At 72.4% G+C, this 57671-nt stretch carries 42 protein-coding genes (1 of these 42 running past the window's edge); 21 read left to right on the forward strand and 21 right to left on the reverse strand.

Translation table 11 applies throughout. The annotated features are described in order from the left end of the window. Positions 1-6681, reverse strand: a 6681-nt coding sequence (locus ACLQ2R_RS32245) for a DUF7507 domain-containing protein (protein ID WP_425965026.1), incomplete at its 3' end; no start/stop codon positions are given. Between the two features lie 535 nt (positions 6682-7216). Here ACLQ2R_RS32245 and ACLQ2R_RS32250 point away from each other — a divergent pair. Both ACLQ2R_RS32250 and ACLQ2R_RS32255 read left to right on the forward strand, forming a co-directional pair. Further along, positions 7217-8764 (forward strand): MFS transporter, encoded by a 1548-nt coding sequence (locus ACLQ2R_RS32250; RefSeq protein ID WP_425965027.1) that lies wholly within the window; start codon positions 7217-7219, stop codon positions 8762-8764. 92 nt (positions 8765-8856) lie between these two features. After that, on the forward strand, positions 8857-9423 hold the full coding sequence (locus ACLQ2R_RS32255; RefSeq protein ID WP_425965029.1) for a hypothetical protein: 567 nt from the start codon (positions 8857-8859) through the stop codon (positions 9421-9423). 13 nt (positions 9424-9436) lie between these two features. Here the strand turns inward: ACLQ2R_RS32255 and ACLQ2R_RS32260 are convergent, their stop codons facing one another. The 13 genes from ACLQ2R_RS32260 to ACLQ2R_RS32320 all read right to left on the reverse strand — a co-directional run bounded on the left by ACLQ2R_RS32260 (position 9437) and on the right by ACLQ2R_RS32320 (position 26878). Continuing rightward, complete coding sequence (locus tag ACLQ2R_RS32260) at positions 9437-10198, reverse strand: ABC transporter permease (protein ID WP_425965030.1); 762 nt, start codon at positions 10196-10198, stop codon at positions 9437-9439. A 156-nt stretch (positions 10199-10354) separates the two neighbouring features. Further along, the gene (locus tag ACLQ2R_RS32265) at positions 10355-11359 is read right to left on the reverse strand and encodes an ATP-binding cassette domain-containing protein (RefSeq protein ID WP_425965032.1); all 1005 of its coding nucleotides are present in this window, start codon (positions 11357-11359) and stop codon (positions 10355-10357) included. A gap of 488 nt (positions 11360-11847) precedes the next feature. After that, positions 11848-12318: a DoxX family protein gene (locus tag ACLQ2R_RS32270; RefSeq protein ID WP_425965034.1), complete on the reverse strand. Its 471-nt coding sequence runs from the start codon at positions 12316-12318 to the stop codon at positions 11848-11850. Positions 12319-12693: 375 nt separating this feature from the next. Beyond that, entirely contained in the window at positions 12694-13866 is a 1173-nt protein-coding gene (fxlM, locus tag ACLQ2R_RS32275) for a methyltransferase, FxLD system (protein ID WP_425965035.1), read from the reverse strand. Positions 13867-14284: 418 nt separating this feature from the next. Further along, entirely contained in the window at positions 14285-14713 is a 429-nt protein-coding gene (locus ACLQ2R_RS32280; RefSeq protein ID WP_425965036.1) for a VOC family protein, read from the reverse strand. 8 nt (positions 14714-14721) lie between these two features. Next, positions 14722-15714, reverse strand: a complete 993-nt coding sequence (locus ACLQ2R_RS32285) for an NAD-dependent epimerase/dehydratase family protein (RefSeq protein ID WP_425965037.1) — start codon at positions 15712-15714, stop codon at positions 14722-14724. 131 nt (positions 15715-15845) lie between these two features. Continuing rightward, entirely contained in the window at positions 15846-18095 is a 2250-nt protein-coding gene (locus tag ACLQ2R_RS32290; RefSeq protein WP_425965038.1) for a SulP family inorganic anion transporter, read from the reverse strand. Between the two features lie 86 nt (positions 18096-18181). After that, a complete protein-coding gene (locus ACLQ2R_RS32295) occupies positions 18182-19747 on the reverse strand; it encodes a hypothetical protein (RefSeq protein ID WP_425965040.1) in 1566 nt (521 codons plus the stop codon). A 183-nt stretch (positions 19748-19930) separates the two neighbouring features. Then, entirely contained in the window at positions 19931-20497 is a 567-nt protein-coding gene (locus tag ACLQ2R_RS32300; protein WP_386248253.1) for a YbhB/YbcL family Raf kinase inhibitor-like protein, read from the reverse strand. A 354-nt stretch (positions 20498-20851) separates the two neighbouring features. Then, on the reverse strand, positions 20852-21214 hold the full coding sequence (locus ACLQ2R_RS32305; protein WP_425965041.1) for a hypothetical protein: 363 nt from the start codon (positions 21212-21214) through the stop codon (positions 20852-20854). Then, entirely contained in the window at positions 21214-25038 is a 3825-nt protein-coding gene (locus ACLQ2R_RS32310; RefSeq protein ID WP_425965043.1) for an SNF2-related protein, read from the reverse strand. The genes ACLQ2R_RS32305 and ACLQ2R_RS32310 overlap by 1 nt, the downstream gene beginning before the upstream one ends. A gap of 65 nt (positions 25039-25103) precedes the next feature. Continuing rightward, positions 25104-25913, reverse strand: a complete 810-nt coding sequence (locus ACLQ2R_RS32315; protein ID WP_386248250.1) for an ABC transporter permease — start codon at positions 25911-25913, stop codon at positions 25104-25106. After that, positions 25910-26878, reverse strand: coding sequence for an ATP-binding cassette domain-containing protein (locus ACLQ2R_RS32320; protein WP_425965044.1), 969 nt, complete (start codon positions 26876-26878; stop codon positions 25910-25912). The genes ACLQ2R_RS32315 and ACLQ2R_RS32320 overlap by 4 nt, the downstream gene beginning before the upstream one ends. A 266-nt stretch (positions 26879-27144) precedes the next feature. On the opposite strand from ACLQ2R_RS32320, the gene ACLQ2R_RS32325 reads away from it, so the two are divergent. After that, a complete protein-coding gene (locus ACLQ2R_RS32325; RefSeq protein WP_425965046.1) occupies positions 27145-27753 on the forward strand; it encodes a PH domain-containing protein in 609 nt (202 codons plus the stop codon). Positions 27754-28049: 296 nt separating this feature from the next. Beyond that, the gene (locus ACLQ2R_RS32330; RefSeq protein WP_425965048.1) at positions 28050-29759 is read left to right on the forward strand and encodes a PH domain-containing protein; all 1710 of its coding nucleotides are present in this window, start codon (positions 28050-28052) and stop codon (positions 29757-29759) included. A gap of 53 nt (positions 29760-29812) precedes the next feature. On the opposite strand, the gene sepH is transcribed toward ACLQ2R_RS32330, so the two are convergent. Beyond that, positions 29813-31894, reverse strand: coding sequence for a septation protein SepH (gene sepH / locus ACLQ2R_RS32335; protein WP_425965050.1), 2082 nt, complete (start codon positions 31892-31894; stop codon positions 29813-29815). A 594-nt stretch (positions 31895-32488) separates the two neighbouring features. Beyond that, on the reverse strand, positions 32489-33817 hold the full coding sequence (locus tag ACLQ2R_RS32340; RefSeq protein WP_425965052.1) for a D-arabinono-1,4-lactone oxidase: 1329 nt from the start codon (positions 33815-33817) through the stop codon (positions 32489-32491). A gap of 313 nt (positions 33818-34130) precedes the next feature. Between ACLQ2R_RS32340 and ACLQ2R_RS32345 the strand changes: the two genes are divergently transcribed. After that, the gene (locus ACLQ2R_RS32345) at positions 34131-35408 is read left to right on the forward strand and encodes a lytic murein transglycosylase (RefSeq protein ID WP_425965054.1); all 1278 of its coding nucleotides are present in this window, start codon (positions 34131-34133) and stop codon (positions 35406-35408) included. Between the two features lie 55 nt (positions 35409-35463). Here the strand turns inward: ACLQ2R_RS32345 and ACLQ2R_RS32350 are convergent, their stop codons facing one another. Then, positions 35464-36426 (reverse strand): ferrochelatase, encoded by a 963-nt coding sequence (locus ACLQ2R_RS32350; RefSeq protein ID WP_425965056.1) that lies wholly within the window; start codon positions 36424-36426, stop codon positions 35464-35466. A gap of 77 nt (positions 36427-36503) precedes the next feature. On the opposite strand from ACLQ2R_RS32350, the gene ACLQ2R_RS32355 reads away from it, so the two are divergent. Beyond that, positions 36504-38555, forward strand: a complete 2052-nt coding sequence (locus ACLQ2R_RS32355; protein WP_425965058.1) for a S9 family peptidase — start codon at positions 36504-36506, stop codon at positions 38553-38555. Positions 38556-38727: 172 nt separating this feature from the next. Next, positions 38728-39522 (forward strand): inositol monophosphatase family protein, encoded by a 795-nt coding sequence (locus ACLQ2R_RS32360; RefSeq protein WP_425965060.1) that lies wholly within the window; start codon positions 38728-38730, stop codon positions 39520-39522. Positions 39523-39706: 184 nt separating this feature from the next. Here ACLQ2R_RS32360 and ACLQ2R_RS32365 read toward each other — a convergent pair whose 3' ends face one another. Beyond that, positions 39707-39871, reverse strand: coding sequence for a hypothetical protein (locus tag ACLQ2R_RS32365; protein WP_425965062.1), 165 nt, complete (start codon positions 39869-39871; stop codon positions 39707-39709). A 216-nt stretch (positions 39872-40087) separates the two neighbouring features. Here ACLQ2R_RS32365 and ACLQ2R_RS32370 point away from each other — a divergent pair, with 216 nt between their 5' ends. From ACLQ2R_RS32370 to ACLQ2R_RS32390, 5 genes are all read left to right on the forward strand, one after another. Beyond that, a complete protein-coding gene (locus ACLQ2R_RS32370; protein ID WP_386248239.1) occupies positions 40088-40741 on the forward strand; it encodes a response regulator transcription factor in 654 nt (217 codons plus the stop codon). Further along, a complete protein-coding gene (locus ACLQ2R_RS32375; protein WP_425965064.1) occupies positions 40738-42180 on the forward strand; it encodes a sensor histidine kinase in 1443 nt (480 codons plus the stop codon). The genes ACLQ2R_RS32370 and ACLQ2R_RS32375 overlap by 4 nt, the downstream gene beginning before the upstream one ends. A gap of 272 nt (positions 42181-42452) precedes the next feature. After that, the gene (locus ACLQ2R_RS32380; protein ID WP_344901336.1) at positions 42453-42752 is read left to right on the forward strand and encodes a DUF4193 domain-containing protein; all 300 of its coding nucleotides are present in this window, start codon (positions 42453-42455) and stop codon (positions 42750-42752) included. A gap of 81 nt (positions 42753-42833) precedes the next feature. After that, the gene (locus ACLQ2R_RS32385) at positions 42834-43733 is read left to right on the forward strand and encodes a hypothetical protein (protein ID WP_425965067.1); all 900 of its coding nucleotides are present in this window, start codon (positions 42834-42836) and stop codon (positions 43731-43733) included. Positions 43734-43789: 56 nt separating this feature from the next. After that, positions 43790-45166 (forward strand): alpha,alpha-trehalose-phosphate synthase (UDP-forming), encoded by a 1377-nt coding sequence (locus ACLQ2R_RS32390; RefSeq protein WP_425965069.1) that lies wholly within the window; start codon positions 43790-43792, stop codon positions 45164-45166. Between the two features lie 220 nt (positions 45167-45386). Here the strand turns inward: ACLQ2R_RS32390 and ACLQ2R_RS32395 are convergent, their stop codons facing one another. Further along, positions 45387-45683 (reverse strand): DUF4235 domain-containing protein, encoded by a 297-nt coding sequence (locus ACLQ2R_RS32395; RefSeq protein WP_425965071.1) that lies wholly within the window; start codon positions 45681-45683, stop codon positions 45387-45389. 80 nt (positions 45684-45763) lie between these two features. Between ACLQ2R_RS32395 and valS the strand changes: the two genes are divergently transcribed. The 7 genes from valS (at position 45764) to ACLQ2R_RS32430 (ending at position 52990) form a co-directional block, all read left to right on the forward strand. Next, positions 45764-48433: a valine--tRNA ligase gene (gene valS, locus ACLQ2R_RS32400; protein WP_425965073.1), complete on the forward strand. Its 2670-nt coding sequence runs from the start codon at positions 45764-45766 to the stop codon at positions 48431-48433. A gap of 430 nt (positions 48434-48863) precedes the next feature. Further along, positions 48864-50105, forward strand: a complete 1242-nt coding sequence (locus ACLQ2R_RS32405) for an AI-2E family transporter (protein ID WP_425965075.1) — start codon at positions 48864-48866, stop codon at positions 50103-50105. An 11-nt stretch (positions 50106-50116) separates the two neighbouring features. Beyond that, complete coding sequence (locus ACLQ2R_RS32410; RefSeq protein WP_425965077.1) at positions 50117-50668, forward strand: PaaI family thioesterase; 552 nt, start codon at positions 50117-50119, stop codon at positions 50666-50668. Further along, positions 50665-51108 carry a dUTP diphosphatase gene (gene dut / locus ACLQ2R_RS32415; protein WP_386248232.1) on the forward strand — a complete coding sequence of 148 codons (444 nt, stop codon included), beginning with the start codon at positions 50665-50667 and terminating at the stop codon, positions 51106-51108. Before ACLQ2R_RS32410 ends, dut begins: the two co-directional genes overlap by 4 nt. Before the next feature lie 57 nt (positions 51109-51165). Further along, the gene (locus ACLQ2R_RS32420; RefSeq protein ID WP_425965079.1) at positions 51166-51852 is read left to right on the forward strand and encodes a DUF3710 domain-containing protein; all 687 of its coding nucleotides are present in this window, start codon (positions 51166-51168) and stop codon (positions 51850-51852) included. 49 nt (positions 51853-51901) lie between these two features. Continuing rightward, entirely contained in the window at positions 51902-52294 is a 393-nt protein-coding gene (locus tag ACLQ2R_RS32425; protein WP_386248230.1) for an OB-fold nucleic acid binding domain-containing protein, read from the forward strand. A gap of 33 nt (positions 52295-52327) precedes the next feature. Beyond that, a complete protein-coding gene (locus tag ACLQ2R_RS32430; RefSeq protein ID WP_425965192.1) occupies positions 52328-52990 on the forward strand; it encodes a DUF3159 domain-containing protein in 663 nt (220 codons plus the stop codon). 156 nt (positions 52991-53146) lie between these two features. Here the strand turns inward: ACLQ2R_RS32430 and ACLQ2R_RS32435 are convergent, their stop codons facing one another. Together ACLQ2R_RS32435 and ACLQ2R_RS32440 are read right to left on the reverse strand one after the other, a co-directional pair. Next, the gene (locus ACLQ2R_RS32435; RefSeq protein ID WP_386248229.1) at positions 53147-53821 is read right to left on the reverse strand and encodes a potassium channel family protein; all 675 of its coding nucleotides are present in this window, start codon (positions 53819-53821) and stop codon (positions 53147-53149) included. After that, positions 53821-54486, reverse strand: coding sequence for a potassium channel family protein (locus ACLQ2R_RS32440; RefSeq protein WP_425965082.1), 666 nt, complete (start codon positions 54484-54486; stop codon positions 53821-53823). Before ACLQ2R_RS32440 ends, ACLQ2R_RS32435 begins: the two co-directional genes overlap by 1 nt. 115 nt (positions 54487-54601) lie before the next feature. Between ACLQ2R_RS32440 and ACLQ2R_RS32445 the strand changes: the two genes are divergently transcribed. Together ACLQ2R_RS32445 and ACLQ2R_RS32450 are read left to right on the forward strand one after the other, a co-directional pair. After that, a complete protein-coding gene (locus ACLQ2R_RS32445; RefSeq protein WP_425965084.1) occupies positions 54602-56704 on the forward strand; it encodes an APC family permease in 2103 nt (700 codons plus the stop codon). A gap of 65 nt (positions 56705-56769) precedes the next feature. Next, positions 56770-57671 carry the 5' portion of a class I SAM-dependent RNA methyltransferase gene (locus tag ACLQ2R_RS32450; protein WP_425965086.1) on the forward strand. Its footprint extends 346 nt past the window's final position, so the window shows 902 of its 1248 coding nt (coding positions 1-902); the start codon lies at positions 56770-56772; the stop codon falls past the right edge of the window.

Consider the following 57671-nt stretch of genomic DNA (forward strand, 5'->3'; position numbering starts at 1 on the left):
GGCGGGTCCGGTGGGTGGTGTGCCGGTGGCGGTGGCGGTGTTGACGATGCTTCCGGTGTTGATGTCGGCCTGGGTGGTGACGTAGGTGTTGGTGCAGGTGGTCGAGGCTTGGGGTGCGAGGGTCGTCGCCGGGCAGGTGATCGCGGTGGGGGTGCCGGTGCCCGTGAAGGCGGTCGTGGTCGCTCGCACCGCCGTCAGGGTGGTGTTGCCGGTGTTGGCGACGAGGTAGGAGTAGGTGATGGTCTGCCCGGCCGCGACCACCGCGTTCGGCGACGCCGTCTTCTGCAGCGCTAGCGCGGGGGCCGCCGTCAGGGTGACCGTGGCGGTCGACGGGGCGGAGGTCACGGCCGGTCCCGACGGCGGGGTGCCGGTGGCGGTGGCGGTGTTGACGATGCTTCCGGCGTCGATGTCGGCCTGGGTGATGACGTGCGTTCCGGTGCAGGTGACCGACTCCTGCGGGGCCAGTGTGGTCAGGGGGCAGGTGATGGTGGTCGGTGGGCCGGAGGCGGTGGTGACGTCGGTGATCCTCACCCCGGTCAGGGTGGTGTTGCCGGTGTTGACGACCGCGTAGGAGTAGGCGATCGTCTGGCCGGCCTGGGTGGCGGCGACCGGGAAGGCCGTCTTCAGCACGGCCAGCGCGGAGGCGGCGACGGCGGTGACCGTCGCGGTGGAGACGGCCGAGGTGACGGCCGGTCCGGTGGGTGGGGTGCCGGTGGCGGTGGCGGTGTTGACGATGCTTCCGGTGTTGATGTCGGCCTGGGTGGTGACGTAGGTGTTCGTGCAGGTGGTCGACGCCTGCGGGGCCAGGGTCGTCACCGGGCAGGTGATCGCGGTGGGCGTTCCGGTGCCCGTGAAGGCGGTCGTGGTCGCCCGCACCGCGGTCAGGGTGGTGTTGCCGGTGTTGAGGACCAGGTAGGAGTAGGTCACGGTCCGTCCGGCGGCGGCGACCGTGGTCGGCGAGGCCGTCTTGAGCAGGGCCAGCGCCGGGGCGGCGGTGGCGATGACCGTGGCGGTCGAGGCCGCGGAGGTGACGGCGGGTCCCGACGGCGGGGTGCCCGACGCCGTCGCGGTGTTGACGATGCTTCCGGCGTTGATGTCGGCCTGGGTGGTGACGTAGGTGTTCGTGCAGGTCGTCGAGGTCTGCGGCGCCAGGGTGGTGACGGGGCAGGTGATCGTGGTGGGCGTTCCGGTGCCGGAGAAGGCGGTGGTGGTCGCCCGCACCGCCGTCAGGGTGGTGTTGCCGGTGTTGGCGACCATGTAGGAGTAGGTCACCGTCTGCCCGGCGGTGACCACCGCGTTCGGCGACGCCGTCTTCTGCAACGCCACAGCAGGAACGGCCGTGAGGGTGACCGTCGCGGTGGAGGAGGCGGAGGTCACCGCGGGCCCGGTGGGCGGGGTGCCGGTGGCGGTCGCGGTGTTGACGACGGTCCCGGCGTCGACGTCCGCCTGGGTGATGACGCGCGTCCCGGTGCAGGTCGTCGAGGCCTGCGGTGCCAGCGTGGTGACCGGGCAGGTGATCGCGGTGGGCGTGTTGGAGCCGCTGGAGACGTCGGTGATCCTCACCCCGGTCAGGGTGGTGTTGCCGGTGTTGACGACCGCGTACGAGTAGGCGATCGTCTGACCGGCCTGGGTGGCGGCGACCGGGAAGGCTGTCTTCAGCACGGCCAGCGCGGGGGCGGCGAGGGCGGTGACCGTCGCGGTGGACGGGCCGGAGGTGATGGCGAGTCCGGTCGGGGGTGTGGCGGTGGCGGTGGCGGTGTTGGTGACGCCCCCGGCGTCGACGTCCGCCTGGGTGATGGCGTACACGCTCGTGCAGGTCGTGGTGCCCTGGGGTGCGAGGGTGGTGACCGGGCAGGTGATCGGGGTGGGGGTGCCCGAGCCGGTGAAGGCGGTGGTGGTCACCCTGATGCCGGTCAGGGTGGTGTTACCGGTGTTGAAGACCAGGTAGGAGTAGCTGATGCCCCGTCCGGCCGCCACCACCGTGGTCGGTGCCGCCGTCTTCAGCAGCGCCAGGCCGGGCGCGGAGGTGGCGGTGACCGTCGCGGTGGAGGCGGCTGAGGTGACGGCCGGTCCCGACGGCGGTGTGCCGGTGGCGGTGGCGGTGTCGACGATGGACCCGGAGTCGATGTCGGCCTGGGTCACGACATAGGTGCTGGTGCAGGTCGTGGTGCCCTGGGGTGCGAGGGTGGTGACCGGGCAGGTGATCGCGGTGGGGGTGCCCGAGCCGGTGAAGGCGGTGACGGTCGCCCTCACCCCGGTCAGGGTGGTGTTGCCGGTGTTGACGATCGCGTACGAGTAGGTGATCGTCTGGCCCACCTGCGTCACGGTCACCGGGAAGACCGTGGTCAGCAGCGCCACGGCGGGAGCCGGCGTGGCGGTGACCGTGGCGGTGGAGGGGGTGGAGGTGACGGCAGGTCCGGTGGGCGGGGTTCCGGTGGCGGTGGAGGTGTCCGTGACGGTCCCGGCGTCGACGTCGGCCTGGGTGGTGACGTAGGTGGTCGTGCACGTGGTCGACGCCTGCGGTGCGAGGACGGTGACCGGGCAGGTGGCCGCGGAGTGGGTGCCCGTACCGGTGAAGGAGATGTCGGTCACCCTGACGCCGGTCAGGCTGAGGTTGCCGGTGTTGACGACCAGGTAGGAGTAGGTCACCGTCCGTCCGGCGGCGGTCACCGTGGTGGGCGAGGCCGTCTTCAGCAGCGCCAGGGCGGGAGCCGGCGTGGCGGTCACCGTGGCGGTGGAGGGGGCGGAGGTCACGGCGGGACCGGTCGGAGGTGTGCCCGTGGCGGTGGCGGTGTTGACGATGGTCCCGGTGTCGATGTCGGCCTGGGTGGTGACGTAGGTGTTCGTGCAGGTCGTCGAGGCCTGCGGCGCCAGCGTGGTCACCGGGCAGGTGATCGTGGACCGCGCTCCCACGCCCGAGAAGGACGTGGTGTTCACCCTCACCCCGGTCAGCGTGGTGTTGCCGGTGTTGACGATCAGGTAGGAGTAGGTCACGACGCGTCCGGCGGCGGCCACCGTGGTGGGCGAGGCCGTCTTCAGCACCGCCAGGGCGGGAGCCGGCGTGGCGGTCACCGTCGCGGTGGAGGAGGCGGAGGTCACGGCCGGTCCGGTGGGGGGCGTGCCGGTGGCGGTGGCGGTGTTCGTGACGGTCCCGGCGTCGATGTCGGCCTGGGTGGTGACGTAGGTGCCCGTGCAGGTCGTCGTGGCCTGCGGCGCCAGCGTCGTCGCCGGGCAGATGATCGCCGAGCGTGCGCCGGTGCGGGTGCCGGAGGTGGTGTCGGTCACCCTGACGTCGGTCAGGGTGGTGTTGCCGGTGTTGACGATCGCGTAGGAGTAGGTCACGGTCAGTCCCGCGGAGGCCACCGTGGTCGGTGAGGCCGTCTTCAGCAGCGCCAGGCCGGGGGCGAAGGTGACGCCCACCGTGGCGACGGACGGGTCGGAGGTCACGACGGGACCCGACGGCGGTATGCCCGAGGCGGTGGCGGTGTTGGTGATGCCTCCGGCGTCGATGTCGGCCTGGGTGGTGACGTAGGTGCCCGTGCAGGTCGTCGAGGCCGCCGGGGCCAGCGTGGTCACCGGGCAGGTGACCGCCGACCGCGGCCCCGTTCCCGAGAAGGACGTGGTGTTCACCCTCACCCCGGTCAGCGTGGTGTTGCCGGTGTTGACGATCGCGTACGAGTACGTGACCGTGCGCCCCGACGCCACCACCGTGCTCGGCGTCGCCGTCTTCAACACCGCGAGGGAGGAGGCGGCGGTGATGCCGACCGTGGCGCTGGAGGGGGCGGAGGTCACGGCGGGTCCGGTGGGTGGTGTGCCGGAGGCGGTGGCGGTGTTGACGATGGACCCGGAGTCGATGTCGGCCTGGGTGATGACGTACGTGCCGGTGCAGGTCGTCGAGGCCTGCGGCGCCAATGTGGTCACCGGGCAGCCGGCCGCCGGCGGTGTTCCCGACCCCGAGAAGGACGTGGTGTTCACCCTCACCCCGGTCAGCGTGGTGTTACCGGTGTTGACGATCAGGTAGGAGTACGTGACCGTGCGTCCCGCCGCCACCACCGTGGTGGGCGAGGCGGTCTTCAGCAGCGACAGGCCGGGCGCCGGCGCGGCCGTGATCGTCACCGTCGACGGGTCGGAGGTCACGGCGGGCCCGGTGGGGGGTGTGCCGGTGACGACGGCGGTGTCGGTGACGCCTCCGGCGTCGATGTCGGCCTGGGTGGTCACGTAGGTGCTCGTGCAGGTCATCGTGGCCTGAGGCGCCAGCGTCGTCGTCGGGCAGCTGATCGCCGAATGCGGTCCAGAACCGGAGAAGACGGTCTCGGTGACCCCTACACCGGTGAGGGTGGTCCTGCCGGTGTTGGTGACGAGGTAGGAGTAGACGATGGTGCGTCCCGAGGCCGTCACCGTGCTCGGCGACGCCGTCTTCAGGATCGCCAGCGACGAGACCTGGACGGGGACCACCGTCAGCACGGTCCCGTTGGACACGCCCGTCTGGGAGGGCGTGTCGGAGCTGGCGTACGTGACGCTCGCGACGTTGGACACCGCCGTGCCGGGGGAGTTGGCCCCGAGCGTCACCCGGAACCTCACGGACGTGGACTGGCCGGCCGCCAGCGTGCCGCCGTTCACGGCGTTCGCCCCGGTTCCCAGCCGCGCCCTCACCTGGCCGCCGGTGAACTCCGCCTGGTCGTCCCCGACGGCGTCCGTCTTGGCCCCGGCGTTGGGCCCGGTCACCACGGAGATGCTCCCCGGGACGTAGACGGTGTTGGCGGGGATCGGGTCGGTGAGCACCACGTTGATGGCGCCGTCGTCCCCGGTGTTGGTCACGGTGGTGGTGTACTCGAGGACGGAGCCCGGCTCGGGGGTCCCGCCGCCGACCAGCACGGCGGACTTGGTCAGCTGGATGTTCGCCTGACGCAGGGCGACCTGCGCGAAGATCGCCTGAGGCCAGTAGGCGTCTCCGGCGGTGCTGAAGATGAACCGGGCCGAGGTGTCGTTGTTGCGGAACGCCGTGGAGGCGTCGACGATGTTGGAGTCGTACCCGAGCGTGTTGGTGTAGGTGGGGTTGCGGTCGGTCACCTGGTTGCCGAGCGTGGCGATGGTGGAGTTGAAGAAGTTGGTCGCCGGGTGCAGGGCGTCGCTGAGCACGGTCAGGGGGCCGTTGGTGGTGTCGATGCTCAGCGAGTCACCGGTGATCGCGTTGTCGCCGTCGTAGGCGATCTCCCCGACCTGGACGCTCACGGCGCCGGTGGTGGGGGTGCGGATGCCCGACAGGGTGATCGCGGTGTCGGCGGTGGCGTTCTGCTGCTCCAGGAAGCCGTCGAACACCGTGATGTTGCGCAGCGGCAGGGACGCGTCCCGGTAGGCCACCACCAGCGACCAGCCGCCGAACGCGCCCAGGCTGTCGGTGCCCCGGGCGGCCTGGACGTTGGCGACCGTGTAGGTTCCGGCACCGGCCGCCGTCACTATGGAGGTGACGTCGGCGGAGGCACCGTAGACGATCCCGTTCGCGGTGATGTTGTCGGGGGTGTCGCCGATGTCGGAGGCCGTGGCCACGACCGTGCGGTAGACGGCGCTGCCCGGGGTCCTGAACGACACCTGCCCGCGCAGGGCGATGTCGGGCGCCAGGCGGTTGCCGGCCGGCAGGCCCGTCGTGTTGGTCGAGGTCTGGCTGCGCGCGCCCCAGTACAGCCGCGCGTACGCCACCTGCGCGCCGGCCGACAGGGTGAGGTCGGCCGTGCTGGAGTTGAACGTCGAGGCGTCGGCGTCCACGTCGATGAAGGTGGCGTCGACGTTGTTGTTGCCCGAGCCGGTCCGGCGCGCGGCGCAGTCCGACACCGACGGGGGATAGCAGGTGACCACGGCGTTGGCCGCCCGGGTGATCGCCCCCCGGAAGTTGTTCACGTACCGCTGGGTGAAGGCGATCGGTGCCCGCCGGGCGGCCGTTCCCGCGTCCGCGACCGCGTCCGCCCCCTCGTCGGCCTGCTCGGAGTCCTTCTGGGACGCCCTCTCGCCGGCCCTCTCGTTGGAACGGGCGGGCATGCGCCGCTCCGCGGTCCGCTCACCGGTCGTGATCTCGGTCCCGTCCGGCGGCGCGCCGGTGGATGCGCCGGTGGGGGTGTCGGTCGTGGTCTCGGTCCCGTCGGACGGCGCGCCGGTGGGCGCGTCGGCCGTGGCGCCGGGCCCCTCGGACGGTTCGCCGGTGGGGGCGTCGGCCGTGACCTTCGTCCCGTCCGGCGGCGCGCCGGTGGTCCCGGAGGGATCGGCCGCGTCACGGCAGGTGTGCCCGGCATCGGCGTCGACCGTCGGGATGTACAGCTTCCCGGCCGCCGCACGGACCGCGTACCGGACCGTGATGTCGTCACCGGCGGCCAGATCGCCCGTCCACCTGAGCAGGGGCCTGCTGTAGGTCAGCGTGCCCGCGCTCGCCAGCGTCTCCCCCACGGTCGTGGTGCCGGGGACCGCGGAGAGGTCCTCGGCGAAACTCGCCCCTCTCGCGTCGACGCCGCCGGTGTTGGCCACGTGCACCGTGACGACCGTCCGGGCGCCCTCACGTCGCGCGTCCCGGGTCAGCCGCAGTGACGGGCCGGTCCGGCCAGGACCGCAGGTGATGTCGAACGCCGGGACGTCCTTCGCGTCACCGGCCACGGGGAGGGCGTGCGCCGCCGTCCCCAGGCCGACCGCGCACACCGTGAATACAGAAAGGGTGCTTGTGAGGAATCCCCTGCGCGCACACGTCCAGAGCAGCACGGCCGACCTCCCGCAGGAATTCCGACAAATGGCGTCGAATCAACAAACGGGGGGCCGAACATTGCGTCGCGACATTGCCCTGACCGCGACGTTAGGAGGCTAGCTCATCGGCAACGACCGAAACATCAGCCACGCTGTCCAATCACGATCTGGTCGTTTATATTGCCGCCTAGTCTCCGATCCCTTTACATGAAGCTTTTGGCCTGAAAGGGGCGCCGATTATGATTCGTCCGCCCTTTTTCGGTGTGAGAATGCTCGCAATCAAGGACATATCCCGCCACCGCGTCCGGGCTCGTCCCGGTGGTTCCTCGCGCCGTTCCCTCCCGGTCCCGTCACGGCCGCTTCGCGCGTCCCGTGATGCGGAGGAACGGGGCGCGGCGGGCTCGCCCGCCACATCCGCCGAGGCGCCAGCGTCGTGCGGTGATCCCGATTCGTCATTGACCTCGACCATGATCGAGGTTTTACGGTCGAGTGCATGTCTTCCTCGTCTTCCTCGTCTCCCTCGCCCCCGCCGGTCGTGGCGGGAAGGCGGGAATGGATCGGTCTCGCCGTACTGTGCCTGCCCGCCCTGCTCGCCTCCCTCGAACTGACCGTCACGAACCTCGCGCTGCCCGCCATCGGCGAGGACCTGGCGGCGAGCGGCACCCAGCTGTTGTGGATCGTGGACGTCTACGCCTTCCTGCTGGCCGGATCGCTCATCACCATGGGGGTGCTGGGCGACCGGATCGGCCGCCGCCGGTTGCTGCTGATCGGCGCGGCGGCGTACGGCGTCTTCTCGGCCCTGGCCGCCTTCGCGCCCGACGCCGGGAGCCTGATCGTCGCCAGGGCGCTGATGGGTGTCGCCGGTGCCACCCTGATGCCGTCCACGCTCTCCCTGGCCACGTCCATGTTCCCCGATCCCCGGCAGCGGACGAGGGCCATCGGGGTCATCGTCGCCGGCGTCTCGGCGGGCACCGCGATCGGCCCGCTGGTCGGAGGGTGGCTGCTGGAGCGCCTCTGGTGGGGGTCGGTGTTCCTGACGGCCGTCCCCTTCATGGCGCTGCTGCTGATCGCCGGGCCACCGCTGCTGCCCGAGCACCGCGACACCACCGCGAGGCGGTTCGACCCCGTCAGCGCGGTACTGTCGCTCGCCACGGTGCTGCCGGTGGTCCACGGGCTCAAGCAGATCGCGGCCGACGGCCCGGCGGCGACGTCCGTGGCCACGATCGCGGCCGGGCTCGCCCTGGGCGTGGTGTTCGCCCGCAGGCAGCGCGCCTCGGCCGACCCCTTCGTCGACCTGCGCCTGTTCGCCGACCGTACGCTGAGCACCGCGACCGGCACGCTGGCGCTCGGCATCTTCGTCCTGTGGGGCTCCAACTACGCCATCGCCCAGTACCTGCAGCTCGTGCACGGCATGTCACCGCTGGAGGCGGGGCTGTGGACGGCCCCCTCGGCCGTCGGCGTCATCGCCGGATCCACCCTGGCCCCCGGGCTCGCGCGGAGGTTCCGGCCCTTCACGGTGATCGCCGCGGGTCTGGCCGTGTCCGCGGCCGGCTACCTCGTGCTCACCCGCACCCAGGGAACGGACGGGATCGCCGTCCTCGTGTCCGGCGCGGTGGTCGTCTCCGCGGGGCTGGGGCCGATGATGGCGCTCGCCACCGACCTGGTCGTCGGCTCCGCCCCGCCGCACCGGGCCGGAGCCGCGGCGGCGATCTCCTCGACCGCGCCCCAGCTCGGCGGCGCGCTCGGGATCGCGCTCCTCGGCAGCGTCATCACCGCCGTGTACCGGGCGGGGCTCCCGCCGGAGGCCGTTCCCGAGGCGGCCCGCGACACCCTCGGCTCCGCGGTGGCCGTGGCGGCCGGACTCCCGCCCGGACCGGGGGCCGTACTGCTCGGCACGGCGCGCGCCGCGTTCGTCGACGGCTTCCACGTGACCGCCGCGATCGGCGCCGCGCTGATGGCGGGTCTCGTCCTGCTCATCGTGACCCTGCCCGCCGGGGACGTGGGCCGCCCGGAGGGGCGCCCCACCCGGGTGCGACGATGATCCATGTGCCCGGTGACCGCGCCTTGGCGGCGCCTTGACCGCGCTCCGACCGTGCCGTACGGGCGACGACGACGATCCCACGGGGGGACGAGATGGGCCGACCTGAGCCCACGACGCTGGACGAGGCGCTGCCGCGCTGGCACCGCAGGGAGGTGCACCGGCTGCCGGTCGACCTGCCGGCACCCACACTGATGCGCGCCGCCACAGAGGTGACCTGGGCGGACGTGCCGCTGTTCCGGGCGGTCATGATCGGGGCGGGACTGGGAAGGACCCCGTTCCCCGCGGACGCCCCGGTGCTGGACCTGTTCCTCGGCAACGGGTTCACGCTGCTGCACCGCGGCGAGGACGAACTGCTGGTCGGCGGGATCGAACGGATCTCCCGCGGCCAGCCCGTGGTGCCGCTGGCACCCGGCACGACCCCGGACGCCTTCCGCGCCTTCGACGCGCCGGGTCACCTGAAGCTGGCGTTCGACTTCCGCTGCGCCGGCGGCGTGCTGAGCACCGAGACCAGGGTGTACGCCACCGACCACCGCTCCCGGCGGTTGTTCGGGGCGTACTGGCTCGTCATCCGGGCGGGCAGCGGGCTCATCCGCCGGGTCTGGCTCCGCGGCATCCGCCGCCGCGCCGCCCGGGACGCGGGTTCCGTGAGCCGGGCCTGACCGGGAAGGGACGTCAGAGGCCGCGGCGCATCGCCCTGGTGCCCGCGACCAGGCCCACGACGGCGATCACGCAGGCCGCGAGCGTCCCGTGCAGCACCGAGGCGTCCCCGAAACGGCCGGAGAAGAGCGACCGTTCCGCCTCGACGACGAAGGAGACCGGGTTCAGCGCCGCGACGGTCCGCAACCACGGGGGTCCGGAGTCCATCGGCAGCAGCACGCCCGACAGCAGCATCAGCGGGAACATCACGAGCTGGGTGACCCCGTAGAAGAGATCGCCCCCCGGGGCGGACGCGATCGCCAGGACGAAGGAGAGCGCGCCCAGGCCGACACCGAACACGACCAGGATCACCATGCCGGCCAGCACGCCCGCGAGATGCGGGCGGAAACCGAGCGGCACCGCGAGGACGATGATCAGGACGGCCTGGGCCAGCAGTGCCACGAACTCCTTCAGCGTCCGGCCGACCAGCATCGCCGTGCGGTTCAGCGGGGTGACCAGCATGCGCTCCATCGAGCCGCCGATCAGGTCCAGCAGCAGGGAGTAGCCGGCCATCATCGGCCCGGACAGGCACATCATGATCAGGATGCCGGGCACGAACCACTGCCAGTGCGATCCCTGCCCCGCGAAGCTCGCCGTCTCAGCGAGCAGCGGGCCGAACAGGAACAGGAACAGCAGCGGCTGGCCCATGGTGAAAAGGAGGCCGAGGGGCTCGCGGAACATGGGGGTCACCTCGCGGGAGAACACGGTCGCGGTGTCACGGAGGAACGGAACGCTCATGGTGGACCTTCTCTGCGGGGGATCGGGGGATCGGGGGATCGGGGGCGCGGGGAAGCGCGAAGCCGAGGCGTGGGGAGGCCAGGGTGTGGGGGAGAGGGAGCAAGGAGGCGGGGAGCCGGGGCGTGGGGAAGCGGAGGCCGAGGGCGTGAGGGGCGGTCAGACGACGGTCTCCGGAACGTTCCGACCGGCCGGGACGTCGGCCGCGGCCTCGTCGTCCTCCCGCAGGCTGCGGCCGGTCAGCGCGAGGAAGACGTCGTCCAGCGTGGGCCGGGAGGTCTCGGCGGTGGCCGCCCTCACCCCGGACGCCTCCAGGAGGCGCAGGTACTCCGGCAGCGTCGCGTCCGCGCGTGGCACCCGCAGCCGTACGGTCGTCCCGCCGGTGGTCACCGCGCCCGCTCCGGCGATCCGCTCGGCGATCTCGGCGGCCCTGGTGGTCTGGGACTCGTCGTTCAGGGTGACCGTGATCCGGTCGCCGGCCAGGTCGCCCTTCAGGCACTCGGCGGTCCCGTCGGCGATGATCCGGCCGTGGTCGATGATCACCACCCGTTCGGCCATGCTGTCGGCCTCCTCCAGGTAGTGGGTGGTCAGGAACAGGGTGGTGCCGTGATCCTCGCGCAACCGCAGGATGTGCTCCCAGATGTTGGCGCGGCTCTGCGGGTCCAGGCCGGTCGACGGCTCGTCCAGGAACAGCAGGGCGGGACGGTGGACGAGCCCGAGGGCGATGTCGAGGCGGCGGCGCTGACCTCCCGACAGGGTGCCGGGTTTCCGGTCGGCCAGCGATCCCAGCTCGAACCGGTCGAGCACCTCGTCGGCGCGCCGGCCCGCGTCCCGCCGCGTCAGGCCGTAGCAGCGCCCCTGGGTCACCAGCTCGTCGCGGACACGGAAGTTCTCTCCCGCCCCGTTCTTCTGGCCGACGTAGCCGATCCGGGCACGGACCCCGGCCGGGTCCGACACGACGTCGCGGCCCGCCACGATCGCGGTCCCCGACGTCGGCGCGAGCAGCGAGGTCAGCATGCGCAGCGTGGTGGACTTGCCCGCTCCGTTGGGACCGAGGAAGGCCACCAGCCGGCCCGCCTCCACATCGAGGTCGATGCCGCGTACGGCGTCGACACGCTCTTTTTTGATCATGAATCGGCGGGTCAGGCCGCGGGCATGGATCATCGTCCCCTCCTGGGGGTTCGGGTGCGGGGGCATGCCGGGGAGACCCCTGCGGGGGCTCGTCGGGAGATGCCTCATCCTCACCCACGTGATCCGGATGTGGCAAACGTGAAAGGTGTGTTCACATTTGGCCTGACCTGCGAAAACGTGAAACCGATCGGGCCTCGGAACGGAGGGCCGACAGATCGCGGAACGTTCACCGGCCGCGCTGACGTGGGTCTTTCCGTGAACGGCCGGGGCGGCGGAAAAAATGTGGGCTTTTCTCGATCAGGCTCCGCGGAGCCGGTGTCTTCCCGCGGAGCCGGTGCCTCTCCACGAGGGTGGCGCCGCTTTCGCGGGGCCGCTGTCCTCCCGCGGGACCGGCGCCCCTCGCGCGGCCGATCGTCTTTCCGAGGGGCCGGCGCCTCCCCGCGCGGCCGGGTGTCCCCGCGCGGAGAAACGCCCCCTCGCGGCCGGTGTCTCCGGAGGGGGCGGGTGAGGAAGGGCGGCGGTCAGGTCTTTCCGAGACGAGCCCGGACGGGAGCCGGATCGGCGTCGGGACGGAGGCCGGAATCGACGGCGTCGTCACCTCGGCGGACGAGGGAGTCGAGCGCCCACGGGCCGGGGCCGAGCACGGCGATGATCAGGAACGACCAGCAGAACAGCGCCGCGAGCTCGCCGCCGTTGCGCAGCGGCAGGACGTCCTGCGGAAGATGCACCACGAAGTACGCGTAGGCCATCGAACCGGAGGCGAGCGTCGCGGCGTAGCGGCTGAGGAGTCCCACCAGCACGAGCGCGCCGCAGACCACCTGGATGAGCGCGGCCCACCAGCCCGGCCAGACGGCGAACGCGACGGCCTCGCCGGTGCCGCGGCTGCCGCCGAAGATCCCGAACATCGACGACAGGCCGTGGAACAGGAAAAGGAGACCCGTCACGATACGGAACAGCGAGAGCACGGGTCCTTTCAGCCGGTCGATTCTCATCGGATCACCCCTGCCTTCTTCCGGGGGGATGTGCCCGGCGTCGCCGTGCGGCGCCACGGGGGTCGTCCCTCCACTGTCGCACCGTCACGTTTCGTGTACGCGCCCGCTCCCACCTCCGGGCAACGGGATGCCACGATCCACCGTCATGGTAGGTGTTGGCGTCCACCCTGTCCGGTGCCGCGGGAGGCCGTCGGCCGGAACGGGGAGGATCCGGCGTGAAAGCGCAGATGAACGGCGGTGCCGAGGGTTCCGGCGATCCTTGTCCACTTGTGCGTTGATGTATGTTTCAATCATCTGGGTTCATGGACCGTTCCACCCGCGCCCGCCGATCTCTCCCGCACGCCGGCCGGTGAGCCGCCCCGCGCGGGACGGGGATCAGAGATCCATCCAGGACAGGGCCAGGGTGGTGTGGCGCTTGGGGATGAGCAGCCCGTCGCGCGGGGGGTCGTCCCGGTAGGCGTCGATGCGGAGCCCGTTCGTCATGGGACGATCGGCCATGTCCCACGCCTGGACGTGGGCGGCCAGTTCGGACGCGAGCCGGAACCGGTCCGGCCCGTGACCGCGTGCGATCAGCGTGCCGTCCGGCGAGGGCTCCAGCAGGCAGAGGTTGTCGTGTTCCACGATCCCGACGGCCATCCTGAATCCCGTCAGGTCGAGCGGGGGCGAGGCCAGCCATCCGGGCCGCGCCTCCGAGATCGTGCACCAGCGGGGTTCGTGCACGGCGAGCCAGAGGCTCAGCCCGTCGAGGAGCTGGGAGGGGCCGACGCTGATCTCGGTGGACAGCTCGACCACGGGGCCGTCGAGCGCCCCCAGCACGTCACCGATCTCGCCGGCCTCGGGCAGCGCGACGATCAGGTCGGACTCCCGGTCCAGCACCACGGTCGTCTCGGGCCCCGCGAAGGGGCCGCGCATCCGCATGAACCCGCAGGGCAGGACCGAGCGGCTGGTCCAGTGCCCGCCGTCGCGCTCCATCGCCACCGACCGCTGCACCCCGCGCAGGTCCAGCGGGGCGACGAGCCGCCCGTCCGGCCCGAGCTGCTCCAGCCAGGCCGGGGCCAGATCCCACACGCCGACGGTGGCGATCACCCTGTCGTAGGGGGCCTCGGGGGAGAACCCGTCCGCCCCGTCGGCGCACACCAGCCGGACCTCGGGATGCCCCGCCGCCGACAGGTGCTCCCCGGCCAGCGCCACCAGGTCGGGATCGATGTCGACGCTCACCACCAGCCCCTCCGGCCCCACCAGGTGGGCGAGCAGGGCGGCGTTGTACCCCGTCCCCGTCCCGATCTCCAGGATCCGCTGCCCCGGAGCCACGCCGAGCTGGTCGAGCATCAGCGCCATGATGGCGGGCTGGGAGGAGGAGCTGATCGGCCGTCCCTCCGCGTCGCGCTTGGTCACGATCGCGTCGTCCTGGTAGACGGTCTCCGCCGGAAGCTCCGGCAGGAAGGCGTGCCGCGGCACCGTCCGCAGCGCGCCGACCACGGCGTCGCTGATCCCTCGGACGCGGACCTGGGAGACCAGATCTTCCCGTAACGCGTGCCACTCAGCCATCTCGACCTCCGTGCCGTGTGCGTACCTGGTGCCCTGAGTTATATGCCCCGTAGGTGTGGAACCTCCCTGTGGCACGCCGCCGCTCGGTGTCCCTTATAGGACAAAATCCGTGCGCGGGCCGGGGCGGGCGGAGGAGCGGGCGGGCGCGGCGGGCGGGACCGGGGCGAAAGGCCGGGCGGATGCAGGGCCGGGCCGGGTGGGAGGCGGGAGGGGAGACCGGAGCGGGTGAACGGCCGGGCCGGGTCGAAGGCGAGGCGGGAGGCTGGGCGGGTGGGGGAAGGCGAGTGGAGGGCGGGATGTCCCCGCCCTCCGCCTCCGGCCCTGGGAGCGTGGACCGCTGTCCGGCATTCGGGGGACGGAGCCGGACAGCCACGAATCTATGCATCCATCCGTCTGATGTATGCGTAGAAATACACCCTTACTGCAGGCAGAACTCGTTCCCCTCGGGGTCGGCCATGAGTGACCAGTACTCCCCGTTCTCCTCATCGGTGCGGACCTCGGTGGCGCCCAGGTCGACGAGCCGTTTCACCGCCGCCTGCACCAGCGGGCGCCGCTTCTCGGTCGGCGTGCCCGACGGGCCGCCCACGTTGACGTCGAGGTGGACGCGGTTCTTGACGACCTTGGCCTCGGGCACCCGCTGGAAGTAGATCCTGGGACGCCCCTCGTCCGGATCCACCAGCGCGGCCCAGTTGGACCGCTCGTCCTCGGGGATGCCCTGGGCCTCCCCCCAGGCGTCCCAGCTGTCGAACCCCTCGGGGGGCGGCTGCGGACGGTACCCGAGGGCCTCGGCCCAGAAGGCGGCGAGCTTCGGCGGGTCGTGGGCGTCGAAGGTGATCTGAATGTCCATGGGGACTCCTATTCCCACTCCGCCAGGATTACGGCCTCCTTCTCCGGGTCGATGCCGTGACTCCTGAAGGAGCGCTCCGCCGCCGGCACGTCACGCAGCCACGCCCAGGTGTCGCGCACCGTCTCGGCGACGGGGCGGCAGGTCAGCCCGGCCGCGAGGGCCTTGGCCGAGGACGTCAGCCACACCCCGGCGAAGTCGGGATCGGCGGGGGCCCAGACGGGGAACTCGGTCCACGGCTCCACCTGGCGGTCGAGCAGGAAGCGGTCCTCCACCCAGACGAACTCGGCGTCCGAACCGGTCACCGCCCGGCACTCGGCCAGCAGGCCGCCGTAGGTGGTGTTGGCGGGCACCCCGCCGGCGAGGAAGCGGTCAGCGCCTCCAGCCTCGGTCCGGTCCAGGGTGAACGCGGCGAGGTCCCGGACGTCGATGACCTGCATGGCCCGGTCCGGGTCGCCGGGAGCGAGCACCCGCCCGCCCCGGGAGATCCGGTCCAGCCACCAGGGCAGACGGCCCACGTCCTCGTGCGGGCCGAGGATGAGACCCGGCTGGATGATCAGCGCGCCGCCCTCGAACCCCTCCTCCACCGCCCGCTCGCAGCCCGCCTTGAGCGTGCCGTAGTCGCCGTCCTCGGGACCGGCGTCCGGCGCGCACGCGTAACGCGGCGAGCTCTCGTCGCACGGCCGGGCGGGGAAGTCGCTGAGCGCGGAGATGCTGGAGATGAACGTGTAGGTGCTCGCGCGGCCGTTGAGCCTGCGTACCGACGCGCCGACCAGCCTGGGAACCCTGCCGATGACGTCGACGACGGCGTCCCAGGTGCGGCCCTCGACCAGCCGGTCCAGGTCCTCCGGCACCTCGCGGTCGCCCCTGACCGCCTCGGCCCCCGGCAGGTCGACGCCGCTGCGCCCCCGGTTGAACGTGGTGACCTCGTGTCCGCGCCGCAGCGCCTCCTCGGTGATCGCCCGGCCGACGAAGACCGAGCCTCCGATGATCAGAATTCTCATAGCGCCTGATTCTCGGCGCCCGCCCCCGGCGGGGCCATGGGCTTTCACCCTTGGCGCAAGCCATCTGCTCAGGGCAGATCCGGTACGACGAGCGGAGGCCGCATCCCGTACGGCACATAGGATGGCGTGGATCAGGCCGGGCCGCTCGTCACCGCGGGGTGCTGCTCCAGCAGGTGCACCCGGGCGGTGCCGATGTCGAAGTACAGGCCGACCAGCTCCAGGTCCCCGCTCCGGAAGAGCCGGTCCACCTGGGGGTAGGTCCGCAGGTTCTCCAGCTGCTGGATCACGTTGACCCGGCAGAGGCGGTCCAGCGGCCCGTGGTCCTCCTCCGCGCTCTCACCGGCGATGAACCGCGCCAGGGTGTGGTTGCCGTGGACCAGCCAGCGGCCCAGCGCGGGCTGCTCCGTCACCTTCTCCCCGGCACTGAGCAGCGCGCCCATCGCCCCGCACCCCGAATGACCGCAGACCGTGATGGTACGGACGCTGAGCACCTCGGTCGCGTACTCGATCGCCGCGGCCACCGAGTCGTCCGCGGGCGCCGACCCCAGCCGGGGCACCAGGTTGCCGAGGTTGCGGACCGTGAACAGGTCCCCCGGGCCGCTGGAGGTGATCAGGTTCGGCACGATGCGCGAGTCCGCGCAGGTGATGAACAGGTGCGAGGGCTCCTGGGTGCGGGCCATCCCGTGGAACAGGGGACGGACCAGCGGCGCGGTGAGCCGGTGGAACTCCCGCGCCCCGGCCAGCAGGTCCGGTACGGCGGGGCTGCCGCCGAGGTGCGGGTGCCGGGTGGTCGCCGCCGGGTGCGCGACCCGGCGGCCGCGCCGGCGGTGCGACCAGGGCAGCCACCAGCGGTCCGGCGCCCGGGGCGGGGTCTTGGACGGGAACATCCGCGCGCCGCTGGCCGCCATGGCGTACCACTCGTCGTGGATCTCGTCGATGTTCACGGTCCCGCCGGCGCGCTCGTGATCCTGGCGCCAGGCGTGGATCGCCTCGAACGCCGCGTTGTCCATGAAGTCGATGTTCAGGTCCAGGTCGACCGTCACCCCCTCCGGGATGGCCCGTAGCTCCGAGGTGAGCGTGGGGACCCCCAGGAAGGTCAGGGATCCGCCGATCACCACGTGCCGGCGGCCGTCGGGCTCGGCCGTCGCCCGTACGGTCACCCGGGTGAGACGGCGCAGCGCGAGCAGCGCGGCCAGGCCCAGGCCCACCAGCACGCCCTCGGCCAGCCCGAGCAGCACCACCCCGGCCATGGTGACCACGTACACCGGGACCTCGCTGTGGCCGCGCAGGTTGCGAAGGTGGCTCATGTTGACCATCTGCACGCCGATGAAGACCAGCAGCGCGGCCAGCGCCTCCATCGGGATCAGGGCGATCATCCAGCCGAACCCGAGCGCGAACAGCAGCAGCCACACCCCGTGCATGACCGTCGACCACCGGCTGCGGGCCCCGGCGCGGACGTTGGTGGTGCTGCGCACGATGACCCCCGCCACCGGCAGGCCGCCCAGCGCGCCGGTCACCATGTTGGCCACCCCCTGACCGGTGAGCTCCCGGTCCAGGTCAGAGCGCCTGCCCTGGTGCAGCTTGTCCACGGCCACCGAGCAGAGCAGCGACTCGACCCCGGCCAGCAACGCCACCAGCAACACCGCCGCGACGATCCCGTGCCAGTCGCCTTGCGGCCACACCGGCCCGACCCACGCGTCCAGGCTGGCGGACAGGTCGATCCGGGTGACCTGCCAGCCGGCCGCCCACGCGGTCACCGAGGCGACGAGCAGCGCCGCCAGCGGGGCGGGAAGGCTCCGCAGCCGCGGGGGCAGGCGGGTCCAGGCGATCAGGACCACGATGGTCAGCAGGCCGGCGAAGACCGCGTGCGTGTGGTTGTGGACGATCTGGTGGGGCAGCTCGACCAGGTTCTCGATCGCCGAACGCTGCGAACTCCCGCCGAGCACCACGTGCAACTGGGCCAGGGCGATCACCACGCCCACCCCGGCGAGCATGCCGTGGACCACGGCAGGGGACACGGCCAGCGCGGAACGGGCGACCTTGCAGACGCCCAGCAGCAACTGCAGGGCACCGGCGAGCAGGGTGATCATGCAGGTGGCCCGCCAGCCGTACCTCATGACGAGGTCGGCCACCACCAGCGAGAGGCCGGCGGCGGGCCCGCTCACCTGGACGACGGAGCCGCCGAGAAGACCGGCCACCACGCCGCCCACCACGCCGGCGACGAGTCCCGCGGCCAGCGGTGCCCCCGAGGCGACCGCGATGCCCAGCGAGAGGGGCATCGCCACCAGGAAGACCACGACGGAAGCGGGCAGGTCGTGCCGCAGTACGGAGGCAAGGCCACCCGCCGTGACCTTGCCGTCACTTTTCGTGTCCGTCTCCATGCGGCAGACCCTACGGGTCCGCGCCCCGCGGCCTCGGGTTTTTACCCGAGGCTTTTACGCGGGGTGGAGAGAATCAACGCAGAGGGTCAGCGGTAGTAGTCGGGAAAGTCCGGCTCCTCGACGCGGTGGTGGCCGCCTCGCGAATCCGGCCTGGCCCGCTCACCGGTGCGGTCGCCGGCCCCCGGGGGGGTCTTCTCGGGTGCCGCGGTGCCGTACAGCTCGCCGTAGCTCGGCCAGCTCGGGCCGTCGCTTCCCGGCGGGGTACCAGGCTCCGGCCACGCGGCCGGGCTGGCCGGGGTGGCGGGCCTGGGCTCGTACCCGTAGCCTCCCGCGCGTCCCTGGCCTCCGGGCGTGCCGCCCCGGGGGGAGGGGCCCCGGGAGCCGGTCGAGGCGGGCACCGCCGGGTTCGGCCCGGTGACCGCGTCGTCGTCGATGGTGGCCCAGCCGGAACTGACCTCGTACGACCCCGAGGGGGGACCGCCGTGCACCGGCGTCTGGTACGAGGAGTAGGACGGGCCCGCGTCGTCGAGGATGTCGGCGGTGTTCGCGGCCGGCCAGCCACCCGAGGCGGGGCTGGTGGCCTGGGCCCACGGGTTGTCCGCCACGTCACGCCGGGACGGCTGCTGCGGCTGTGCCTGCGGGCGCTGCTGCGCCGCCGGCGGGGTGCGGTAGGAGGCGCCGAGCGGGTCCGCCGCGGAGGTGACGGGGAAACCGCCGCTGGTCGTGGGGCCCATGGGAGGCATCGGGGCGAGCGGCCCGCCACCGTGACCCGGGCGGGCGCCCGCCGGGCCGTTCGCGGGAGAGGCCGTGCCGCCGGCCCGGGAACCCGCCCCGCCCGCGGGGGAGGTCGCGCCGCGGCGGGAGTAGGAGACGCCGAGCGGGTCGTTCAGCGGATCGGGCCGGGAGGGGGCGGCGGGCTGAGCCGCCTGATGTGACGGGGCCCTGTTGCCGGCGTTGCCGCCGCGGCGCGAACTCGCCCGCGACGGGCGGCCCTCGCCGAAGGTGTTCGGGACCGGGGCCGCGAAGGTCACGGTCTTCTGCTCGGCGAGCGAGGCCGCGGTGGGAGCCGGGTTCGGCTGCACCGGGGCCACCAGGTCCGACAGCCCGGAGGGCAGGGAGGCCGAGGCGATGGCCGGCTCCGCGGAGGGGCGCGGCTCGGGCGCCGCGGGGCGCTGCGTGGCGCCACGGGACGGCGGCCTGGTCGGCAGCGGCGCCTGCACGGTCGCCGCGTCGGCGTCGACCGCGCGGTCCTGCGACTCGACGGGACGGCTCGCGCCCATCCGGGCGGCCAGGGACCCTCCGAAGCCGCCTTCGTCGGCCTGGAGCCGCGTCCAGTAGTCGTCGTCGTAGTCGTCCATCTGGCCGAACTCGTTCAGGCCACGCTTGCCCCGCTGGCTCGGAGGCCGCGGCTGGCGCGGGGGCTTCGGCTCGTCGAACGGGGTGAGGTCGGGGGTGAAATGGTTCATCTTCGGTTCTCTGGTGGCGAAGTCGTCGCTGGACGTGGTCGGAGCCAGCGCCTCCTTCTCCGCCATCTCCCGCAGACGTTCCGCGGGGAGCGCGCTCTCTCTGCGGTTCATCGACCGCATTCCCAGTGCCACGACGACGAGCACGAGGAGCACGACGGCGACCAGGCTTACTACGACCGCGATCATTGCACCACCCTCAAGGCCATGGCCTTACAGCGGCGCCGGTGAGATCGCGCGGCCATCGACGCGACCTGCCCCCCTGCATCACCTGCGCTCGGACATTGGATCTGATTGTGTCGGACCACTATGAGCGTTGTCACACCCTAAGTGAAGAATTGGTAACCATTACTACCTCCGGTATTTGCCCGGTCACTCGAGGTGAGCCGTGGTGAGCCGTCCCCAGGCGATCGTCTTGTCCGCGATGCTCTTCAGGGTCTCGTTCAGCGGTGCCCCCTTGCGGAGGCCGACCCAGTCCTTCAGCGCGTAGACGGTGAAACGATAGTTCTCCTGGGGGCCGCACGGCGGGTCGTACCCCACCGTGCCCTTCGACGTGCTCCCCTCGACGGCCCGCACGGGCACGCTACCCTCCGGCAGCTCGTTGGTGCGTGAATCGATGTCGAACACCACCCAGTTCACCTCGCCACCTGTCCGGGAGTTGTTGTCCACGACGATTGCGACGGACCTCGTACCCTCAGGAACGCGGGACCAACGTAGCGGAGGGTTACCGGCCGAACCCTTGCACGAGTAGTCGGACGGCAGGGGGCCACCGTCCCTGACCCGAGGGCTGGAGACGCCGATCGGCTCCAGCTGCAACCGCTCCGAGGAGGCCATGCCGCTCGCCAGCCCGCATCCGGAGGAGGCGATGACGAGCACCGCGGCCACCGTCACCGTGGAGGTGAGCCGCGGGCGACGCGTAGACGTGTTCGGCTGCCCCATGCCCGATGATGCTACGCGGGTCTGGAAGTTGCGCAGACCGGATCGCGAGGTTCCACGCTGAAGAAATGCTGTGAAACCGGGAGAAAGCCGGTGTGGGGGGTGGGAGTGATTGTCGCAACGTATTTCGCCGTCCGGGTCCTGGGCGAAGCGGTCCGGGTCTCCGCCGAAGCGGTCCCGGTCCTCGGCGGGAGCCGTCCGGGCCTTCGGTGAAGCGGTCCGGGTCCTCGACGGGACCGTGCGGGTCATCGGCGGGACCGTGCGGGTCATCGGCGGAGCCCGCCCGGGGTCCTCGGAGGAGCCGTTCGTCCTCCCGCGAGGTCGCCCGCTCCCACCGCGGGACGCGCGCCGGTCGCGTCAGTCGCCGCCCAGCTCCCGGTACGGCTTCCTGAGCAGGTCCACCAGCGGGATGTGCCGCACCTTGACCGCCGGAGGTTCCAGTATCCGCAGCAGCAGGTCCGCAGGGATCGTCGTGCCCCGAGGGCGCGGCCGTACACGGTTCAGCGGGACACCGGGGGAGTAGAAGTCGGCAACCCGCCCGTCGAACGGCTCGCCGGTCGGTTCGTCGGCAGGCTCGGCGAGCGGTTGGTCGGACGGTTCGGTGAGCGGTTCGTCGGACGGCATGCCGAGCGGTTCGTCGGACGGAGTATCGGACGGGGTGCCGGGCGGGATGTCGGACGGGGTGCCGGGCGGCACCTCACCGGATCCGGGGCGGGGCATCAGCTCACCGCCCGGGGGCCGAGCCGGAACAGCTCGCGCAGCCGCTCGGTGGACAGGCCGGCGATCCAGTCCTCGCCGGTGCCCACCACGCTCTGGGCGAGGGACTTCTTACGTTCGATCATCTCGTCGATCCGCTCCTCCAGCGTGTCGAGGCAGATGAACTTCCTCACCTGCACGTTCTTCGTCTGGCCGATCCGGAAGGCCCGGTCGGTCGCCTGGTCCTCCACGGCCGGGTTCCACCACCGGTCCACGTGGACGACATGGGAGGCCGCGGTCAGGTTGAGGCCGGTGCCGGCCGCCTTCAACGAGAGCAGGAACAGCATCGGCTCGTCGTCGCCCTGGAACCGCTCCACCAGCGCGTCGCGCCGCTTCTTGGACAACCCGCCGTGCAGCCACAGCACCGGCCGGTCGAGGTGGGCGGCCAGGTACGGCTGCAGGAGGGTGCCGAACTCGGCGTACTGCGTGAAGACCAGCGCCTTGTCGCCCTCCGCGACGATCTCCTCGGCCAGCTCCTCCAGCCGGGCCAGCTTGCCCGACCGGCCCGCCAGCCCGGACCCGTCCTTGAGGAACTGGACGGGGTGGTTGCAGATCTGCTTCAACCGGGTCATGGCGGCGAGGACGTTGCCACGCCGCTCGATGCCGCTGGAGCCGTCGATCCGCCCGAGCATCTCGCCGGCCACCGCCCCGTACAGCTCGGCCTGCTCCCGGGTGAGCGTGCACCAGACCTTCATCTCCTGCTTCTCGGGCAGGTCGGAGATGATGGAGCGGTCGGTCTTGAGGCGCCGCAGTACGAACGGGCCGGTGGCCCTTCTCAGTGCCGAGACGGCGTCGGGGTCGCGCCGTGTCTCGATCGGTTCCTGGTAGCGCGTCCTGAACCGCCTGGCCGGTCCGAGCAGCCCCGGGTTGCAGAACTCCATGATGGACCAGAGCTCCGTCAGGCGGTTCTCCACCGGCGTGCCGGTCAGCGCGAGCCTGGTGCGGGCGGGGATGGACCGCACCGCCCTGGACTGCCGCGTGGCGCTGTTCTTGATCGCCTGTGCCTCGTCGCACACCACCCGCTCCCACCGGATCGCCGCGAGCGCGCCGAGATCCCGCAACGCGGTGCCGTACGTGGTCACGACCAGGTCGGCCTCGCGTACCGTGGCGGCCAGCTCCGCCTCGCGCCGGCGCGCGCCACCGTGGTGGACGTACACGCGGAGCGAGGGGGCGAACCGGGACGCCTCCTTCTGCCAGTTGCCGATCAGCGACATCGGGCAGACCAGCAGTGTCGGCCCGGGCCGTCCCGGCAGCACGTGGCGCCCGCCCTGCCCGGAGTGTTCGCTCTGCCCAGGGTGTTCGCCCTGCCCGGGGTGCCCGCTCCCGGTGGGGTGCGTGGTCCCGTCCGACGGGCCGCCGTCGCCGGACCGGGGGACCTCGTCACGTGGGACGGTCTCGCCCGATGAGGTGCCGTCGCCCGATCGGGGTGCCTCGTCCGGTGGGGTTCCATCACCGGGTCGAGGCGGCCCGTCAGGTGGGGCGGCCTCGACGGGGTGGGTGCCGTCGTCAGGCGGAACGGCCTCGCCGGGCCGGATGCCCTCGCGTTCGGACAGCAGGAGCGAGAGGGTCGAGACGGTCTTGCCCAGCCCCATGTCGTCGGCGAGGATGCCGCCCAGGCCGAGCCCGGACAGGAAGCTCAGCCACGACAGGCCGCGTTCCTGGTACGGGCGGAGGACTCCCCGAAGGGCTCGCGGTACGGGCACCGGGGTGAGCCGGCGGTCGGCCTCACCGGAGAGGAGATCGCCCAGGACGCCGTGAGCGTCGACGGCGACCAGGGGCAGCTCCTCGTCGCCGCCCTCCACGACCTCGCGGATCACCTCGCCGACGGTCCGTTCGCCGGCGTGGCGCTCGATCACCTTCAACGCGGCCTTGATCTGCAGGTCGTCCAGCTCGACCCAGCGGCCCCTGAGCCGTACCAGGGGAACGCGGAGCTCGGCGAGCTCGGCGAGCTCCGCGGCGTCGATCGTGTGGTCGCCGACGGTGACGTCCAGCCGGACGTTCACCCGGTCGTCGAGACCGGTCTCCGTGTGGTCGGATCCTCCGCGACCGGACGCCGCAGGGCCGGGCTCCTCGGGGCCGGGGGCCTCGTGAGCCGGCTCTTCGCGGGCGGGCGACTCGCGAGCGGATTCCTCGCGGCCGGATCCTTCCTGCCCGGATCCTTCGTGACCGGGTCTCGCGCGCCCGCCGGCGAGTGGTTCACCGGCGAGCGGACGGGTGGTGAGCTTGAGGCCCAGCCCCTGCCGACCGGCCCAGGCGGGCAGTCGCACCTCGTACCCCGCCGCCCGGAGCACGGGTGCGCCGTGACGGAGGAACGAGAACGCCCAGGCGGTCTCGACCGTCAGACCGGTCGGCAGGGGGGCGCGCAGCGCGGTGTGCAGGCCGGGGTGGAGCCGCACGGCCCGGACGAGACCGGCACGGAGCACCTCCTCGGGTCGCTCGGGGAGCCACGGCGCCCGCTCCCCGGCTCGGATACGCTCGGCCGGCAGGTAACGGGCGCCGCCCATGCCGCCCATGCCGCTCGTGCCGTCCGTGTCGTTGACGGTGCCGGTGTCGCGGGCGTCTCCGGTGTCACCGGTGTTGTTCATGGCGCCGGTGCCGGTCGTGCCGTCCGTGTCCTCCGCGGGGGAGAGACCGAACTCGATGCGCCAGGTGTCCTCGTCCTCGGCGGGCTCGATCAGCCGGAAGCAGACGCGTACCGGGCCCTCCAGCTCGTGGGCGGAACCGAGCCAGCCGGTCAGGGCCTCGCCCAGCACCGCCGCCTCGGCCGGTCTCGCGCCGGGAAGCAGGGCGTCCTCGCCGGTCAGCGCATACAGCCAGCGGTCGGCCAGGGCCGTCCTGGCACCCGGGCGAGAGCCGAGGATCAGGCGGCCGGGCAGTGACAGCCGCGCCGCGCCGTCGACCAGTCCGTTCAGCAACTCCTCCAGCACCTCCGCCGGCGGCCTTTCGCGTCCGGCCGCCCTGCAGATCGGCGGCATCGCGGCGGCGAGGCCGGGAAGGACGGACAGGTCCGCGCCGGTGAGCACCGGCCGCCACCGGGCGGCGTGGACGCCGTCCTCCACGACGAGCTGCGGCAGGATCCGGCCGCGCCGGGCGAGGCCGCGGGCGTGTTCGGCCACCACGGCGAGATACCGCAGCGAGAGGGCGGGCTCCCAGGCCGGAGCGTCGTCGCCCCCGTCCTCGAAGGCGAGACCGGCCGTGGCGGGAGCGGCGGTTCCCGGGGCCGGAGCGGGCAGCGAACCGAGCAGCCGGAGCGCGTCCGCGGGCTGGAACAGCAGCGAGGGGATCCGCCAGGCGGAGATCCTCGGCCTCCGCGCCCGGCTCGCCAGGCCCGACTCGGGGGAGGGCAGCGGGCCGGCGGCCGACCCGGGAAGCAGGACGGTCAGTTCCCGTGCCTCGACGGCACCCGTGATACCCGTGATCCCCGGGAGGAGCAGAGCGGATCCGCTGTCCGCGGCACCTGCCGTGCCGCCCGTGATCGCCGGGGCGCCTGGGACGGCCGGGGCACCCGAGGTGGGCGGTGCGGCTCCCTGAGGGGTCGCCTCGGCCCGGCGGGCCGCCCCCGGGACGGCGGGGAGGGTGGTGCCAGAAAGTTCGCTTAGCGTCCCATTCAGGGACTCTTCGGGTGAATCTCCCATGATCAGGTCGATCACGGCCGCGAGAGTGGTCGTGGACGCGGCGAACGGGTGCCTGCGGAGCAGGGCGCGGGACGCGGACGCCCGAGCCTGGGCGGTGTCCTCCGCCCAGACTCCGAGCGACCCGTCCACCCACACACCGTGAACCACGAGCACGTGACCACCCCTGTCCCGAATCGCCGATGACGCCGGGCTCGGCCCCCGCTCCGCCCGCGAACAGACTAGACGTGGCTGCGGAAGGCCCGGATCGCCAAAGGAGCGAACACCACGGCGAAACCGGCGGCCCACAGCAGCGCGAAGAGCGTGGGGCGGGCGATGTCACCACCGATCAGCAGGCCGCGGATGGCGTCGGCCAGGTGCGTGACGGGGTTGATGTCCGACCAGGTCTTCAGCCAGGAGGGAAAGGTGGCCGAAGGCACCAGCGCGCTGCTGGTGAAGGTCAGCGGCATCATGGTGGAGAAGGAGATCATCTGCACCTTCTCGGGGCTGGAGGCCTTCAGCCCGATCAGCACCGACATCCAGGACATGGCCAGGGCGACCACGACCAGCAGGGCAAGGGCACCCAGCAGGCCGAACACGCTGGTGGTGACCCGGAATCCCAGCACCATGCCGAAACCGACCAGCAGGACGAAGGCCCACATCTGCTTGACGGTGTCGGCGATGACGCGGCCGGAGAGCGGCGCGGTGCGGGCGATGGGCAGGCTGCGCAGCCGGTCGAAGACGCCCTTGGTGATGTCGGTGTTGAGACCGATCGCGGTGGACAGCGTGTAGAACAGGGCGTTCTGCACGAGCAGCCCGGGCAGGGCGAACTGCAGGTAGTCGCCGGTGGAGCCGGAGATGGCACCGCCGAAGACGTAGGTGAACAGCAGCAGGAACATGATGGGCTGGATGCTCAGATCCAGCAGCTCCCACGGGTTGTGCTTGATCTGGACCAGGCTGCGCCAGGCCAGCGTCATGGTCTGCTGCAGGGTGGCCAGCGGGCTGACGCGCCTGGCGGCCACCTGCGGGATGGTCGTCGTCAGCGTCGTCATGCGAAGGCCTCTTCCTTCTCGGGGGTGTCCTCGTCCTCGGGCAGCCGGCCGGTGATGGAGAGGAAGACCTCGTCCAGGCTGGACGTGCGCAGCGCGAGCTCGGAGGCGATGACCCCCTGGTCGTCCAGGCGCCGCACGATCACCGGGACGGCCGCCGGGTCGTGGATCGACGCGGTGGCCCTGCCCCCGCTGAGGTCGGGGGCCTCGCCCAGTACGTCGGCGAGCACCTTGCCCACCAGGTCGAGGTGCTCGGCCCGCAACGGCCGTACCTCCAGGACCTGGGCGCCGGTCGTCGCCTTGAGCTGGTCGGAGGTGCCGGAGGCGATGACCTTGCCGTGGTCGAAGACGACGATGTCGTCGGCGAGCTGGTCGGCCTCCTCCAGATACTGCGTGGTGAGCAGGACGGTGACGCCGTCGGCCATCAGGCCGCGCACCACGCTCCACAGCTCGGTGCGGCTGCGCGGGTCGAGCCCGGTGGTCGGCTCGTCGAGGAAGAGCACCTTCGGCCGGCCGATCAGGCTCGCGGCCAGGTCGAGACGCCGGCGCATGCCGCCGGAGTAGGTCTTGGTGGCCCGCCCGCCGGCGTCGGACAGGTCGAAGCGCTCCAGCAGCTCGTTCGCGCGGGCCCGTGAGTCGGCGCGGGACATGCCCAGCAGGCGGCCGATCATCACCAGGTTCTCGATGCCGGTGAGCATCTCGTCGACGGCGGCGTACTGGCCGGTCAGGCCGATCAGCGAGCGCACCTGATGGGACTGGCTCGTCACGTCGTAACCGCCGACGGAGGCGGTGCCGGCGTCGGGGCGGAGCAACGTCGCCAGGATGCGCACCGCGGTCGTCTTGCCGGCGCCGTTGGGGCCCAGCACGCCCAGCAGACGCCCCTGGGGCACGAGAAGATCCACCCCGTCCAGCGCCCGGGTCTCCCCGTAGCGTTTCACCAGGCCCTCGGCCTGTATGGCATAGGTCATCGTTCGGTCCTCTTCGTCGTGGCGGATCTCACAGCATGCACCGTCCCACCGACAATTCCCGGCCTCCGGCCCGCTCGCTCCGGATCCGTTACGAACCGTCCCCGCCGGACGCGGGACGATTCGCGAGGGCGGCGTCCGGGCGGGCCGCCGTGCCCGTCGTCTCCCGGCCGCTCCCGCGCGGTGTTCGCGGCTCCCGGACCGTTCCAGCGGCCCGTCCCCGGTACGCGGCCGGCCCCCGTCGCGACGAGAGCGTTTAGGCTGGCAACGTGAGTGACCGCGCCGATGAGCACAGCACCGCCTCACCGCAGGCGTGGGCGTCCGGCCGTCCGGCCGAGCGTCGCCGAGGCGGCCCGGGACGTGACCGTTTCTCCCTTCGTGACCCCGCCAATCCCGTCTCCCGCAAGGCCATCGCCATGTGGCTGCTGGAGGGGTTGTTCTGGTCCGTGGTCCTGGCCGTCGGCTCCTTCTTCCTCGCCCGGTGGATCGACGAGGATCGCTGGTCCTGGCTCCCCGTGTGGGTGCTCGACAACATCTGGTGGCTGCCGGGCATCATCCTGGTGCTGCTGATCCCCGGCATGATCATCGAGCCCTTCTGGCGGTACGCCGTGCACAGGTGGGAGCTCAGCGAGGACGTGGTCTACGCGCGTTCCGGCTGGATCAGCAGGGAATGGGTGTTCGTCCCCGTCAGCAGGATCCAGACGGTCGACAAGGCGCAGGGCTGGATCGAACGCATGCTGGGCCTGGCCACGGTCGAGATCCGTACCGCCTCGCACGCCGGTTCGTCCACGATCAAGGGCCTTGAGTACCAGGTCGCCGCCGAACTGGCCGAGGGGCTCGCCCGCCGTGCGGAGGAGCTCAGGGACGACGCGACATGAGCGGATCCGCCGCCGATCACCCGCCTGCCGGGCCTTCGGACCCCGAGGTTCCCGGTCGAGGGGTGCCGGACCCGGGCGGCCCCGCCGACCCCGCCGGCCTCGCCGGCCCCGTTGGCCCCGCCGGTCCCGAGAGCCCCGCCCCCGGGCCCGGACCCGACGTCTCCGCTCCGCACGGACCCGACGGGCTCGCTCCGCCCGGGGCCGTCGGGCTCACGCCGGAGGGATCGGGCGGGCTCGCGCCGGAGGGGCCGGGCGGGCCCGGCGGGGAGGGGGACGGGCCGCCGACCGGCGGGCCGTTGCGGCTCAGCCCGAAGGTGCTGCTGACCGATCCGATCCGGATGCTGCCCTCGCTCTTCGTGCCGCTGGCGGGCGTGCTGTTCATCGGCGGATTCTCCCCGGGGTCGTTCGTGTGGGCGGCGATGGGCGTCGTCGGCTCCGTCGCGTTCGCGGCGGTGCGCTGGGCGACCTTCACCTACCGGATCGTCGGTGACCGGCTGGAGCTCACCCGGTCGCTGATCAGCAGGTCGGTACGGACCATCCCGCTGGAGCGGATCCGCGGGGTCGACGTCAGCGCTCCGCCGCTGCACCGCCTGCTCGGCATCTCCGTCCTGCGGATCGACACCGGCGCGGGCGGCGACGACAAGCAGGAGGGCGAGCTCGACGGGGTGACCGTCGAGGAGGGGGAACGCCTCAAGGCCGTGCTGCTCTGGCACGCGCGTGCCCGGACGGCGAGGCGCGTCCAGGCGCGCGGGGCGGACCAGGCGACCGGCCAGGCGGGCCCGGGGGGGCTCGCGGACGGCGTGCCCGCCGGGCCGGGAACGGGTGCCGAGGCCGGGACGGTCCGTCACGAGGTGGGGGACACCACTCCCGAACGGGTGTTCTTCGTGCTGCCGCGCAAGTGGCTCGTGTACGGCCCGCTCTCCGGCGCCTACCTGCTGACCCCTTTCGCGCTGGTGGCCGGTGCCGTGGGCCTGGCCTTCCAGCTGGGGACCGAGTTCGGGATCGACAGGCGGGTCCTCGTCGGCGCGGGTGAGTGGCTCTGGGAACACCCGCCCCTCCTCATCGCGGCTCTGGTGGTGCTCATCCTGGCCATGCCGGTGGTCGGCGCGGTCATGTACGCGGTGTTCAACTGGGACTTCAGCCTCCGGGCCCGCGAGGGCTATCTCGTCGCCGGTCGCGGCCTGATCACGCGCCGGAGCGTGTCGCTGGAGCGGCGCAGGGTCCGCGGGTTCGAGTTCGTCCAGGGCCCGGCCGAGCGCGGTGCCGGTCTCGGCCGCGCCTGGGCGATCGTGACCGGTCTGGGGGACTCGCAGACACGAGGCCAGCTCATGCCGGTGGCGCCGAAGGACATGGTGCTCGACGTGGTGGGCGAGGCCATCGGCCCGATCGCCACCGACCTGCGGCCGCACCCGCCCGCCGCGCGCAGGCGCAGGCTGTTCCGGGCGATCTTCCCCTGGCTGGTGGTCGCCGCCTGCGCGGTGGCCGCCGTCGAGCTCTGGTCCGGGTTCTGGTGGGCGCTCGGGGCACCCGCCCTGCTCCTCGCGGCGCTGGGCGTCCCGCTCGGCCTCGACCGCTACCGTTCCCTCGGCCACACCTACGACGGCACCCGGCTTTCGGTCAGGTCGGGGTCGCTGCGCCGCTCCCAGGCGGTGATCGAGGAACGGGCCGTGGTCGGCTGGACCCTGAGCCAGACCTGGTTCCAGCGCCGCGCCGGTCTGCTGACCGTGACCGCAGGGGTGGGGGCGGGCAGTGGAGGCTACGCCGCCATCGACGTCGGAGAGGACGACGGGCCCGCCTTCGCCGCGGAGGTCACCCCCGCCTGGCTCTCGCCGTTCCTCGTCTCCGGGCCACGGTCGCCGGGCGAACGGCGTGAGGCGGTGTCGTCCGGGGCGCCGGGATCACCGGGGGCGGCGGCGTCGTCCGAGGTGCCGGGATCGTCCGCGTCGTCCTGGGCGTCGGAGTCGCCCGGATCGTCCCTACCGCCCGGTGGTCCGGCGAACGGCTGACACACACGCGGGCGGGTGACCGGGACTCCCGGTCACCCGCCCGCGTGATGTGGTCAGTCCTGGCGCCGGGCTCCGAACATGATCTCGTCCCAGGTGGGCACCGAGGCGCGCCGCCCCCGGGACTTCTTGGCAGGCCGTGCCGGGGTGGGGGCCGGTGCGGGCTTGGGCGGCTCCACCGGCTTCTCGGCCGCGGGCTTGTCGGCCTTGGGCTCCGGCGTTCCGGCGGGGCCGGTCTCCGGTGTCTCCGGGTCGGTCCTGGCCGGTTCGTCCACGCTGACCCGCGCCGCGGGCACGGCTATCGCACCCTCCGGGACGGTCGGTCCCGCCGCCGGAGGGGGGCCCTCCGGTACGACGGGAGGCTTCGCGACGGGCTCGGACGCGGCGGGAGCCGCCTTCTCCGGGGCGGTCCGTTCCGGGACGGCCTGATCCGGGGCGGTCCGTTCCGCAGGAGGCGGCCCCGCGGGAGTGACCGCGGCCGGGGACGGCGAGCTCCCGGCATCCCCGGTCTCCCCGGCGTCCCCTGTGCTCCTCGCGGCTTCGGGGACGGCGGTCCCGGCGGCCTCCGGAACCCGGACGCTCTCCGGACCCGGTACGGGCTCCACCCGCTCCGGGGCCTCGGCCGCGGGACGGGTCGCGGCCTCCGGTGTGGTGACGACCGGCGCGATGACGGCCGGTGCCGGGGCCGGTTCGGCCACGGCGGGAGTCTCCGGCACGGAGGGTGTCTCCGGCACGGCGGGGCGCGCGGGTGCCGTGACGGGTTCCGGCTCCACCGGGGGGGCCGGGGGTTCGGCCACGGGCGGCACCGTGGAGGGCTCGGCCACCGGCGTCGCCACGGGGGACGCGCTCGTGGGTGCCACGACCGCAGGTGTCCCCACGGGCGGCATGGCCACGGGCGGGGCGGCCACGGGCGGGACGGACGGTGTGGAAGGCCTGGTCGCGGACGGCTCAGGCGCGGACAGTCCGGTCACGGCGGGCTCGGGCACGAAAGGCCCGGGTGCGGACGGCTCAGGCGTGGACGGCTCGGGCGCGGACGGCCCGGCCGCCTTCACGGTGGCCTCGGGGACGAGCGGCGGCGAGACGGGCGCGACGAGATCGGGCTCGGCGGAGGCGGGCGGCCCGTACGCGGCCGGCTCGTACGGAACCGGGCCGGGCGTGGTGACCGGCTCGGGCAGCACGGGCTCGGGGGGCCGCACCTGCGTGACGGCCTCGGCCCCCTGGGCCGCGGCGGAGGCGTGCTCCGCGATCCTGTCCGGCGGGTGACCTGCCGTGTCGGGCGCGCGCAGCGGCGGCACCGAGACCCTCGGGGCCTCGTAACCGGCCGGGAGCGGGGGCATGGGCGGCTGCTGGTAGGCGGCGGGCGGCGCCGGGACGGACGGGGGCATCGAGGGCTCGACCTGGGCGTAGGCGGGCCGGGGCTGGGCCGGCGGCTCGTGACGCAGGACCGAGGGGAAGGCCACCGGGGGCTGGTGCAGCGACTCGGACGCCAGCGACGGCACCGGGGCGAGCTTGGCCACACGCGGCACGAACGGCGTGACCGTGCCGTCCTCGACCGGGTCGGCGTCCTGCCCGCTGGAGAGGCGCAGGGCCTCGTCGTCGTGGGGCGTGATGTGGCGCCGCCGGGGATCGAAGATCCACTCGGCGTTGCGCGTGTGACCGTTCCACACGAAGCCGAGCTTGATGCGCCACATGTTGTCGTCCCGCTTGGCGGCGTCCCACTCGATCTCGTCGGCGGGCACGCCGCGACGGGTCAGCCGCTCGACGACCAGGTCGCCGAGGGTGGGACCGGGAGCGGAGTCGCCGGGCAGGCGCACGGCGCAGCGCTGCGCCTGCTGTGCCATGTACTCACGTTCCTGGAGCACGGGACCCTCGAACCATCGCACGCGTTCGACCGGGATTCCCGCCGTGTTGGCGATCTCCTCCGCGGTCTCGCCGGCACGGATCCGGGCCTGGATCTCCTTGGGGCGCAACGGACTCTCCACTTCGATCTCGTACTGGCCGAGACGGGAGAAGTTGCCGCGGACGGCAGCACGGAGCCGGTCGTCTACGGGCAGCGTGAACCGGGTACCCCGGCCGGCCGTCGCCAGCACGAGATAGGTCCCGTCCTCACTCACCGCGACGAGCCGGAGCTCCTGCATGCGAGTCCCTTCGTCGTCGTGCTCAATCTTCCCCCGGACCCTTGAGTCTCTCGCGTGTGCCGGTTGCCTGCCAGCACCGTACCCGGCATGTCCGAACATCGCCTTCCTGGATGGGGCTCGCAGCGATGTGACGCCGGTCACATTTGCTCCATTCATCTGATTACAGGGCACCTGTCTGGAGCAGCGACTTCGGGGTCCTGCAGGGATTCTCACGGATAACTCCGGGAACCGCTGCGGACTTCCGCCAATAACCGGAAGACGGCCGCGGGGCCGGTCCGCCGATCCGGGCGGGGGACGGCGCGGCCGCGGCGTCGTGCGGGGGCCGGTCGTCGCGCTCCGTGACGACGGGCCGCGACGGAGGCGGGCATGGACGGCGGGAGAAGGTCATCTCCAGGGGACTCCCTCGGGGTCGAGTGGCGCGGGCCCCTGCGAATCTGCCGCCCGTACGGGCCGGGGCGACGACGGACACGCGGGCGCGTCGTTCTTCGAGCGAGCCTTTGCGCCGCCCTTTACCGGGAGCTTGTGGGAGGGAGGCGGCGCGCCGGAGGGGGAGTGGGCCCGGGGGCGGTGCGCCGGAGGGGGAGCGGTCCCGTCCTATGCCGCCGGGACCCGGCCCAGGACCGTGTCGAGGTGGTCGTTGGCGAACGTGCCCGCCGGGTCGAGGGCGTCGCGTACCGCCAGGAAGTCGGCGAAGCGGGGGTAGACCGTGGACAGGTAGGCGGCGTCGCGGGTGTGCAGTTTGCCCCAGTGCGGCCGTCCCCCCAGGGCCGTCATGATCTCCTCGACGCCCTCGAAGTAGGCCGGGTTGGGTGTCGGCCGGTAGACGTGGCAGGCGATGTAGGCCGACCGCCTGCCGTAGGCGGTGGAGAGCCAGGCGTCCGAGGGCGGGGAGACCCGCACCTCGACGGGGAAGGTGATCTTCCAGTCGCGCCGTTCCACCAGGTCGCGGACCTGGGCGAGGGCCTGGCCGAGGTGCTCGCGCGGAACGGCGTACTCCATCTCCAGGAAGCGCACCTCCCGCACGCTGGCGAAGACCCGGTGCGAGACGTCGGTGTGGGTGGAGGACGACAGGGCCGCGGCCGACAGGGCGTTCAGCCGGGGGACGGCACCCGGGAAGCGCCCGCCGATCCCGCACACCGCGCCGAACAGGGTGTTCTCCATGAAGTGGTTGTCGAGCCAGTACCTCAGCGCGCCCGGCGGCCGGGCCGGGCCGGGGCTGCGGTTGTTGCGCTTGGTCAGGCAGGTGTCGGTGTGCGGGAGCCAGAAGAAGTCCAGGTGCTCGTTGCCGTCGGTCAGCTCGTCGAGCGAGGAGAGGATCGAGGTCAGGGGCATCGGCTCCCGCGTGCTGCGCAGCAGGAAGGACGGCTCCACCCGGAAGGTCACCGCGGTGAGCACGCCGAGCGCGCCCAGGCCCACCCTGGCGGCGTCGAACAGGTCCCGCTCGGCCACCCCGTGGATCGTGCCGTCGCCGTCGCCGCGTACCGTGACGACCTCCCCGTCGGCGAGCACCAGCTCCAGCGCCAGGATCTGGTCGGCCAGGCCGCCGACGTCCCGGCCGGTGCCGTGGGTGCCGGTCTGCACGGCCCCGGCCACGGTCTGGGCGTCGATGTCGCCCATGTTGGCCAGGGCCAGGCCCATCCGGTGCAGCTCGGCGTTGAGCGCGCGGATCGTGGTCCCCGCCCCCGCCGTCACCCAGTCGTCCCCCTTCGCGCGGATCCCGGCCAGCGCGCCGGGACGCAGCAGCAGGCCGTCGGTCAGGGCCACCCCGGTGAACGAGTGCCCGCTTCCGATCATCCGTACCCGGCGGCCCGCCGCGGCGGCGTCGCGGACGGCTCGCGAGACCTCTCCTGCGTCGGCCGGGGTACGGATCTCCGCGGGGGTGGCGTACTGGTTGCGGGCCCAGTTACGGAAGGTCTCGGCCATGCTCGCTCCTGCCCCGCGGGTCTGACCGGGCCCGGGACGCGGGAGCTCCCGGACGCGAGACGACCCGCCCGCGGCACGCGGGTCGTCGCCGGTTCACCGGCTCCGTCGGCGAATATGAAGAGTACTCATGATTACTGCCGGGCAACAGGTCCGGGTACGGGACCGGGCGACGGGACCGGGCGAGGGGCCTCCTCCTTCACCGTCGTGGCCTCCCGGGTTTCCCGGCGGTGGTCTCCCCGGTTTCCCGGCGGTGGTCTCCCCGGTTTCCCGGCAACGGTCCCCTCCGCCGCGCCCGGGAACTAGTGTGAGAGCAGTGTCACGTCTTCCCGGGTTGCGATTCTTCGTCCCAGTAATGGTGATCGTCACCGCCCTTGTCGCTCTCGGCGCCGTCGTCCTGCTGCTGATCGCCCCCATCGCCCCGCAGGCACCCCGGGGAGCCGTCGCCGAGGCGCGGGTCCGGGACCTGGCGGCGATCGAGCCGGTCGTCACCTCCGCCCCCTCGGCGCCGGCCACCGCGCCCGGGACGGGGTCCACCGCCGATCCCGGCTCCACCTCGGAGGCCGGTTCCGGGGACACCCCCACCCCGCCCCGCCTGATGGTCGTCTCCCCCGCGACGCTGACGGAGCGGACCAGGGCGGACATCTCCCGGCTCAGGCACGTCTGGAAGACCGACGTCTTCGACGGGGGAGTGGTCAAGGTGGCCGGGGTGGGGATCAACCTCATCGCGGTGGACCCGGCCCGCTTCCGCGCCTGGACCTCCTCGGGGATCGCCGGACAGCCGGCGCTCTGGAGCGCCCTCGCGGCCGGGGAACTCGTCGCCGACGGCCCGGCGGCACGTCGCCTGGGCCTGGTCCTCGGCTCGCACTACCAGGTGGACGGCGGCCCCCGGCTGCGGGTCGCGGCCTCGGCGACCTTCGGGCTGCCCGGCGTGGACGGCGTGGTGTCGCAGGAGACCGGCCGCAGGCTGGGCCTGCTGCCGGGCGTGGCGCTGCTCGTGCACGCCCCCCGCAAGGCCGTCGCCGGCCTCAGGACGCGGGTGGACGAGCTGCTCGGCCCCGGCGCCCAGGTGGTCACCGTCGGCCGCCCGGCCGGTGCCGCGACCACCCGCAAGGCCGATGGGGCCGCCGCGGGCAAGGACGGGACGGGTGGCACCGGAGACACCGGCGCGAGCACGGCCACCGGCGGGAGGGCGAAGCGGGTCGCGGTCGGCAGGCCCGCGAGCTACCTGGAGCTCTACCGCAGGGCGGCCCAGGTCTGTCCCGGGCTCTCCTGGACCGTCCTGGCCGCGATCGGGCAGGTGGAGAGCTCGCACGGGCGCAACAACGGCCCGTCGTCGGCGGGCGCCCAGGGGCCGATGCAGTTCATGCCCGCCACCTGGAAGGCGTACGGGGTGGACGGCGACGGCGACGGCGTCGCGGACATCTGGAGCCCCTACGACGCGGTGCCGGGGGCTGCCAACTACCTGTGCGCCAACGGGGCCGGTCAGGGCGGAAGGAAGCTGGAGAAGGCCGTCTGGTTCTACAACCACTCCTGGTCCTACGTGGCCAAGGTCATGGCCGTCTCCCGGGGGTACGCGGCCGCCTACCCCTGAGCGGTCCCCCGGTCACGTCAGGACGCGCGGCGCGTACCCCTGAGAGGCCCTCCGGTCACGCCGGGCGGCGCCGGGGGGCCGGGCAGCAGGTCGCCGGGCACGCCACCGGCTCCGGTTCGGCGACCAGCTCCGAGACCATCGAGACGAACCGCGGGTGGACGCCCGCCGTGGCCGCCCGCACCAGCGGCAGGCCGATCCGCTCCGCCGTCTCGGCGGCCTCCACGTCGAGGTCGTAGACGACCTCCATGTGGTCGGAGACGAAACCGACCGGCACCAGCACCACCGCCGGGGCGTCGATCTTCTCCAGGTGGTCGCAGACGTCGGGCTCCAGCCACGGGATGTGCGGCGCGCCGCTGCGGCTCTGCCAGACCAGGTCCCACTCCCGGTCGCCGCCGACGGCGTCGGTGATCAGCGAGGCCGCCCGGCGCAGCTGCGCCTCGTACAGCCCGCCCTCGGGCCCGGCCGTCTCGGCCATCGAGATCGGGATGCTGTGCGCGGTGAAGACCAGCCGGGCGTCCCGGCGGAGCCCTTCCGGCAGGCGCTCCAGCGCCTGGCGGGTGTGGTCGGTCATCGCCGCGACGAACCCGGGGTGGTCGAAGTAGTGGCGGAGCTTGACGATCTCCGGGGCGCCCTCCACCGCGGCCCGGGCGCGCGCGATGTCGTCGCGGTACTGCCGGCAGGCCGAGTAGGAGCCGTAGGCCGAGGTGACGAAGGCCGCCGCCCTGCGCACGCCGTCGCCGGCCATCCGGCGGACCGTGTCCTCCAGGAACGGGTGCCAGTTGCGGTTGCCCCAGTAGATCGGCAGGTCGACGGTCGGCTGCACGGCCGCGATCAGGTCGCGGCACTGCTGGTTGATCGGGCTCGCGCCGCCGAGGTCCTGGTAGTGCTTCGCGACCTCCAGCAGGCGCTCGCGCGGGACGCCGCGCCCCCGCACCACGTTCTCCAGGAACGGCATCACGTCGTCGCGTTTCTCCGGTCCCCCGAACGAGACGACGAGAAGTGCGTCGTAATTCCCCATGGCATTCATCAAACCGCATGCCCGGGTGTTCTCTCGCATGCTCACCCTGAGTCATTCGTCACCGGCGGGTCCTGCGGATGCATTCCCGGGGGACGCTTGCCTGTGAACGATCGACGGGTAGGTTCGAATCCGTGACTCCATTCAACGACATCCGCGATTATGTCGGCGTACCGCGGGTGGTGTCCCTGCGCCTGTCCCCCGATGGAACGCGCCTGGCCTGCGTGGTGCAGGCGCTCAATCCCGATGGAAGATCGTACGGGACCTCCCTGTGGGAGGTGCCCCTCGATGACGGCGGCGCGCCGCGCCGGTTGACCCGTTCGGTCAGGGGCGAGGCCGGGGCGGAGTTCACCCCGGCGGGTGATCTGCTCTTCGGCTCGCGCCGGCCCGACCCCACGGTCAAGGACGCCGACGAGGAGGTCGGGGCCCTGTGGCTGCTGCCTGCGGGAGGAGGGGAGGCCCGGCGGATCGCCTCCAGGCCCGGCGGTGTGACCGGGTTCGCCACCGGCGGCAGGACCGTGGTCTTCGGCTCCGACGTGCTCCCCGGGGACGAGGCCGACGAGGCCGAGCGGCGCAAGGCCCGCAAGGAGGCCGGGATCAGCGCGATCCTGCACGAGGACTACCCGGTGAGGTACTGGGATCACGACATCGGGCCCGGCGAGACGCGGCTGTTCGCGGGCGTCCTGGGGGACGCCGAGGAACTGACCGAGGTCAGGGACCTCACCCCGCGGCCGGGACGGGCCCTGGACGACGAGTCCTCCTACGCCGTGACGCCCGACGGTTCCGCCGTCGTGACCACCTGGGGGGTGTCCCTGCCGCACGGCGAGCGCCGCTCCGAGCTGGTCGTGATCCCCGCGGCCGGCGCGGACGAGGGAGGTGCCCGGCGGGTCCTGGCCGGGCAGGACGGCCACGACTTCGAGGGGCCCGTCAGGATCTCCCCCGACGGCCGCCTGGTCGCGTGCGTGCGGGTCCGCCACGCCGCCCTCGACCAGATCCCCGAGGTCACCCTGTGGATCGTCGACCTGGACACCGGTGAGGGCCACCCGGCCGGCGGGGAGCTCTGGCCGGCCGACCTCGCCTGGGCGCCCGACTCCCGCTCGCTGCTCGTGGCCGCCGACCACCGCGGCCGGCGGCCGGTCTTCCGGGTCGCGGCCGACGGCTCCGCGCCGCAGCGGCTCACCCCCGACGACGGCGCGTACTCCTGGCTGAACGTGGCGCCCGACGGCGTCGTGTACGCGCTGCGCGGCGCGGTGGACGCGCCCGCGGCCCCGGTCAGGATCGCCGTGGACGGCACGCCCGTCCCCCTGGCCTCGCCCGCCCCCGGGCCGCGGACGCCCGGCACGCTCACCGAGGTCACCGCGACCGCCGACGACGGCGCGGAGGTCAGGGCCTGGCTGGTGCTGCCCGAGGGGGCCTCGGGCGACGCCCCGGCGCCGATGCTGCTGTGGATCCACGGCGGCCCGCTGGCGAGCTGGAACGACTGGTCCTGGCGCTGGAACCCGTGGATCATGGCCGCGCGCGGGTACGCGGTGCTGCTGCCCGACCCGTGCCTGTCCACCGGCTACGGGGCGGAGATGATCCGGCGCGGCTGGGCCGACTGGGGCCCGCGTACCCACGCCGACCTGATGTCGATCACCGACGCGGCGCTGGAGCTGCCCGAGGTCGACGCGACCAGGATCGGCGCGATGGGCGGTTCCTTCGGCGGGTACATGGCCAACTGGCTGGCCGGGCACACCGACAGGTTCGGGGCGATCGTCACCCACGCCTCGCTGTGGAACCTCGACCAGTTCGCCGGCACCACGGACGCGTCCATGTACTGGCAGCGGGAGTTCGGCCCTCCGGGGAGCGAGCTGTACACCAGGCTCTCCCCGCACCTGTCGCTGGAGAAGATCACCACCCCGATGCTGGTCGTGCACGGCGACAAGGACTACCGGGTGCCCATCGGCGAGGCACTGCGCCTGTGGTGGGATCTGCGGCGCTCGGAGGTGGAGTCGAAGTTCCTCTACTTCCCCGACGAGAACCACTGGATCCTCAAGCCCGGCAATTCGGTCGTATGGTACGAAACAGTCTTTGCCTTCCTGGAGCGGCACGTCCTCGGGGGCGAGTGGAAACGGCCGGAGTCGCTCACGTGACCCGGGCCCGCCGGATCCGATGGGACGATGGGGCCGCGACCCCGGCCGGGCGGTCGCCCCGGCGAACACGGCGCGGGGCCCCATCGGGATCCGGCGGGACGGGCGGGAGACGGGGAACGCGGCGCGACGCCGCGGGAGCCCGGCGGAGCGAGCGAGGAACGGTGAGCGGATCGTGGACAGCGCGGTGACCTTCGGCAGGCTGGCGGAGGAGATCGCCAGGGAGGCCGGGGAGATGTTGCTGGCCAAGCGGCCTGCCCGGCCTGAGGTGCTGGTCACCAAATCCAGTCCCACCGACGTGGTGACGGCCCTGGACCGGGCCTCGGAGGAGCTGATCAGGGACAGGATCAGGGCGGTCAGGCCCGGCGACGCGATCCTCGGCGAGGAGGGGGGCTCCACCGGCGACGGCAGGGTCCGCTGGATCGTCGACCCGATCGACGGGACCGTCAACTTCCTGTACGGGGTGCCCGAGTGGGCGGTCAGCATCGCGGTGGAGGTGGACGGCGAGGTGATCGCCGCGGTGGTCAACATCGTGCCCCGCGCCGAGGTGTTCACCGCGGTCGGCGGGCGGGGGGCGTGGCTGGCGGGGGAGCGGCTGCACTGCAACACCGGCGTGCCGCTGGAGCGGGCCCTGATCGCCACGGGGTTCGGCTACGAGAGCGGGCGGCGCGCGGTGCAGGCCGAGGTGCTGCGCCACGTGCTGCCCCGGGTGCGCGACATCCGCCGGGGCGGCTCGGCGGCCTCGGACCTGTGCGCGGTGGCGGCCGGGCGGGTGGACGGCTACTACGAACGCGGCCCCCAGCAGTGGGACTACGCCGCCGGAGGCCTGATCGCCGCCGAGGCCGGGGCGCGGGTCGGCGGGCTGTCGGGAAAACGGGCCAACCCCGGCCTGACGCTCTGTGCGGCACCCGGCCTGTTCGAGGAATTGCACGACCTGCTGCTCCCGCTCGACCCGGAACGCGACGCCTGAACTGTCAGGACCGCGAGACGGCTTCCGGACCCGGCTCCCGCCCACCCGGGACATGGGACGGCCCCGGCCCGGAACGCGACGCCTGACCGTTCAGGACATGGGACGGCCCCGGCCCGGAACGCGACGCCTGACCGTTCGGGACACGGGACGGCCCCCCGGCCGGGCCGGGGGCCGTCCCATGTCGTCATCGCTGGAGGGGAACGCCGTTGTCCATGGCCAGACGGTGGAGATCCTCGATCTCGGCGGTGAGGGTGTCGGCGAGGTAGTCGTCGCCGGTGGACCGGGCCTCCTGCAGGTTCCTGTGGGCCTGGTCGAGGCGGTGTTCGATTGTTGTGGTGAACTCGCCCATCTCACCTTCTTTCTCACGGGCTCAGGGGATGGAAAGTAGCGCGACAAGGCTGGAACCGGCTGTACCCACGGTGAACGGCGCACTAAACCTCCGTGTTCCCGACATCACGCGCAGTGTTCACAGGAGGGCCTTACCGTGTGCTTACAGGGGCCGGGGTGACAATGGAGAGCCGTTCCAGCGGCTGACCACGGAATGTGACGGGAGGTGCCATAGGCCGTGCGAGTGCTTGTGGTTGAGGACGAACGGGTGCTCGCCGACGCGATCGCGACCGGGCTCCGGCGCGAGGCGATGGCCGTGGACGTGGCCTACGACGGCGCCGGCGCGCTGGAGCGGGCCGGCTACATCGACTACGACGTCGTCGTCCTGGACAGGGACCTGCCCAAGGTGCACGGGGACGAGGTCTGCCGCCGCCTGGTGGCCTCCCGTACCGCGTCGCGGATCCTCATGCTGACCGCCTCCGGCGACGTCGACGACAAGGTCGAGGGGCTGGGCCTGGGCGCCGACGACTACCTGGCCAAACCCTTCGTGTTCATCGAGCTCGTGGCGCGGGTGCGGGCCCTGGGCCGCCGCTCGGCCCCGGCGCTCCCGCCGGTGCTGGAGCGCAGCGGGGTGCGCCTGGACCCGGGCAAGCGCCTGGTCAGCAGGGACGGCCAGGAGATCGCGCTCACCAAGAAGGAGTTCGCGGTCCTGGAGGAGCTGATGCGCGCCGAAGGCGCCGTCGTCAGCCAGGAGGACCTGCTGGACAAGGCGTGGGACGAGAACATCGACCCGTTCACGAACGTGGTACGCGTCACCATGATGACGCTGAGGAAGAAACTGGGCGAGCCCCAGGTGATCGAGACGGTGCCCGGAGTCGGGTACAAGCTGTGAGCACTCCGGCAGGCGGGGGAGAGGAGCACCCCACCTTCGTCCCGGCGGGCGAGGGCAGGGAGTCCGTGCCCACCCACCCGATGATCAGCCCGCACTCCGAGCGGAGCTCCTGGAAGACCGAACACCTCTCCTCGGGACCGGCAGGACCGGCGGGACCCGCGGCGGGGCAGGCGGGATCGCCGGGGCAGGCGGGGCGGCCGCCCGCCGCCCACCCCCCACCGCCGACCGGCCCGCCCGCCTGGGACGGCCCGCCCCCGGCGGGCGCCTCCCCGGTGCGGCGCACCCTCGTGGAGCAGACCAGGTCGGTCATCGACCGCGTCAGCATCCGCTGGCGGCTGACCATCACCTACGCCGTGCTGTTCTTCGCGGCGGGGGCGCTGCTCATGACCGTGATGTACCTCCTGGTGAGCTGGTCGCTCTACTCGGCGTGGCCGCCCCTCCCGCTGGACCCGAACGATTTCAGCCCCCAGGCGGCCCAGCTCAAGCGGCAGTGGTACGGGTACCAGCACGTCGCGATCACCGGCGTGCAGAAGGACATGCTGACCCGCTCGGTGCTGGCCCTGGCGGGCATCGGCATCCTGGCCGTCATCATCGGCTACGTCGTCGCCGACCGGGCGCTCAAGCCCATCCAGCAGATGACCGCCACCGCCCGCAAGCTGTCGGGCAGCACCCTGGCCCACGAGCGGATCGACCTCAAGGGCCCCGACGACGAGCTCAAGGAGCTCGCCGACACCTTCGACGCGATGCTCACCCGGCTCAACGTGGCCTTCGACACGCAGCGGAGGTTCGTGGCCAACGCCTCCCACGAGCTCCGCACCCCGCTGACGATCAACCGTACGGTGCTGGAGATCGCCCTGGGCGACCCCGAGGCCTCGGGCGACCTCAAGGCGCTGGGCCGCACCCTGCTGGAGGTCAACGCCCGCAACGAGCGCCTGATCGAGGGCCTGCTGCTGCTGGCCCGCAGCGAGCGCGAGCTGAGCGTGCGCAAGCCGGTGGACATGAAGGACGTGGCCGAGACGGCCGTCGACCAGCTCGCCGCGCGGGCCGAGGAGGCCGGGGTCGTCGTGACCCCCGAGCTCCGCTCCGCCGAGACCGTCGGCGATCCGGTCCTCCTCGAACGGTGCGTGGCCAATCTCGTGGAGAACGCCATAAAGCACAACCTTCCCGAGTCAGGACGTCTGTGGGTGAGGACGGGAATGATGGAGGGTGCCTTGGTTGTTCAGGTGGCCAACACGGGACCGCACGTGCCCGCGTACGAGGTGAACAGCCTTTTCGAGCCTTTCCGGCGGCTCAATGCCGAGCGGGTCGACTCCGACAAGGGGGCGGGGCTCGGGCTCTCCATCGTCCGCGCGGTCGTGCGGGCCCATGGGGGTAACGTGACCGCCCTGCCCAGGGACGGAGGAGGGCTGGTGGTCACCGTGCGACTTCAGCCACGTTGATCCGGCGGGGGGCGTCTCGTTCACGCCGTACATGTGGTTGGATGTGCCGTCGAACACGGTGGTGCATGCCGTCGATGCTGTGGTTTACGCCATATTTGGCTAACCGTGGCCATTGGCAGTACGTCCCTCACGTGTAGGGAGGTTCAGTGACCATTCCGGCGGGGTACCGAAGCAGGAATCTCTCTGGCGGATCGGGCACAAGCCGTGCCTCTCGGACGTTACACACGCGCGAGTGAGCGCAGACAGATAGATGAGGGGGATGGAGCAGACCGATGGCTACCGACTACGACAGTCCACGCAAGACAGACGACGACCTCAGCGAGGACAGTCTGCAGGAACTGCAGGCCCGCCGTACCGACAAGTCCTCGGGCAGCATCGACATCGACGAGACCGATCTCGCCGAATCGCTCGAACTGCCGGGCGCGGACCTGTCCAACGAGGAGCTCTCGCTGCGGGTGATTCCTCGCCAGGCCGACGAGTTCACCTGCGCGCGCTGTTTCCTGGTGCACCACCGCAGTCAGCTGGCCGTGGAGAAGAACAACCAGCAGATCTGCCGGGAGTGCGCGGCCTGACGATGATTCCGACGGCTGTCCGAGGTGTGTCCCTCCCCTCGCGGGTAGGGCGCTCAGACAGCCTTGAGGAGGTTCCGAGACATGACGTCAGAGAACAGGCAGACCGGTGCCGCGCCGGACGACTTCACGGCCCAGGAGTCGGCCGGCGCGCCTGAACGGGACGGCGCGAGGACCGGCGCGTCCGGACGGGAGGCGGCGGAGGCCGGCGCGTCCGAACGCGGAACGGCGGAGATCGGCGCGTCCGAACGCGAAGTGGCGGAGATCGTCGGCAGGCTCGCCGAGCCGGGCGACATGGACGGGGCCGAGCGGCGAAGGCTGCTCGGCCGTCTCACGAGATCACTCGCCCAAGGGGCGAAGAAGGCCAAGGCGTCCGGCGCGGGCCGGGGCCGCTGGCTGACCGACGTGTTCATGGCGGTGGCGCCCCGCATCCCCATCCGAGACCTCGCCACCCTCTCCGAGCACCACCACGGCCTCACCTCCGAGGCGCTCGCCGACGACCTGGTACGGACCGCCGCCAAGGCCACCATGACGGTCGGAGCCATCGGCGGGGCCGTCGCCGCGGCCGAGTTCGCCGCGCCGCCCCTGCTGCTCTCGGCCCCCGCCCAGCTCGTCGCCGAGACCCTGGTCGTCGCCGCGATCGAGGTCAAGCTCATCGCCGAGCTGCACGAGGTGTACGGCATGCAGGTCCCCGGCACCGGCTCCCAGCGGGCCATGGCCTTCGCGATGGCCTGGTCCAAGCAGCGCGGCGTCGACCCCATGGCCCCCGGGACGATGACCGTGGCGCTCGGCACCGCCGCCAAGACCGCGCTCCGCAACCGCCTGATGCGCACCATGGGACGCCACCTCACCACCTTCGGGCCCTTCCTCACCGGCGCCGTGGCCGGAGGTTTCCTCAACCGCTCCGCCACCGGCAAGCTCGGCGACACCGTACGGGCGGATCTGAGGATCCACCGGGGTGCCCTTCCACCTGGAAAGTCATAGAAGTTCGCCGAACGGGTAGTCCTTTACGTAAGCTCTCGACTACCTGGAGGAATACTGTGCTGGGCCGCAGCGCGTTCGTGATCGTCGCCAACCGTCTTCCCGTCGACCGGGCCGGGGAGGACATGTGGCGGCGAAGCCCCGGCGGCCTCGTCACCGCGATCGCCCCCGTCCTGCAGCGCAGGGAGGGGGCGTGGGTCGGCTGGCACGGCGCCCCGGGGGAGCGGCTGGAGCCCTTCGAGCACGACGGCATGCAACTCGTGCCCGTCCCGCTGTCGGAGGAGGAGGTCGAGCTCTACTACGAGGGCTTCTCCAACGGCACGCTCTGGCCGCTCTACCACGACGTGGTCGCGGCCCCGGCCTACTCGCGCGTCACCTGGGAGTCCTACCGCGCCGTCAACGAGCGCTTCGCCCAGGCCGCGGCCGAGGAGGCCGCCGAGAACGCGGTCGTGTGGGTGCAGGACTACCAGCTCCAGCTCGTCCCGGCCATGCTCCGCAAGCTCCGTCCCGACCTGCGCATCGGCTTCTTCCTGCACATCCCCTTCCCGCCGGTGGAGCTGTTCTCCCAGCTGCCGTGGCGGCGCGAGCTGGTCGAGGGCCTGCTGGGGGCGGACCTGGTCGGGTTCCAGCGGCCCGGCGGCGCGTCCAACTTCATCCGGCTCTGCCGCATCCTGCTCGGCTACCAGCACCACAAGAACGAGATCCAGGTGGGGGAGCGGGTGGTGCGGGCCGCGGCCTTCCCGATCTCCGTCGACTTCGGCGAGCTCGACTCCCTGGTCAGGGAGCCGCACATCATCGCCCGCGCCAGGGAGATCCGCGCCGAGCTGGGCGACCCGGAGTGCATGCTGCTGGGCGTGGACCGGCTCGACTACACCAAGGGCATCGGCCAGCGCCTCAAGGCGTTCGGCGAGCTGCTGTCGGAGGGGACGATCAAGCCGGGCGAGGCGGCGTTCGTGCAGATCGCCACGCCGAGCCGGGAACGGGTCGAGGAGTACATGCGGCTGCGCGACTCGATCGAGCTGCAGGTCGGCCGGATCAACGGCGAGCAGGGCGAGCTGGGACAGCAGCCGGTGCAGTACATGCACCAGTCCTACGGCCGCGACGAGCTGGCCGCGCTCTACCTGGCCGCGGACGTGATGGTGGTCACGCCGCTGCGCGACGGCATGAACCTCGTCGCCAAGGAGTACGTCTCCTGCCGCCACGACCTGCGCGGCGCGCTGGTGCTCAGCGAGTTCGCCGGGGCGGCCGACGAGCTGCGCCAGGCGTTCATGGTCAACCCCTACGACGTCGACGGCCTCAAGCGGGCCATGCTGGCCGCGATGCGGGCCACGCCGCACGACCTGTCACGCCGGATGCGCTCGCTGCGCCGCAGGGTCGCCACCTACGACGTGGACCGCTGGGCCAAGGAGTTCCTGGCCGCGCTCGAGGCGGCCTGAGGTCTCTCCGGCTCCCGCGGCTCCCGCGGCCCCTTGAGACCCGGCTCCCGCGGCCCGCCGAAACGCCCGCCGGACCTCCGGAAGCGGCCCGCCGAAACGCCCGCCGGACCTCCGGAAGCGGCCCGCGGGGTCCCTGCCGGGGCTCCGGGACAGCCGCCGTGCCGGGGGCCGCGTCCTCGCCTGTTCTCGCGAAGGACGCGGCCCCCGGCCCCGCGGGTCGTCAGCCGGTGACGTCCTTGGCCGCGGACTTCACGGCCCGCCAGGCGTCGTAGCGCTTCCTGGCGGTGCGGGCCACCACGATCTGCGTCACCTGCATGCCGACCCCCATCACCACGGCGTAGCCGATCGCCTCACCGAGGCCGGTGTCCAACGACTCGTTGTCGATGGGGGCCTTCCTGCCGGTGGCCTTCTCCCAGGCGAAGCCGATGATCTTCCTCGCGCCCCAGGCCGTGGCCAGGCCCAGCAGGCCGCCGATGGCCTTCCACGCCATGTCCTGCTTCTCGCTGTCGTCGGCCATGTGGTCCTCCCGTTCGCGTTCCGCCTCAGACCCTAGTCTCCTCCAGCGCCGCCCCGCGTGAAGCCATACCATAGGGCGGCATGACACAACAGCGACCGCGCCCTGCGCCCATGCCCGAGAAGCCGACTCTCGACGGCCTGGAGACGGTATGGGCGGGCCGCTGGGAGGCCGAGGGGACGTACCGGTTCGACAGGTCGCGCACGCGCGAGGAGATCTACTCGATCGACACCCCGCCGCCGACCGTCTCCGGTTCCCTGCACGTGGGCCACGTCTTCTCCTACACCCACACCGACACGATCGCCCGCTTCCGGCGGATGCGCGGGCGCGAGGTCTTCTACCCCATGGGCTGGGACGACAACGGCCTGCCCACCGAGCGCCGGGTGCAGAACCACTTCGGCGTGCGCTGCGACCCCTCCGTCGCCTACGACCCCTCGTTCGAACCGCCCGCCAGGCCCGACGCCAAGCGGCAGGTCCCGATCTCGCGCGGGAACTTCATCGAGCTGTGCGAGCGGCTCACCGCCGAGGACGAGAAGGCGTTCGAGGAGCTCTGGCGCCGCCTGGGCCTGTCGGTGGACTGGTCGCTGACCTACGCCACCATCGGCACCGCCGCGCGCGCCGCCTCCCAGCGGGCCTTCCTGCGCAACCTGGCCCGGGGCGAGGCGTACGTGGCGCAGGCGCCCACGCTCTGGGACGTCACCTTCCGCACCGCCGTGGCCCAGGCCGAGCTGGAGGACCGCGAGTGGCCGGGCGCCTTCCACCGGGTGGGCTTCGCACTGTCGCAGGAGCAGCGGGCCAGGGGTTTCGGCGACCGCGTCTGGATCGAGACGACGCGTCCCGAGCTGCTGCCCGCCTGCGTCGCGCTGGTCGCCCACCCCGACGACGAACGCTACCGGCCGCTGTTCGGCACCACGGTCAGGACACCGCTGTTCGACGTCGAGGTGCCGGTGCTGGCCCACCACCTGGCCGAGCCCGACAAGGGGTCCGGCATCGCGATGATCTGCACCTTCGGCGACGTCACCGACGTCGTCTGGTGGCGCGAGCTCGACCTGCCCACCCGCCCGGTCGTCGGCTGGGACGGCAGGCTGCTGCCGGACGCCCCCGAGGGCGTGCCGGCCGGGCCGTACGGGGAGCTGGCCGGCAGGACCGCGCACGGGGCCCGCGAGCGGATCGTGGAGCTGCTGCGGGCCTCCGGCGACCTGGAGGGCGAGCCCCGGCCGGTGCGGCGCCCGGTGAAGTTCTACGAGAAGGGCGACCGCCCCCTGGAGATCGTCACCACCCGCCAGTGGTACCTGCGCAACGGCGGGCGCGACGAGGCGCTGCGCGACGCGCTCCTGGCACGGGGCGCGGAGCTCGCCTGGCACCCGCCGCACATGCGGGCCCGCTACGACGGCTGGGTGCGGGGCCTGGCGGGCGACTGGCTGATCTCCCGGCAGCGCTTCTTCGGCGTGCCCATCCCGGTCTGGTACCCGCTGGACGACGAGGGCGAGCCCGACCACTCCAGGCCGATCACGCCGCCGGAGTCCGCGCTGCCGGTGGACCCCGCGAGCGACGTGCCACCCGGCTACACCGAGGAGCGGCGCGGCAAGGCGGGAGGCTTCGCCGCCGACCCCGACGTCATGGACACCTGGGCCACCTCCTCGCTCACGCCGCAGATCGCCGGAGGCTGGGAACGCGACCCCGACCTGTTCGACCGGGTCTTCCCGATGGACCTGCGCCCGCAGGCCCACGAGATCATCCGGACCTGGCTGTTCTCCACGGTGGCGCGCAGCCATCTGGAGCGGGACGTCCTGCCCTGGAGCGACGTCGCGATCTCCGGCTGGATCATCGATCCCGACCGCAAGAAGATGTCCAAGTCCGTGGGCAACGTGGTCACCCCGTCCGGGCTGCTGGAGCAGTACGGCTCGGACGCGGTCCGCTACTGGGCGGCGCACGGCCGTCCGGGCACCGACACCGCCTTCGACACCGGCCAGATCAAGATCGGCCGCCGGCTGGCCATCAAGATCCTGAACGCCTCCCGGTTCGTCCTCGGCCTCGGGGAGGGCGGCGGCGAGGTCACCGAGCCGATCGACCTGTCGATGCTGGCCCGGCTCGCGGAGGTGGCCCGGGAGGCCACCGAGGCGATGGAGGGCTACGACTACACCCGCGCGCTGGAGCGGACCGAGCGGTTCTTCTGGGAGTTCTGCGACGACTACCTGGAGCTGGTCAAGGCCAGGGCCTACGACGGCGTGACCGGCGCCGGAGGGCGCTCGGGGCGGCCGGAGCGCGCCGGGGACGCGGGCGGGGGGAGTACGAACGCGGACGTGGGCGAGGGGATCGCGGGTGAGGTGAGCGGGGACGCGGGCGGGTCCGGTGAGGCGAGCGCGGCCGCGCGTTCGGCGCACGCGGCGCTGCGCGAGGCCCTCGACGTCATGCTCCGGCTGTTCGCCCCGTTCCTGCCCTTCGTCACGGAGGAGGTCTGGTCCTGGTGGCGGGAGGGCTCGGTGCACCGGGCCGCCTGGCCCGAGCCGGACGGGCGCGGCGGCGATCCCGAGCTGCTGCCCGCGGTGGCCACGGTCCTGGGCCGGGTCCGCAAGGCCAAGTCCGACGCCCGCCTGTCCATGCGCGCCGAGGTCTCCCGGCTGACCGTCACCGGGGCGCGGGTGGACCTGGTCCGGCAGGCGCAGGACGACCTGTGCGGCGCGGGCGTCATCGACGAGTTCGTGCTCCACCCCGGCGAGGGCGAGCTGCTGGTGGAGGTCGCCCTCACCTGACCGCGACGCCCGCGACTCTGTCCTTTCCGCGTCCTTCGCGCCGGGCCGCCCCGTCGTACGGTCGGGACAGGACAGCCGAGGGGAGGACGGGTCATGCCGCCAGGATGTGGTAACTGCAGCTGCTACCTCGAGGACAGGGTGATCGCCCGCCCGCCGGCCGAGCGCTGAGCCCGGCCGGACGAGGTCGCCGAACGGACCGGCACCGGCCCACCGGGCGGGTGCCGGCTCCGGCCGTGCCCGTGCCCGTGCCGGCCCGTGCCGGCCCATGTGACCCGTGACGACCCTTGTGGCTCGTGAAGCCCCCTGTGGCCGGTGATGACCCGGGTGACCCGTGGCGGCCCGCGCACCGGCCGACGCGCGGGCCCTTCCTCGTCGTGTCCACCCGGTAACTCCCGCGCGTTTTCCACCCCGGCGTGCCAGGGTGGGATCCGTGATCTCCGACCGGGAACGCCTGACCGCCCTGGTGCCGCGTACGCTGCTCCGCCTCGCCCTGTGGAGCCTGTGCCTGATCATCATCGGCTGGGCCGTCTTCTACTTCGCGCAGTTCATCGCGACGCTGCGCATCGTCGTGCTGCCGGTCGCCGTGGCGCTCCTGCTGACCGCGCTGCTGTTCCCGGTCACCCGGCGGCTGCGCGCGGTGGGCCTGCGGCCCATCTACGCCACGTGGATCACCATGCTCATCGCGCTCGCGGTGCTCGGTGGCACCGGCTGGATCATCGGGGTGCGCGCCAACGACGAGTTCCCCGGCCTCGTCGACCAGGTGCGCCAGACCGCCAAGTCCGTCGAGAACTGGCTCTACACCGGACCCCTGCACCTGCAGCCGAACCAGCTGACCAGCATGGTCGACGAGATCAGCAAGCAGGTCACCGCCCAGCGCAACCAGATCACCCAGACGGTCCTGACCGGCGCCACGGTGGCGGTGGAGGTGCTGGCCTCCATCGTGCTGCTGCTGTTCGTGACGTTCTTCCTGCTCAAGGACGGCGACCGGATCTGGTCGTGGTTCCTCAAGGGGTTCGGGACCATGGCGCCCCGGGTGGACCGGGCGGGCCGCACGGCGTGGGTGACGCTCTCGCAGTACGTGCAGGGCACGGTCGCGGTGGCCGCCGTGCACGGCGTGATCATGGGTATCGTGCTCGCCGGGATGGGCGTGCCGCTCTGGGCGCCGCTGGCGGTGCTGATCTTCCTCGCCAGCTTCATCCCGATCGTCGGCATCTTCTTCGCCGGGGCGGTGGCGACGCTGGTCACCCTGGGCGCCAAGGGGCCGATCTACGCCCTGATCTTCCTCGGCATCCTCGTGGTGGAGCAGCAGCTGGAGAACCACGTGCTGCAGCCGCTGATCGTGGGCCGGGTGCTGCACTTCCACCCGCTGGCGATCATCCTGGCACTGGCCGTGGGCGGCATCCTGGCGGGCATCGCCGGTGCGGCCGTGGCGGTGCCGGTCGCCGCCGTGATCTACCGGGCGCTGCCCGAGCTCGGCGCCGCCCCGCCGCGCGCCCTGCCCCCGGCCTCACCGCACCCCGGCCCGGGCGACGCGGGCGGCCCCGATCCGGAAGGCCCGGGGCCGGGTCCGGAAGGCCCGGGCGGCCCCGGTGGCGACCGTGGCCCGGGTGGTTCCGGCCCTTCGGGGGCGGGAAAGCCGGTGAATGACGAATCCCCGCAGCCCAAGGGGTAACGTTCTGCCCCGTGACCCGTTCCACCGTGACGACCCCCCCGCCGGACGCCGTCCGTCCGGGGCCGCTTCCCGGCGGGCCCGTTCCCGGCTCCCCGCTCGGTCCCCACTACAGCCGCTGTTTCGGTTGCGGGGACGGCCACCCCACCGGCCTGCACCTGGCGGCCACCACCCCTGACGGGATCACCGTCGAGGCCACGTTCACCGTGGGGGAGAGCCACCAGGGCGCTCCCGGCCTGGCGCACGGCGGCGTCCTCGCCGCCGCGATGGACGAGGTCATCGGCATGTCCGTCTGGCTCTTCCGCAGGCCCTACGTCACCGGGCGGCTGGAGACCGACTATCTCGCACCGGTTCCGGTCGGTACCGAGCTGTATCTGCGCGCCTGGTGCAACGGCATGTCCGGCAGGAAGGCGTACCTTGAGGCTGAGGGCCGGATCGGTTCCGCGGACGGCCCGGTCGCCGTGCGGGCCGCGGCGCTGTTCATCGAGGTGGGCATGGAGCACTTCGGGCGGCACGGCAGCCAGACGATCATCGACGAGCACCACGAGTACGAGGTGAACCCGTGACCCACACCGTCGAGGTGCTGATCCACCGGCTCGACGCGGACCTGCCGCCGCCGTCGTACGCCCATCCGGGCGACGCGGGCGCGGACCTGCGCGCGGCCGAGGACGTCGAGCTCCTGCCCGGCGAGCGGGCCGTGGTCGGCACCGGGGTGGCGATCGCGCTGCCCGACGGGTACGCCGCGTTCGTCCACCCGCGTTCCGGCCTGGCCGTCCAGCACGGCGTGACGCTCGTCAACGCGCCCGGCACCGTGGACGCGGGATACCGGGGGGAGATCAGGGTGACGCTGATCAACACCGACACCAAGGACGCCGTACGGCTGCGCAGGGGGGACCGCGTGGCGCAGCTGGTGATCCAGAAGGTGGAGAGGGCGGTGTTCCACGAAGTGGCCCGGCTGCCCGGTTCGTCCCGGGGCGCCGGAGGTTTCGGGTCCACCGGCCGATGACGGTGCCGGGGGCCCAGGGGACGATTGACCAGTGAATCTTCAAGGAGCGTGAGGAAAGTGTTCCGACGTCGCCGTCGTGAGGAGTCCCCGGCCGTCAAGGCCGACAAGGCCGAGGTGGAGGAGGCCGAGCAGACCCCGACGAGGGAGTCGGGCCCGTGGGACTCCGAGGAGTCCTACCCGGAGCGGGAGCGGGTCGACCTCGGCGGGATGCGCCTGCCCGTCGACGCCGGTTTCGAGATCCAGCTCAACCTGGCCGGAGAGCAGATCGTCGGCGCCGTGGTGCTGTACGACGAGAGCGCCCTGCAGGTGCACGCGTTCGCGGCGCCCAAGCGGAGCGGCATCTGGGACGAGGTCAGGGCGGAGCTGGCCGAGGGGGTCAAGAGCGCCGGAGGCACCGCCGAGGAGCGCGAGGGGCCCTTCGGCGTCGAGCTGGCCGCCAGGATCCCGGCGGAGGGCGGCGACGAGCAGCCGGTCCGCTACATCGGCGTGGACGGGCCGCGCTGGTTCCTGCGCGCGGTGATCAGCGGGCGCGCCGCCCAGGGCGCCGGCTCCGCCGAGACCCTGGAGGGTGTCGTCCGCGACATCGTCGTGGTACGCGGGGACGAGCCGATGGCGCCCAAGGAGGCGATCGAGCTCCGCCTGCCGCCCGAGGCCAGGCAGGCCGTGGAGCAGCAGGGCGGCAAGAACGACGGGCCCGACCTCAACCCCTTCGGCCGCGGGCCGGAGATCGCCGAGATTCGCTGACGGACCGGATCGCGTACCCTGATGCGACTCGTATGTGAAGGAGAGGTCCGTGGGTTCTCAGGAACCGCATAAACAGGGCGGCCTGCGGGGCTTCCTCCGCCGCCTGACCGCAGGTCAGGAGGAACTGGAGGCCGACGAGCTCCAGCAGGACCTCGACCGTCACGGCGCCACCGCCATCGTCTCGTGCGGCGGGCGCCGCCGGTTCTGCGTCACCGGCACCCTGCGGACGGTGACGCTGCGCCCCCGCGGGGGCGCCCCGGCGCTGGAGGCCGAGCTCTACGACGGCTCCGACGTGATCGACCTGATCTGGCTGGGCCGCAGGAGGATCGCGGGCATCGAACCCGGCCGCCTGGTGCTGGCCGAAGGGCTCGTCAGCATGCAGGATGGACGCAAGGTCATGTTCAATCCCAGATACGAGCTGCGCCCGGCCGCCGGTGCGTGAGCGATCGTCGACCACGAGACGGTGAACGAAGAGATGACCACCAGCGAGGAGACCGCCGCGCACGACACGGTGGAAGCCGTGCTCCGCAGCCAGCTCGCCAAGGCGTTCGGCGGGATACGGGGCGTCGTGGAGGCCGCCGTCCCGACCATCGCCTTCACCGGCACGTGGATCGCCACCTCGACCCTGAAGACCTCGCTCATCGTCAGCGTCGGCACGGCGGTGCTGCTGCTGGCCGTGAGGCTGGTGCAGCGCTCGACGCCGCAGTTCGTGATCAACAGCCTGATCGGCATCGGCATCGGCGCGTTCTTCGCCTCGCGCAGCGGCCAGGCCGAGGACGTCTTCCTGCCCGGCATCCTCTACAACGCGGGATACTCGGTGGCCATGCTGCTGTCGATCGTCACCCGCTGGCCGCTGGTGGGCTTCATGATCGGGTCCGTCACCGGTGATCCGACCGCCTGGCGCGCCGACCCGGCGGTGGTGAAGCTCTGCACCAAGCTCACCTGGCTGCTGATGCTCCCGTGCGTGATCCGGGTGGCGGTCCAGCTCCCGGTGTACCTGATCGGCGGGGACCGGGCCGTCGTCGAGCTGGGCATCCTCAAGATCGTGATGGGCTGGCCGCTGCAGATCGCGGCGCTGGCGGCGATGGTGTGGCTGCTGGCCCGGGGCCGCACCCCGGTGCGACCCGCGGCCTCCTGACCGGTGAACTCTCCGACCGAGAGCCCTCTGACCGAGAGCCCCTGAGCTAGAGCCCTGTGGCCGGGCCCCTGCCGCAGAGCCTGCCGGGCGCGGGAGCCGGATCCCCGCCGGGGAGACGGGGCCTCACCCGGGGCCGGGTCCCGGCCCGCGGCACTCTCAGCGCGGCGTGCGGTGGTGCGGGGAGAGCAGCTCCGCCAGCTCCTCCTCGACCTCCTGGCTGGCGACGAACATCAGCTCGTCACCGGCCTCCAGCGGGTCGTCGGCGGTGGGCACCAGCACCCGGCCCTCGCGCAGGATCGCGACCAGGGCGGTGTCGTCGGGCCAGGGCACCGAACCGGCGCGCTGGCCGACGACCGGCGCGTCCTCGGGCAGGGTGAGCTCGACCAGGTTGGCCTGCCCCTGACGGAAGGTCATCAGGCGCACCAGGTCGCCGACGCTGACCGCCTCCTCCACCAGCGCGCTGAGCAGGCGCGGCGTCGAGACGGCCACGTCCACGCCCCACGACTCGTTGAACAGCCACTCGTTCTTGGGGTGGTTGATCCTGGCCACCACCCGGGGCACCCCGTACTCGGTCTTGGCCAGCAGGGAGACCACAAGGTTGACCTTGTCGTCGCCGCTGGCGGCGACGACCACGTGGCAGTCGGCCAGGCCCGCCTCGTCCAGCGAGGAGATCTCGCAGGCGTCCGCGAGCAGCCACTCCGCCCTCGGCACCGTGTCGATCTTGATGGCCTTGGGGTCGATGTCGACGAGCAGGACCTGGTGGCCGTTCTCCAGGAGCTCGGCGGCGATCGAGCGGCCGACCGCCCCCGCGCCGGCGATGGTGACGCGCATCAGTGCTCCTCCTCGGGGCCAGAGGACAGCACCTTGCTGATGCGGTCCATGTCGGTCTCGACCGCCAGGACGTGCAGCACGTCGCCCTCCTGCAGCACCGAGTCGGTCCGGGGCAGCAGGGTCTCGCCCATCCGGTTGACGAACGCCAGGCGGGTGCCCGCGGCGGCCTCCAGGGCCCTCGCGGGGGTGCCGACCCAGCCGGGGTGGTAGGCGACCTCGGCCAGCACCACGCGCCCGCTGGGGTCGCGCCAGAGCGGCTCGGCCCCCTCCGGCAGCACGCGGCGCAGGATCTGGTCGGCGGTCCAGCGGACCGTGGCCACGGTGGGGATGCCCAGCCGCTGGTAGACCTCGGCGCGCCGGGAGTCGTAGATCCTGGCCACCACGTTGTCCACGCCGAACGTCTCCCGGGCGACCCTGGCGGAGATGATGTTCGAATTGTCGCCGCTGCTGACCGCCACGTAGGCGCCCGCGGCCTCGATGCCGGCCTCCTCCAGGACGTCCCGGTCGAAGCCGATGCCGGTCACCCTGCGACCCCGGAACCCCGCCCGCAGCCGGCGGAACGCCTGCGGGTCACGGTCGATGATCGCGACCGAGTGGCCGCTGTCCTCCAGGATGTGCGCCAAGGTCGAACCCACCCGGCCACACCCCATGATCACGATATGCATGCTCCCCCGCCGGTCGCTGTGAGGCGGATCTTGTTCCCGATGTACTCAGCCAGTATGGCCCGCTCCGGGAGTGCCGCGTCGGCCGCCCCGAGATTAGGGACTAGCATCGGCAGACGTGTCGAAGGTGACGGACCTTGTCAAACGCCTGTTCATCGGGCGAGCACTGCGCAGTACGCAGCTGCACGAGCAATTGCTCCCCAAGCGCATCGCGCTGCCGGTCTTCGCGAGCGACGCGCTCTCCTCGGTGGCCTACGCCCCCCAGGAGATCCTCGTCATCCTCTCCCTCGCGGGGGTGTCCTTCTACCACTTCAGCCCCTGGGTCGCCCTGGCCGTCGTGGTGGTCATGCTCACCGTGGTGGCGTCGTACCGGCAGAACGTGCACGCCTACCCCAGCGGGGGCGGCGACTACGAGGTCGCCACCGTCAACCTGGGCCCCAACGCCGGCCTGACCGTGGCCAGCGCCCTGATGGTCGACTACGTGCTGACCGTCGCGGTGTCGGTCGCCAACGGCGTCGACTACGTGGGCGCCACCATCCCCTACGTCGCCGAGCACAAGCCGCTGGTCGCGATCATCATCGTGGTGCTGCTGACGCTGGTGAACCTGCGGGGCATCCGCGAGTCCGGCGCGGCCTTCGCCGTTCCCACCTACGCCTTCATGTTCGCCGTCCTCGGCCTGGTCGCCTGGGGCGGCTTCCGGGTGCTCGTGCTGGGCGACGAGCTGCACGCCCCCACCGCCGACTACGAGATCATCGCCGAGCAGTCCAACGTCACCGCCTTCGCCGCGGCCTTCCTGATCCTGCGCGCGTTCTCCTCCGGCTGCGCCGCGCTCACCGGCGTCGAGGCGATCAGCAACGGCGTCCCCGCCTTCCGCAAGCCCAAGAGCAAGAACGCCGCGACCACGCTGCTGATGATGGGCCTGGTGTCGGTGACGATGTTCATCGGGATCATCTCCCTCGGCCTGGCCTCGGGGGTGAAGGTCGCCGACCCCGCCGTGGCCTCGCGGGACGTGCTCATCGGGGGGGTGCCGGCCGGGCCCGACTACTACCAGCAGCCGATCATCGCCCAGGTGGCCGACGCGGTCTTCGGCGGCGGCTCGCTGCCCTTCTTCGCCATCTCCGCCGTCACCGCGCTGATCCTGTTCCTGGCGGCCAACACCGCCTTCAACGGCTTCCCGGTGCTCGGCTCGATCCTGGCCCAGGACCGCTACCTGCCCCGCCAGCTCCACACCCGGGGCGACCGGCTGGCCTTCTCCAACGGCATCGTGCTCCTGGCCGCCGGGGCCTGCCTGCTGCTGTGGGGGTTCGAGGCCGACGTCAGCCGCCTGCTCAACCTCTACATCGTGGGCGTCTTCGTGTCGTTCACGCTGAGCCAGATCGGCATGGTCCGGCACTGGACCCGGCACCTGGCGACCGAGGAGGACCCCGGCGTCCGGCACCGGATGCACCGCTCGCGGACCATCAACTTCTTCGGCGGCGTGATGACCGCCGTGGTGCTGGTGGTCGTCCTGGTCACCAAGTTCACCCACGGGGCGTGGATCGTCTGCGTGGCCATGCCGGTGCTGTTCCTGATGATGAAGGGCATCCACGGGCACTACGAGAACGTCGCCCGCGAGCTCGCCGTCGACGAGGACACCCAGCTGACCGCGTCGATGCTGCCCGCGCGCAACCACGCCATCGTCCTGGTCTCCAAGGTCCACAAGCCGACCCTGCGCGCCCTCGCCTACGCCCGTGCCACCCGCCCCTCCAAGCTGGAGGCGATCACCGTGGGGGTCGAGGGCCCCGAGGCCAGGGCGCTGCAGGAGGAGTGGGAGCGGCGCGGCATCCAGGTGCCGCTGAAGATGCTCGACTCGCCCTACCGCGAGATCACCCGGCCCATCCTGGAGTACGTCAAGTCACTGCGCCGCCGCTCCCCGCGCGACGTGGTGAGCGTCTACATCCCCGAGTACGTCGTGGGCCACTGGTGGGAGCACCTGCTGCACAACCAGAGCGCGCTGCGGCTCAAGGGCCGCCTGCTCTTCCAGCCCGGCGTCATGGTCATCAGCGTGCCCTGGCAGCTGCACTCCTCCGACCGGCTCAAGGGCCGCCCCGAACCCTTCGCCCCGGGCTCGGCCCGCCGCGCCCGCCCGGACGCGGCGCTCCTGAACGCGACCGGCCACGACGGGGCCGGTCCCGACACGGCCGGTCCCGACACGGTCCGGGACGAGGACGTCAAGGCATAACCTTTCGTATGCGCTCGTGAGAGCGAGGAGGCTCGACCGACGACGAATTCTGGGGGCAGCGGCCAATGGCGATCGAACTGACGGTGGGACCGGTTGCGCACGGTGGCTGGTGCGTCGCCCGTCACGACGGCCGGGTCGTCTTCGTACGCCACGCCCTGCCCGGCGAGCGCGTCATGGCCGAGATCACCGAGGAGACCTCCCGGTTCCTGCGGGCCGACGCCGTGGAGATCCTGGAGGCCTCGGCCGACCGGGTGACCCCGCCGTGCCCGTTCGCGGGCCCCGGCCGCTGCGGCGGCTGCGACTGGCAGCACGCCTCCCTGGAGGCCCAGCGCCGCCTCAAGACCGACGTGGTGGCCGAGCAGCTCTCGCGCCTGGCCGGGATCGACTGGAAGGGCACCGTCGAGGAGGTCCCCGGGGCCCCCGACGGGCTCGGCTGGCGTACCCGCGTCCAGTTCGCCGTCGACCGCGAGGGCGGCCTGGGCCTGCGCCGCCACCGCTCCCACGACATCCAGCCGGTGGACGCCTGCCTGATCGCCCACGCCGAGGTGGAGAACGTCGGTGCCGAGATCATGAACTGGCGCAACGCCTCGTCGGTCGAGGTCATCGCCTCCAGCACCGGCGACCAGGCGGTCGTGATCGCCCCCAAGCCCCGGCGCACGGTGGCGGTGCCCGACATCGACACGAGCGTGGCGGTCTTCGTCGACGAGGGCAAGGGCCGCAGCCGCGTCGTCCACGGCCGCAACCACCTGGTCGAGCGCGTCGGCGAGCGCGACTTCCAGGTGACCGGCAGCGGTTTCTGGCAGGTCCACCCGGGAGCGGCGGCCACCCTGCTGGAGACCGTCCTGGAGCTCGCCGCCCCCCGGCCGGGGGAGTGGGCGCTGGACCTCTACTGCGGCGTCGGCCTGTTCGCCGCCGGGCTGGCCGAGGCCGTCGGTCCCGAGGGGGCCGTCTACGGGGTGGAGTCGGA

Origin of the sequence: Streptosporangium sp. DT93, assembly GCF_049844535.1 — a bacterium.
Lineage (GTDB): Bacteria > Actinomycetota > Actinomycetes > Streptosporangiales > Streptosporangiaceae > Streptosporangium.

Coding starts and splice junctions, on each gene's coding strand:
- ACLQ2R_RS32250 (WP_425965027.1), top strand. CDS start 7,217: ATGTCTTCCTCGTCTTCCTCGTCTCCCTCGCCCCCGCCGGTCGTGGCG.
- ACLQ2R_RS32255 (WP_425965029.1), top strand. CDS start 8,857: ATGGGCCGACCTGAGCCCACGACGCTGGACGAGGCGCTGCCGCGCTGG.
- ACLQ2R_RS32260 (WP_425965030.1), bottom strand. CDS start 10,198: ATGAGCGTTCCGTTCCTCCGTGACACCGCGACCGTGTTCTCCCGCGAG.
- ACLQ2R_RS32265 (WP_425965032.1), bottom strand. CDS start 11,359: ATGATCCATGCCCGCGGCCTGACCCGCCGATTCATGATCAAAAAAGAG.
- ACLQ2R_RS32270 (WP_425965034.1), bottom strand. CDS start 12,318: ATGAGAATCGACCGGCTGAAAGGACCCGTGCTCTCGCTGTTCCGTATC.
- fxlM (WP_425965035.1), bottom strand. CDS start 13,866: ATGGCTGAGTGGCACGCGTTACGGGAAGATCTGGTCTCCCAGGTCCGC.
- ACLQ2R_RS32280 (WP_425965036.1), bottom strand. CDS start 14,713: ATGGACATTCAGATCACCTTCGACGCCCACGACCCGCCGAAGCTCGCC.
- ACLQ2R_RS32285 (WP_425965037.1), bottom strand. CDS start 15,714: ATGAGAATTCTGATCATCGGAGGCTCGGTCTTCGTCGGCCGGGCGATC.
- ACLQ2R_RS32290 (WP_425965038.1), bottom strand. CDS start 18,095: ATGGAGACGGACACGAAAAGTGACGGCAAGGTCACGGCGGGTGGCCTT.
- ACLQ2R_RS32295 (WP_425965040.1), bottom strand. CDS start 19,747: ATGATCGCGGTCGTAGTAAGCCTGGTCGCCGTCGTGCTCCTCGTGCTC.
- ACLQ2R_RS32300 (WP_386248253.1), bottom strand. CDS start 20,497: ATGGGGCAGCCGAACACGTCTACGCGTCGCCCGCGGCTCACCTCCACG.
- ACLQ2R_RS32305 (WP_425965041.1), bottom strand. CDS start 21,214: ATGCCCCGCCCCGGATCCGGTGAGGTGCCGCCCGGCACCCCGTCCGAC.
- ACLQ2R_RS32315 (WP_386248250.1), bottom strand. CDS start 25,913: ATGACGACGCTGACGACGACCATCCCGCAGGTGGCCGCCAGGCGCGTC.
- ACLQ2R_RS32320 (WP_425965044.1), bottom strand. CDS start 26,878: ATGACCTATGCCATACAGGCCGAGGGCCTGGTGAAACGCTACGGGGAG.
- sepH (WP_425965050.1), bottom strand. CDS start 31,894: ATGCAGGAGCTCCGGCTCGTCGCGGTGAGTGAGGACGGGACCTATCTC.
- ACLQ2R_RS32340 (WP_425965052.1), bottom strand. CDS start 33,817: ATGGCCGAGACCTTCCGTAACTGGGCCCGCAACCAGTACGCCACCCCC.
- ACLQ2R_RS32350 (WP_425965056.1), bottom strand. CDS start 36,426: ATGGGGAATTACGACGCACTTCTCGTCGTCTCGTTCGGGGGACCGGAG.
- ACLQ2R_RS32355 (WP_425965058.1), top strand. CDS start 36,504: ATGCATTCCCGGGGGACGCTTGCCTGTGAACGATCGACGGGTAGGTTC.
- ACLQ2R_RS32365 (WP_425965062.1), bottom strand. CDS start 39,871: ATGGGCGAGTTCACCACAACAATCGAACACCGCCTCGACCAGGCCCAC.
- ACLQ2R_RS32380 (WP_344901336.1), top strand. CDS start 42,453: ATGGCTACCGACTACGACAGTCCACGCAAGACAGACGACGACCTCAGC.
- ACLQ2R_RS32385 (WP_425965067.1), top strand. CDS start 42,834: ATGACGTCAGAGAACAGGCAGACCGGTGCCGCGCCGGACGACTTCACG.
- ACLQ2R_RS32395 (WP_425965071.1), bottom strand. CDS start 45,683: ATGGCCGACGACAGCGAGAAGCAGGACATGGCGTGGAAGGCCATCGGC.
- valS (WP_425965073.1), top strand. CDS start 45,764: ATGACACAACAGCGACCGCGCCCTGCGCCCATGCCCGAGAAGCCGACT.
- ACLQ2R_RS32430 (WP_425965192.1), top strand. CDS start 52,328: ATGACCACCAGCGAGGAGACCGCCGCGCACGACACGGTGGAAGCCGTG.
- ACLQ2R_RS32435 (WP_386248229.1), bottom strand. CDS start 53,821: ATGCGCGTCACCATCGCCGGCGCGGGGGCGGTCGGCCGCTCGATCGCC.
- ACLQ2R_RS32440 (WP_425965082.1), bottom strand. CDS start 54,486: ATGCATATCGTGATCATGGGGTGTGGCCGGGTGGGTTCGACCTTGGCG.